The sequence below is a fragment of the Synechococcus sp. UW179A genome (assembly GCF_900473965.1).
Taxonomy (GTDB): Bacteria; Cyanobacteriota; Cyanobacteriia; order PCC-6307; family Cyanobiaceae; genus Synechococcus_C.
In genome coordinates, this window is the sequence record NZ_UCNJ01000032.1 from 272,153 (window position 1) to 328,595 (window position 56,443).

The 56,443-nt window shown below is 58.3% G+C and carries 55 protein-coding genes, 1 tRNA gene and 1 pseudogene (1 of these 57 only partly in view); 31 read left to right on the forward strand and 26 right to left on the reverse strand.

Annotated elements, in window-relative coordinates; genetic code table 11:
- The first annotated feature begins 234 nt into the window (after window positions 1–234).
- The 6 genes from DXY31_RS15860 (at window position 235) to DXY31_RS15885 (ending at window position 4,882) form a co-directional block, all read left to right on the forward strand.
- Window positions 235–720, forward strand: coding sequence for an allophycocyanin (locus DXY31_RS15860; RefSeq protein WP_067095786.1), 486 nt, complete (start codon window positions 235–237; stop codon window positions 718–720).
- 39 nt (window positions 721–759) lie between these two features.
- Window positions 760–1,248, forward strand: a complete 489-nt coding sequence (gene apcB / locus DXY31_RS15865) for an allophycocyanin subunit beta (protein WP_066910982.1) — start codon at window positions 760–762, stop codon at window positions 1,246–1,248.
- 5 nt (window positions 1,249–1,253) lie between these two features.
- A complete protein-coding gene (locus tag DXY31_RS15870; protein ID WP_114994657.1) occupies window positions 1,254–1,454 on the forward strand; it encodes a phycobilisome linker polypeptide in 201 nt (66 codons plus the stop codon).
- Between the two features lie 128 nt (window positions 1,455–1,582).
- Window positions 1,583–2,833: an FtsW/RodA/SpoVE family cell cycle protein gene (locus tag DXY31_RS15875; protein WP_244279884.1), complete on the forward strand. Its 1,251-nt coding sequence runs from the start codon at window positions 1,583–1,585 to the stop codon at window positions 2,831–2,833.
- An 85-nt stretch (window positions 2,834–2,918) separates the two neighbouring features.
- Window positions 2,919–3,587, forward strand: coding sequence for a cytochrome c biogenesis CcdA family protein (locus DXY31_RS15880; RefSeq protein WP_114994659.1), 669 nt, complete (start codon window positions 2,919–2,921; stop codon window positions 3,585–3,587).
- A gap of 2 nt (window positions 3,588–3,589) precedes the next feature.
- Window positions 3,590–4,882 carry a cytochrome c biogenesis protein ResB gene (locus DXY31_RS15885; protein ID WP_114994660.1) on the forward strand — a complete coding sequence of 431 codons (1,293 nt, stop codon included), beginning with the start codon at window positions 3,590–3,592 and terminating at the stop codon, window positions 4,880–4,882.
- On the opposite strand, the gene queF is transcribed toward DXY31_RS15885, so the two are convergent.
- A complete protein-coding gene (gene queF, locus DXY31_RS15890; RefSeq protein ID WP_114994661.1) occupies window positions 4,854–5,264 on the reverse strand; it encodes a preQ(1) synthase in 411 nt (136 codons plus the stop codon). The two genes, DXY31_RS15885 and queF, sit on opposite strands and share 29 nt — an antisense overlap.
- A gap of 295 nt (window positions 5,265–5,559) precedes the next feature.
- Here queF and DXY31_RS15895 point away from each other — a divergent pair, with 295 nt between their 5' ends.
- The 3 genes from DXY31_RS15895 to DXY31_RS15905 all read left to right on the forward strand — a co-directional run bounded on the left by DXY31_RS15895 (window position 5,560) and on the right by DXY31_RS15905 (window position 6,444).
- Entirely contained in the window at window positions 5,560–5,775 is a 216-nt protein-coding gene (locus DXY31_RS15895) for a DUF4278 domain-containing protein (protein ID WP_114994662.1), read from the forward strand.
- A gap of 70 nt (window positions 5,776–5,845) precedes the next feature.
- On the forward strand, window positions 5,846–6,073 hold the full coding sequence (locus DXY31_RS15900; RefSeq protein WP_114994663.1) for a hypothetical protein: 228 nt from the start codon (window positions 5,846–5,848) through the stop codon (window positions 6,071–6,073).
- A gap of 32 nt (window positions 6,074–6,105) precedes the next feature.
- Window positions 6,106–6,444: a P-II family nitrogen regulator gene (locus tag DXY31_RS15905; RefSeq protein WP_067095755.1), complete on the forward strand. Its 339-nt coding sequence runs from the start codon at window positions 6,106–6,108 to the stop codon at window positions 6,442–6,444.
- An 18-nt stretch (window positions 6,445–6,462) separates the two neighbouring features.
- On the opposite strand, the gene DXY31_RS15910 is transcribed toward DXY31_RS15905, so the two are convergent.
- Window positions 6,463–7,290 carry a TlyA family RNA methyltransferase gene (locus DXY31_RS15910; protein ID WP_114994664.1) on the reverse strand — a complete coding sequence of 276 codons (828 nt, stop codon included), beginning with the start codon at window positions 7,288–7,290 and terminating at the stop codon, window positions 6,463–6,465.
- Between the two features lie 98 nt (window positions 7,291–7,388).
- Here DXY31_RS15910 and DXY31_RS15915 point away from each other — a divergent pair, with 98 nt between their 5' ends.
- From DXY31_RS15915 to fumC, 4 genes are all read left to right on the forward strand, one after another.
- Window positions 7,389–7,604 carry a hypothetical protein gene (locus tag DXY31_RS15915; RefSeq protein WP_066911000.1) on the forward strand — a complete coding sequence of 72 codons (216 nt, stop codon included), beginning with the start codon at window positions 7,389–7,391 and terminating at the stop codon, window positions 7,602–7,604.
- Window positions 7,605–7,665: 61 nt separating this feature from the next.
- Entirely contained in the window at window positions 7,666–8,961 is a 1,296-nt protein-coding gene (purB, locus tag DXY31_RS15920) for an adenylosuccinate lyase (protein ID WP_114994665.1), read from the forward strand.
- 15 nt (window positions 8,962–8,976) lie between these two features.
- Entirely contained in the window at window positions 8,977–9,084 is a 108-nt protein-coding gene (locus DXY31_RS15925; RefSeq protein ID WP_066911005.1) for an adenylosuccinate lyase, read from the forward strand.
- Window positions 9,085–9,103: 19 nt separating this feature from the next.
- A complete protein-coding gene (gene fumC, locus DXY31_RS15930) occupies window positions 9,104–10,501 on the forward strand; it encodes a class II fumarate hydratase (RefSeq protein ID WP_114994666.1) in 1,398 nt (465 codons plus the stop codon).
- 11 nt (window positions 10,502–10,512) lie between these two features.
- Here fumC and DXY31_RS15935 read toward each other — a convergent pair whose 3' ends face one another.
- Window positions 10,513–13,287, reverse strand: a complete 2,775-nt coding sequence (locus DXY31_RS15935; protein WP_114994667.1) for an RNA helicase — start codon at window positions 13,285–13,287, stop codon at window positions 10,513–10,515.
- Between the two features lie 73 nt (window positions 13,288–13,360).
- Between DXY31_RS15935 and DXY31_RS15940 the strand changes: the two genes are divergently transcribed.
- From DXY31_RS15940 to DXY31_RS17205, 5 genes are read left to right on the forward strand one after another with little or no spacing between them, the layout of a single operon-like run.
- Window positions 13,361–14,509, forward strand: a complete 1,149-nt coding sequence (locus tag DXY31_RS15940; RefSeq protein ID WP_114994668.1) for an aminotransferase class I/II-fold pyridoxal phosphate-dependent enzyme — start codon at window positions 13,361–13,363, stop codon at window positions 14,507–14,509.
- The gene (locus DXY31_RS15945) at window positions 14,509–15,249 is read left to right on the forward strand and encodes an alpha/beta hydrolase (RefSeq protein WP_114994669.1); all 741 of its coding nucleotides are present in this window, start codon (window positions 14,509–14,511) and stop codon (window positions 15,247–15,249) included. The genes DXY31_RS15940 and DXY31_RS15945 overlap by 1 nt, the downstream gene beginning before the upstream one ends.
- The gene (locus DXY31_RS15950) at window positions 15,249–16,010 is read left to right on the forward strand and encodes a methyltransferase (protein ID WP_114994670.1); all 762 of its coding nucleotides are present in this window, start codon (window positions 15,249–15,251) and stop codon (window positions 16,008–16,010) included. The genes DXY31_RS15945 and DXY31_RS15950 overlap by 1 nt, the downstream gene beginning before the upstream one ends.
- Window positions 16,007–16,678 carry a dethiobiotin synthase gene (gene bioD / locus DXY31_RS15955; protein WP_114994671.1) on the forward strand — a complete coding sequence of 224 codons (672 nt, stop codon included), beginning with the start codon at window positions 16,007–16,009 and terminating at the stop codon, window positions 16,676–16,678. The genes DXY31_RS15950 and bioD overlap by 4 nt, the downstream gene beginning before the upstream one ends.
- Window positions 16,675–16,830 (forward strand): hypothetical protein, encoded by a 156-nt coding sequence (locus DXY31_RS17205; RefSeq protein WP_170953744.1) that lies wholly within the window; start codon window positions 16,675–16,677, stop codon window positions 16,828–16,830. Before bioD ends, DXY31_RS17205 begins: the two co-directional genes overlap by 4 nt.
- A 33-nt stretch (window positions 16,831–16,863) precedes the next feature.
- On the opposite strand, the gene DXY31_RS15960 is transcribed toward DXY31_RS17205, so the two are convergent.
- Window positions 16,864–17,154: a hypothetical protein gene (locus DXY31_RS15960; RefSeq protein ID WP_114994672.1), complete on the reverse strand. Its 291-nt coding sequence runs from the start codon at window positions 17,152–17,154 to the stop codon at window positions 16,864–16,866.
- Window positions 17,155–17,208: 54 nt separating this feature from the next.
- Here DXY31_RS15960 and bioA point away from each other — a divergent pair, with 54 nt between their 5' ends.
- A complete protein-coding gene (gene bioA / locus DXY31_RS15965; RefSeq protein WP_244279876.1) occupies window positions 17,209–18,492 on the forward strand; it encodes an adenosylmethionine--8-amino-7-oxononanoate transaminase in 1,284 nt (427 codons plus the stop codon).
- Window positions 18,493–18,514: 22 nt separating this feature from the next.
- On the opposite strand, the gene DXY31_RS15970 is transcribed toward bioA, so the two are convergent.
- Both DXY31_RS15970 and DXY31_RS15975 read right to left on the reverse strand, forming a co-directional pair.
- Entirely contained in the window at window positions 18,515–18,781 is a 267-nt protein-coding gene (locus DXY31_RS15970; protein WP_244279877.1) for a DUF3143 domain-containing protein, read from the reverse strand.
- A complete protein-coding gene (locus DXY31_RS15975) occupies window positions 18,747–19,283 on the reverse strand; it encodes a J domain-containing protein (RefSeq protein WP_244279878.1) in 537 nt (178 codons plus the stop codon). Before DXY31_RS15975 ends, DXY31_RS15970 begins: the two co-directional genes overlap by 35 nt.
- 28 nt (window positions 19,284–19,311) lie before the next feature.
- Here DXY31_RS15975 and rsmG point away from each other — a divergent pair, with 28 nt between their 5' ends.
- Complete coding sequence (gene rsmG / locus DXY31_RS15980) at window positions 19,312–20,076, forward strand: 16S rRNA (guanine(527)-N(7))-methyltransferase RsmG (protein WP_114994674.1); 765 nt, start codon at window positions 19,312–19,314, stop codon at window positions 20,074–20,076.
- Here rsmG and DXY31_RS15985 read toward each other — a convergent pair.
- From DXY31_RS15985 to rpsT, 14 genes are all read right to left on the reverse strand, one after another.
- The gene (locus DXY31_RS15985) at window positions 20,052–21,260 is read right to left on the reverse strand and encodes an aldo/keto reductase (RefSeq protein ID WP_244279879.1); all 1,209 of its coding nucleotides are present in this window, start codon (window positions 21,258–21,260) and stop codon (window positions 20,052–20,054) included. The genes rsmG and DXY31_RS15985 overlap by 25 nt on opposite strands.
- Window positions 21,260–21,658: a ferredoxin gene (locus DXY31_RS15990; RefSeq protein WP_114994675.1), complete on the reverse strand. Its 399-nt coding sequence runs from the start codon at window positions 21,656–21,658 to the stop codon at window positions 21,260–21,262. Before DXY31_RS15990 ends, DXY31_RS15985 begins: the two co-directional genes overlap by 1 nt.
- Before the next feature lie 30 nt (window positions 21,659–21,688).
- Window positions 21,689–22,081, reverse strand: a complete 393-nt coding sequence (locus tag DXY31_RS15995; RefSeq protein WP_114994676.1) for a DUF1257 domain-containing protein — start codon at window positions 22,079–22,081, stop codon at window positions 21,689–21,691.
- A complete protein-coding gene (locus DXY31_RS16000; protein WP_114994677.1) occupies window positions 22,081–22,284 on the reverse strand; it encodes a DUF2997 domain-containing protein in 204 nt (67 codons plus the stop codon). The genes DXY31_RS15995 and DXY31_RS16000 overlap by 1 nt, the downstream gene beginning before the upstream one ends.
- Before the next feature lie 71 nt (window positions 22,285–22,355).
- Window positions 22,356–23,165 carry a HEAT repeat domain-containing protein gene (locus DXY31_RS16005; protein WP_114994678.1) on the reverse strand — a complete coding sequence of 270 codons (810 nt, stop codon included), beginning with the start codon at window positions 23,163–23,165 and terminating at the stop codon, window positions 22,356–22,358.
- A 15-nt stretch (window positions 23,166–23,180) separates the two neighbouring features.
- Window positions 23,181–23,306: a hypothetical protein gene (locus tag DXY31_RS17760; protein ID WP_255355652.1), complete on the reverse strand. Its 126-nt coding sequence runs from the start codon at window positions 23,304–23,306 to the stop codon at window positions 23,181–23,183.
- A 39-nt stretch (window positions 23,307–23,345) separates the two neighbouring features.
- Window positions 23,346–25,109, reverse strand: coding sequence for a sodium:solute symporter family protein (locus DXY31_RS16010; RefSeq protein ID WP_114994679.1), 1,764 nt, complete (start codon window positions 25,107–25,109; stop codon window positions 23,346–23,348).
- Window positions 25,110–25,137: 28 nt separating this feature from the next.
- Window positions 25,138–26,178 carry a 23S rRNA (adenine(2503)-C(2))-methyltransferase RlmN gene (rlmN, locus tag DXY31_RS16015; protein ID WP_114994680.1) on the reverse strand — a complete coding sequence of 347 codons (1,041 nt, stop codon included), beginning with the start codon at window positions 26,176–26,178 and terminating at the stop codon, window positions 25,138–25,140.
- A complete protein-coding gene (locus DXY31_RS16020) occupies window positions 26,175–26,327 on the reverse strand; it encodes a high light inducible protein (protein WP_066911119.1) in 153 nt (50 codons plus the stop codon). Before DXY31_RS16020 ends, rlmN begins: the two co-directional genes overlap by 4 nt.
- A 68-nt stretch (window positions 26,328–26,395) precedes the next feature.
- Window positions 26,396–30,508: a DNA-directed RNA polymerase subunit beta' gene (locus DXY31_RS16025; protein WP_114994681.1), complete on the reverse strand. Its 4,113-nt coding sequence runs from the start codon at window positions 30,506–30,508 to the stop codon at window positions 26,396–26,398.
- Window positions 30,509–30,555: 47 nt separating this feature from the next.
- Entirely contained in the window at window positions 30,556–32,460 is a 1,905-nt protein-coding gene (locus DXY31_RS16030; RefSeq protein ID WP_114994682.1) for a DNA-directed RNA polymerase subunit gamma, read from the reverse strand.
- A 48-nt stretch (window positions 32,461–32,508) separates the two neighbouring features.
- Window positions 32,509–35,802 carry a DNA-directed RNA polymerase subunit beta gene (gene rpoB / locus DXY31_RS16035; RefSeq protein ID WP_114994683.1) on the reverse strand — a complete coding sequence of 1,098 codons (3,294 nt, stop codon included), beginning with the start codon at window positions 35,800–35,802 and terminating at the stop codon, window positions 32,509–32,511.
- A 270-nt stretch (window positions 35,803–36,072) separates the two neighbouring features.
- Window positions 36,073–36,858, reverse strand: coding sequence for a TatD family hydrolase (locus DXY31_RS16040; protein ID WP_114994765.1), 786 nt, complete (start codon window positions 36,856–36,858; stop codon window positions 36,073–36,075).
- Between the two features lie 74 nt (window positions 36,859–36,932).
- The gene (rpsT, locus tag DXY31_RS16045) at window positions 36,933–37,238 is read right to left on the reverse strand and encodes a 30S ribosomal protein S20 (RefSeq protein ID WP_114994766.1); all 306 of its coding nucleotides are present in this window, start codon (window positions 37,236–37,238) and stop codon (window positions 36,933–36,935) included.
- Window positions 37,239–37,348: 110 nt separating this feature from the next.
- Here rpsT and hisD point away from each other — a divergent pair, with 110 nt between their 5' ends.
- Window positions 37,349–38,671 (forward strand): histidinol dehydrogenase, encoded by a 1,323-nt coding sequence (hisD, locus tag DXY31_RS16050; RefSeq protein ID WP_114994684.1) that lies wholly within the window; start codon window positions 37,349–37,351, stop codon window positions 38,669–38,671.
- A 3-nt stretch (window positions 38,672–38,674) separates the two neighbouring features.
- On the opposite strand, the gene rpiA is transcribed toward hisD, so the two are convergent.
- The 4 genes from rpiA to DXY31_RS16070 form a co-directional block, all read right to left on the reverse strand.
- A complete protein-coding gene (rpiA, locus tag DXY31_RS16055; RefSeq protein ID WP_114994685.1) occupies window positions 38,675–39,391 on the reverse strand; it encodes a ribose-5-phosphate isomerase RpiA in 717 nt (238 codons plus the stop codon).
- Window positions 39,392–39,428: 37 nt separating this feature from the next.
- Window positions 39,429–40,502 (reverse strand): trypsin-like peptidase domain-containing protein, encoded by a 1,074-nt coding sequence (locus tag DXY31_RS16060; RefSeq protein ID WP_244279886.1) that lies wholly within the window; start codon window positions 40,500–40,502, stop codon window positions 39,429–39,431.
- Window positions 40,503–40,606: 104 nt separating this feature from the next.
- A complete protein-coding gene (locus DXY31_RS16065; protein WP_114994686.1) occupies window positions 40,607–44,152 on the reverse strand; it encodes a glycosyl hydrolase family 18 protein in 3,546 nt (1,181 codons plus the stop codon).
- 182 nt (window positions 44,153–44,334) lie between these two features.
- Entirely contained in the window at window positions 44,335–45,039 is a 705-nt protein-coding gene (locus tag DXY31_RS16070; RefSeq protein WP_114994687.1) for a response regulator transcription factor, read from the reverse strand.
- A gap of 200 nt (window positions 45,040–45,239) precedes the next feature.
- On the opposite strand from DXY31_RS16070, the gene grrP reads away from it, so the two are divergent.
- The 8 genes and pseudogenes from grrP to DXY31_RS17650 form a co-directional block, all read left to right on the forward strand.
- A complete protein-coding gene (grrP, locus tag DXY31_RS16075; RefSeq protein WP_114994688.1) occupies window positions 45,240–46,160 on the forward strand; it encodes an extracellular substrate binding-like orphan protein GrrP in 921 nt (306 codons plus the stop codon).
- Between the two features lie 36 nt (window positions 46,161–46,196).
- Entirely contained in the window at window positions 46,197–46,511 is a 315-nt protein-coding gene (gene grrA / locus DXY31_RS16080) for a GrrA/OscA1 family cyclophane-containing rSAM-modified RiPP (protein ID WP_114994689.1), read from the forward strand.
- The gene (grrM, locus tag DXY31_RS16085; protein WP_114994690.1) at window positions 46,508–47,653 is read left to right on the forward strand and encodes a cyclophane-forming radical SAM/SPASM peptide maturase GrrM/OscB; all 1,146 of its coding nucleotides are present in this window, start codon (window positions 46,508–46,510) and stop codon (window positions 47,651–47,653) included. Before grrA ends, grrM begins: the two co-directional genes overlap by 4 nt.
- Window positions 47,654–47,812: 159 nt before the next feature.
- Entirely contained in the window at window positions 47,813–48,280 is a 468-nt protein-coding gene (gene rimP, locus DXY31_RS16090) for a ribosome maturation factor RimP (protein ID WP_114994768.1), read from the forward strand.
- Window positions 48,281–48,336: 56 nt separating this feature from the next.
- Entirely contained in the window at window positions 48,337–49,800 is a 1,464-nt protein-coding gene (nusA, locus tag DXY31_RS16095; RefSeq protein ID WP_114994691.1) for a transcription termination factor NusA, read from the forward strand.
- Window positions 49,797–50,078, forward strand: a complete 282-nt coding sequence (locus DXY31_RS16100) for a YlxR family protein (protein WP_114994692.1) — start codon at window positions 49,797–49,799, stop codon at window positions 50,076–50,078. The genes nusA and DXY31_RS16100 overlap by 4 nt, the downstream gene beginning before the upstream one ends.
- A 62-nt stretch (window positions 50,079–50,140) precedes the next feature.
- Window positions 50,141–53,572, forward strand: coding sequence for a translation initiation factor IF-2 (gene infB, locus DXY31_RS16105; RefSeq protein ID WP_114994693.1), 3,432 nt, complete (start codon window positions 50,141–50,143; stop codon window positions 53,570–53,572).
- Window positions 53,572–54,135: pseudogene (locus DXY31_RS17650) on the forward strand (low-complexity tail membrane protein); the annotation flags it as partial. The gene infB and the pseudogene DXY31_RS17650, both read left to right, overlap by 1 nt.
- A gap of 507 nt (window positions 54,136–54,642) precedes the next feature.
- Here DXY31_RS17650 and DXY31_RS17210 read toward each other — a convergent pair.
- Window positions 54,643–54,864: a DUF3493 domain-containing protein gene (locus tag DXY31_RS17210; RefSeq protein ID WP_074162624.1), complete on the reverse strand. Its 222-nt coding sequence runs from the start codon at window positions 54,862–54,864 to the stop codon at window positions 54,643–54,645.
- 82 nt (window positions 54,865–54,946) lie between these two features.
- On the opposite strand from DXY31_RS17210, the gene DXY31_RS16115 reads away from it, so the two are divergent.
- Window positions 54,947–55,019: transfer RNA gene (locus DXY31_RS16115), tRNA-Thr, on the forward strand.
- Between the two features lie 145 nt (window positions 55,020–55,164).
- The gene (locus DXY31_RS16120; protein WP_114994695.1) at window positions 55,165–56,343 is read left to right on the forward strand and encodes a hypothetical protein; all 1,179 of its coding nucleotides are present in this window, start codon (window positions 55,165–55,167) and stop codon (window positions 56,341–56,343) included.
- Window positions 56,344–56,410: 67 nt separating this feature from the next.
- On the opposite strand, the gene DXY31_RS16600 is transcribed toward DXY31_RS16120, so the two are convergent.
- Window positions 56,411–56,443 carry the 3' portion of a hypothetical protein gene (locus DXY31_RS16600; protein WP_137025025.1) on the reverse strand. It continues 291 nt past the right edge of the window, so only the last 33 of its 324 coding nucleotides appear in the window; its start codon lies off the right edge, out of view — the gene reads right to left on this strand; the stop codon is at window positions 56,411–56,413.

Consider the following 56,443-nt stretch of genomic DNA (forward strand, 5'->3'; position numbering starts at 1 on the left):
CTCCAGAACCCTGCCTGAGAATTAAGGAGGTTTATGTGCTCCTGGCCTCGCGAGGGGTACGAATTCCACAACGGAAGATCAACAGATACAACATCTGAAGGCCTTCCGACTCGGATCTCAGTGATCCGAGGCACAGCGGCCCTTAAGCTGCTTCACGATCTCAATCGAGATCACCACACCACTCACCGGATATCGGCCTCCTACGGGCGGCTGCTTGCTTCGAGGTAGAACTGCATGAGCATCGTCTCCAACTCGATCATCAACGCGGACGCCGAAGCCCGCTATCTGAGTCCAGGAGAACTGGACCAGATCAAGGCGTTCGTTAGCGGAGGCCAACGTCGCCTGCGAGTCGCTCAGGTTCTCAGCGAGAGCCGTGAGCGCATCGTCAAGACTGCAGGCGGACAGCTCTTTCAGAAGCGTCCTGATGTCATTTCCCCGGGCGGTAATGCCTATGGAGAAGCCATGACCGCAACATGCCTGCGGGATATGGATTACTACCTCCGTCTCGTGACCTACGGCGTCGTCGCTGGTGACGTCACCCCGATCGAGGAGATCGGCGTCATTGGAGCCCGTGAGCTCTATCGATCCCTCGGCACTCCCCTCGAGGCCATGGCAGAAGCCGTTCGTGAGATGAAGACCGTGGCAATGGGCATCCTTAGTGGTGCTGATGCCGAAGAAGCCGGCTTCTACTTCGACTACGTGGTGGGCGCTCTCGCCTGATCACCGGAACCAACGCCCCTTCACGTCACTCCTGAGTCCATGCAAGACGCGATTACCAACGTCATCAACAAGTCCGACGTCCAAGGTCTCTACCTGGACACGGCATCCATGAGCAACCTCGAGAGCTACTTCGCCAGCGGTGAGTTGCGCGTGAAGGCTGCCGCAACCATCAGTGCGAATGCTTCCGCCATCATCCGAGACGCTGTGGCCAAGGCGCTCCTGTACTCGGACATCACCCGTCCTGGCGGCAACATGTACACCACCCGCCGCTACGCAGCCTGCATCCGTGACCTGGATTACTACCTGCGGTATTCCACCTACGCCATGCTCGCAGGCGACACCTCCATTCTCGATGAGCGTGTCCTGAATGGCCTCAAAGAGACCTACAACTCCCTAGGAGTGCCCATCGGAGCAACGGTGCAGGCCATTCAGGCGATGAAGGAAGTTACAGCCTCCCTGGTCGGTCCCGACGCAGGCAAGGAAATGGGTGTGTACTTCGACTACATCTGTTCCGGTCTCGGCAACTGAGCCCCATGAGGTTGTTCAAAGTCACCGCTTGCATCCCCAGCCCTGAGAAGGTTCGGACGCAGCGCGAATTACAGAACACCTTCTTCACCAAGTGGGTTCCCTACGACAGCTGGTTCGCTGAGCAACAGCGCATCCAGAAACAAGGTGGGCGCATTATCAAGGTGGAGCTCTGCACCGGCAGTCAACAGGTCAACGTCGGCAACTGATTCGGATTCAAAGGTGTCTTCAAACCCGGCCTCTGGTCGGGTTTTTTTGTTGGGCTCCCTTGGCAAACCGTCTCAAGAACGGCTCAATACATGCAACACCTCCGATCGTTTTGAGCAGCCCCACCGTGATCTCCAAAAGGAGTCGATCCTCACGTCAGGGCATCCTGCGGGAACGGCAGAAGGCTGCTGCTGAATCCAAGCCTCTCTGGGAGCGTTATCTGCCGCTCGACTGGTCTCTGTGGCCTGCGGAAGCCCGTCTGCTGCTCACACTCACAGCCATCTGGAGCCTGGCAGGCCTGCTGGTGCTCGCGTCAGCCAGCTGGTGGGTCGCTGCCCGTGAACAAGGTGAGGGTGCTTATTACGTCAAAAGGCAACTGGTGTGGATGGCAGCCAGCTGGAGCCTGATGTCATTCACCGCATCGATCAATCTGCGGCGCTGGCTGAAACTGGCGGGGCCCGCACTCTGGATTGGCTGCCTATTGATCGCAGCGACCCTGGTGATGGGAACCACTGTGAATGGAGCGAGCCGTTGGCTTGTGATTGGACCGATTCAGATTCAGCCTTCCGAACTCGTGAAGCCGTTTGTGGTGCTTCAGGCTGCGAACCTCTTCGCGCATTGGAAACGGACCGGTCTGGATCAAAAGTTTCTGTGGCTGGGCAGCTTCGGAGTTCTAGTGCTGCTGATTCTCAAGCAGCCCAACCTGAGCACCGCTGCGTTAACAGGCCTGCTGATCTGGCTGATGGCCTTTTCAGCAGGACTGCCGCTGTTTCAGCTGTTCGGCACAGCGATCGGAGGAGCACTGCTGGGCACCGGCAGCATCCTGATCAACGAATACCAGCGTCTGCGCGTGATTTCCTTTCTGAATCCCTGGAAAGATCCGCAGGGTGATGGATATCAACTCATTCAAAGCCTGCTGGCGATCGGCTCGGGCGGTGTTTTCGGACAGGGATTCGGGCTTTCCACCCAGAAACTGCAATATTTGCCGATTCAGAGCACCGACTTCATCTTCGCGGTCTACGCCGAAGAATTTGGACTCGTGGGGTCCTTGTTACTACTGCTCTTCCTGATGTTGATCGGCTACCTGGGGCTGCGCGTTGCCCTCCGCTGCCGAAGCAATCAGGCCAGGCTTGTTGCCATTGGTTGCGCGGCACTCCTCGTGGGCCAATCGGTAATGAACGTGGCCGTGGCATCTGGAGCAATGCCGACGACCGGACTGCCACTGCCGCTGGTGAGCTATGGAGGCAACTCACTGCTTTCCAGTCTGATGATCGTGGGACTTCTGATCCGCTGCTCTCTCGAATCCACAGGGTTGATCGGTGGGCGCGGCCAAGCCCAACGACTGGCGTCTGATCGACGCCGTCCACATCCTGATCGATAGGCTGAACTCCGAGTTTTTCTAAACCGGCTTCACCATCGCCTTCCTCGACCTGGCACTGTCCGATCTGGCCCGAAGTGGTGAAGACCTGCTGAACCATGCTCTTCAGCAGCCTGGTCCGCTCAGTCTTGGGGCCGTGCTGGTCGTGGGAGCCCTGACCAGCCTTGGACCATGCTCACTGTCGCTGCTGCCGGTGACGCTGGCCTACCTCGCCGGATTTGAAAGCGATCAACCCGCTTGGCAACGAAGCCTTGCCTTCTGCGGAGGCATCGTTGGAGCTCTGGTGATGTTGGGCAGCCTAAGCGGATTGCTGGGGGGCATTTACGGCCAGGTACCGGGATTGATTCCCACCCTGGTGGCTTTACTGGCCGTAGTAATGGGGCTCAACCTGCTTGGAGTTGTGCGACTCCCACTACCGACAGGCCCGGATCCCAATGCATGGAGTCGCAAGGTGCCTGCACCGCTTGCTCCAATTGCGGCTGGTTTGGCGTTTGGCCTTGCGGCTTCTCCCTGCACCACACCTGTTTTGGCAGTTCTGCTCGCCTGGATTGCTAGCAGTGGCAATGCCATTACAGGGCTGGTTTATCTCAGCAGCTTCGGAATTGGCCAGGTGCTGCCATTGCTGATTGCCGGAAGCATGGCGGCGTCTCTTCCCAAGCTGATGGCGATGCGCTCGATCAGCCGCTGGATCCCCAGCATTAGCGGTGTGGTTCTGCTCACGATTGGCACGCTCACCCTGCTGACGAGGCTGGTCTGAGCATGCGTGTGTTCAAACGACTGCTGGCACTGCTCTCGAGCTTGCGCCTGGCCATTCTGCTGCTGCTGCTGATTGCTCTGGCCAGTGCTGTTGGCACGATCATCCCCCAGCAGGAAGCTCCTGATCTCTACCTGGAACGCTTCAATGCCGACCCATGGTTGGGATTGATCAACGGAAAGCTGATGCTGCAGGTGCAGCTCAACCATGTTTACTCAAGCATCTGGTTTCTCTCGCTGTTGGCCCTGCTCGGGCTGGCACTGACCTTGTGCAGCTGGCGACGTCAGTGGCCGACGCTGAAAGCGGCACTGCGCTGGACCGATTACTCCCGCCCACGCCAACTCAGCAAACTGGCCTTGGCGGAGACCGTCGCCTGCAACAACAGCAGCGCCGCACTGAATGATCTGGCCTCGGAGCTCAAAGGGCAGGGCTGGAACGTCAGACAGCAAAACGGTCGACTCGCCGCCCGACGGGGGGTTGTGGGTCGCGTGGGACCTTTGCTCGTTCATACAGGTCTGGTACTACTCCTGATTGGAGCAGCCTGGGGAGCACTGGCCGGCCAGCGACTGGAGCGATTTCTCGCCCCTGGACGCTCACTTGATCTGCTGAGTCCGGCCGGCGAGAACAGGCTCAGCCTTACTTTGCAGGATTTCATCATTGAGAGGGATCCCGCCGGACGACCGGAACAGTTCAGTTCCACCTTGCTACTCAGCCCTCAGGGAAACCCGAAGGAGGAACGCACAATCAGCGTCAATCATCCGTTGCGCTACCAGGGAATCACTGTCTATCAGGCGGACTGGTCGCTGGCGACGATCACCGTGCAGATCGGCCGCAGCCCCATGCTTCAGCTGCCGCTGAGCAACTTTCCAGAGCTAGGCGACCAGATCTGGGGACTCGTGCTTCCCACACGTCCTGACGGCAGTGAACCGGTGTTCCTCAGCACTGGCAGTGAACAGGGACCGGTACAGGTCTTTGATTCAGAGGGAAGTTTGATCACGAATCTCAGGCCCGGTGGAGACGGTGCTGAGGTGAAAGGTCTGCCGCTGAAAATCGTCGAGATCATGCCAGCCAGCGGATTGCTGCTGAAGCGTGACCCCGGGGTGCCGCTGGTTTACGCAGGCTTTGCGATCACCCTGCTGGGGGGTGGATTAAGCATGGTTGCCACGCGTCAGATCTGGGCTGTTGCTGAAACACAACAAGCAAAGTTGCACATCGGAGGGCTTTGCAACCGAAACCTTGCGGGCTTTGCCACAGAACTTCCCCAGCTGATCAACAGGGTTGGCGCTCTCCATGGCTGACACGCACCACGGTGTGCACGTTTCCACGGGGATAGAAATCAGCCTCCAACTGCATCCAAACGGGATTGCAGGCCTCAACCAGGTCATCCAGAATGCAATTGGCAACCTCCTCATGGGAGATGGTGCGATTCCTGAAACTGTTCACGTAGAGCTTGATGGACTTCAGCTCAACGACCCGAGGACCTGGTTGATAAAGAAGTCGCAGCACAGCGAAATCGGGGTAACCGGAAAAAGGACAGAGGCAGGTGAATTCCGGTAGCTCAATCGAGACCTCATAAGCGCGGCTCTGGCGAGGGTTGTCGAAACAGATCAGCTCGGCATCGGCAATGGCCCGCTCCCCGTAGAGGGGAGTGCGGGTGACCTCTGCGGGAGATGCACTCATGGTCGAGACGCGAGACAACGCTTTGTGAAGACCTTAAAACCCCATACAACTGCCGTGAGCTCAGTACAAGACTTGAAAAACAACGGCCTCGGCCCTTGATTCACCAAAAAATGTTCACTATGAACAACTTTTTTACAGTAGTAATGCACCGAAGGACAAACCGTTGGACTCGGGCCTGCACTTAACAGACCTTTTCAGCCGGAAGTAGCTACCTGCGTGGCGAAGCAACGCTCCTTTCCACGAAGCGGTCCCATCAACGATCGGAGCACTCACCATCCTCTTCGAGGCCACACCCATGACCACAGCACAACGCACCTATCGCGGCATCCCCTACGACCCAGCACAGCACGAGCGCCTGAGCCCGGCCAGGGTTGACCACACCTATCGAGGACAGCACTATGACGCCCCTCTGAGCCACTGCGCAGCGAACGACTCAACGGTGAAACTCCATTACCGCGGCAGCACCTATCAGCACCGCCGGCAACAGGCCAGAAAGCCGGTCAACTCCTGATTCGGTATCAATGCGTACATCCCCGAAAAGATCGGCGAGTCGTAATGGGGTTGTTGTGTGAAGCCCTTTCATGGATCTCCGCTTGCTCGCCGAAGGCCCTTCCTTCCGGTTGGTGCCCGCCAGCGTTCATGGAATCCTCTGGCTTCAGACGCATTTCGAATCCGAGCACTGGGAGCTCCTCGCCGAAGGTCAAGTGATCGTGAGTCGGTCGGACGCGGAAACACTGATGCTTGACGCCTCCGAAGCCGGCCTGAGCTTGAATCCTCTTCCTTCCCTGTCCCCTACACAACACGCCTGAGCTTTTAGCTTTCCCAAAGCCGGACACCAGCAATGAAAAAAGTTGAAGCGATCATCCGCCCCTTCAAGCTTGAAGACGTCAAGCTGGCCTTGGTGAACGCAGGAATCGTCGGGATGACCGTGAGCGAGGTCCGGGGTTTCGGGCGACAGAAAGGTCAGGTTGAGCGATACCGCGGATCAGAATTCACAGTGGAATTCCTGCAGAAACTCAAGATCGAGGTGGTCATCGACGATGCTCGTGTTGACACCGTGGTCAACGCCATTGCAGAGGCCGCGAAGACCGGAGAGATCGGAGACGGCAAGATCTTCATCTCACCTGTTGACACCGTGGTGAGGATCCGTACAGGTGATCGCGACGGATCAGCTCTCTAAGACCAGGCCTTCCTCTCCTCACTCGCTCAAGGTTGCTAAGACAACTTGTTCGATCAATGTTTGGGTGAACTCTTGGTTGAAACGAGAGGTCAACCACAGCAGATATTCATGGTTACCTGCTGGACCGGTGAGTGGAGAAGCTACCAACCCTGTTGGCTTCCAGCCAAGCGGCTGAGCCGCTGCGATCACGGCAGTAATAGCGTCAATATGAGCCGCTGGGTGACGCACCACACCACCCTTCCCGACCCTCTGCCGTCCAACCTCAAACTGAGGTTTTACCAATACGATGGCCTCGACGTCCTTGGCTTCTGTGCCTTCTGTGATCATCAGACCACGCAGGGATGGCAAAACCAGTGAGAGAGAGATGAACGACACATCCGCCACAGCCAGTGTCGGGCGCTGATCGTCTTTCCCATACAACTCTTCGGCGGTCAAACGCCTCAGGTTGGTGCGTTCACGCAACACAACCCGCTCATCGGTGCGCAGGATCCAGGCGGTTTGGCCGTAGCCGACATCAATGCCATAGACACGGCTGGCGCCATGCTGAAGCAGGCAATCGGTGAAGCCACCGGTTGAGATCCCAGCGTCGAGACAGACACGTCCACTCACCTCAACTGGAAAGGCAGTCAAAGCACCCAGAAGTTTTTCTCCACCTCTGGACACGAATCGCGGCGGTTGCTCCACTTGAAGCAGCGCCTCTTCTGCAATTTCCTGCCCCGGCTTCTCAAGACGCTGTCCATGGACATCACGCACCTTGCCGGCACGAATCAATCGCTGGGCCTGCTGGCGTGATGAGGCCAGGCCCAAAGTGAGCAGATGAAGATCCAGACGGCGTTTACGAGCCATTTCTTCATAAAAGCAGAGATGAAATCCGAACAAACCTGCGTGGTTCTCCCGGGAACCCAGACAACTCCTTGAGGATCGATCCGAGCCACAACACGGTCATGTCCGCCAAGCAGCAGCCACGTCACCGCCCAACCCCTCGAAACGTGGTGGAACTCCTGCATCCCGGCACCTTCGTCACCATTGAAAACCACCCCAGCGATCTGCCTCCCTTCCAGGTAATCGAATGCCGAGGTGGTCTCTGCACGGTTCGACAACAGGCGTGGGGACAGCACGTGCAATGGGAAGTGGAACATCGTCGTCTGCGTTCTGCCTGAACGACTGGTGACAAACCTGCGTCACCGTATGGTCGAGGATTGACCATCTGTCTGCGATCCCTTGATCGAGCGCTACACCCTGCCCGAGATGGGCGCGATCTGGACCGACCAGGCCAAGTATCAGAGCTGGCTTGATGTTGAAGTGGCTGCCTGTGAGGCCAACTGCAGCCTGGGACGCGTTCCCGATGAGGCCATGGAGGACATCCGCAGCAAGGCGGCTTTTGAGCCAGCACGGATCCTTGAGATCGAAGCCGAAGTGCGTCACGACGTGATCGCTTTTCTCACCAACGTCAACGAGCACGTCGGAGACGCGGGTCGCTATATCCACGTTGGAATGACCAGCAGTGATGTACTAGACACCGGTCTTGCCCTGCAGCTCAAGTCCTCTGTCATTCTGCTGAAGAAGGAACTGGGCGCCCTCGACGAGGCCATCACCAAACTGGCGGCAGAGCACAAAAACACCGTGATGATCGGTCGCTCTCACGCCATTCATGGTGAACCGATCACATTTGGATTTAAGTTGGCAGGCTGGCTAGCGGAGACCCGCCGCAATGCCGAGCGACTTGAACGGTTGGAGCGGGATGTGGCCGTGGGCCAAGTGAGCGGGGCCATGGGCACTTACGCCAACACCGATCCAGAGGTGGAACGTCTGACCTGCGAGCGATTAGGTCTGAGCCCAGACACAGCAAGCACCCAGGTGATCTCTCGCGATCGGCATGCTGATTATGTCCAGACCTTGGCACTGGTCGGAGCCTCCCTGGACCGCTTCTCCACTGAAATCCGCAACCTTCAACGGACGGACGTCCTCGAGGTGGAAGAGAGCTTTGCCAAGGGCCAGAAAGGCAGCTCGGCCATGCCCCACAAACGCAACCCAATCCGCAGTGAACGCATCAGCGGTCTGGCCAGAGTGCTGCGTAGCTACGTCGTCGCTGCCCTGGAAAATGTAGCTCTGTGGCATGAGCGAGATATCAGCCACAGCTCAACCGAGCGGATGATGCTCCCCGACTGCTCGGTGACGCTGCATTTCATGCTGCGAGAGATGACAGCCGTAGTGGCAGGTCTGGGGGTGTACCCGGGAAACATGCTCCGTAACATGAACGTGTACGGCGGCGTGGTGTTTAGCCAGCGAGTGCTGCTCGGAATGGTGGATGCAGGCATGAGCAGGGAAGACGCTTATCGAGTTGTGCAGCGCAATGCTCACAGCGCCTGGAACAACGACGGTGGGAATTTCCGCAGCAATCTGGCAGCGGACCCCGAAGTCAAGGCCAAGCTCAGTCAGCAGCAACTGGACGATTGCTTCAACACCGATTTACACCTAAAGAGCCTTGGGGTGATCTGGGAACGCCTGGGACTTTGAGATCTGGTCTCAACCATGTTCTGGACCCCTTATGCAGACTGGATTTACGTGGTTGTGAGCGTCAGCGGCATGCTGCTGATCATTGCCCTCGTGCTCAGGCCCGGAGCGGGTCCACGCCCTTAACGCATTCACTTGCCCTGCGATGTCAGAAGCGACCAGGATCGAACACGACAGCATGGGGGGGGTGGAAGTTCCTTCAGGGGCTCTCTGGGGAGCGCAAACACAGCGGTCTCTGAGGAACTTCGACATCGCTGACGATCTTTTACCGGCGGAGCTTATTCATGCTCTCGCCCGCATCAAACAGGCAGCTGCAAGCGTGAATGCCCGCCTCGGCGTCATCAGTGAGAGCGAATGTGCAGCCATCTCGACGGCTGCCTCAGCGGTTGCAGCTGGTCAGCACGATGATCAATTTCCCCTGCGCGTCTGGCAAACCGGCAGCGGCACCCAAACGAACATGAACGTCAATGAGGTGATCAGCAATCTGGCAGCTCAGGCTGCGGGTGAACCGCTCGGCAGCCACAGGCCTGTCCACCCCAATGACCATGTCAATTGCTCCCAGTCCACGAATGACGCCTTCCCTGCGGCGATTCACGTAGCAGTCGTAGAGGCTGTCGAACGTCGACTGCTTCCTGAACTCGATCGATTGATTGCTGTTTTTGCAGCCAAAGCCGAGCTCTGGAAAGATCTTGTCAAGATCGGCCGCACCCATCTGCAAGATGCGGTTCCGCTCACCCTTGGACAGGAGGCCTCAGCCTGGCGCGACCAGATCGCGGCTGCTCGAACTCGCATTGAATCCAGTCTTTCGGAGATTTATCCACTGCCACTGGGCGGCACTGCGGTGGGAACCGGTCTGAATGCTCCGGCTGGTTTCGCCGTACAGGCTGCGCAGGAGCTGTCGCAACTCACAGGACTCGCTTTCAGCTCAGCTGCCAACAAATTTGCTGTGATGGCGAGTCACGACGGGCTGGTGCATGCGATGGCACAGCTACGCATGCTTGCTGGAAGCCTGCTGAAGATTACCAATGACATCCGACTTCTGGCCTGTGGCCCACGCGCAGGACTCGCAGAGCTGCACCTGCCAGAGAATGAACCCGGAAGCTCAATCATGCCGGGGAAAGTAAATCCGACCCAGTGCGAAGCCATGGCCATGGTCTGCACGCAGGTGATCGGCCTGGATACCGCAGTGGCGATGGCCGGTGCCGGCGGCCACCTACAGATGAATGTCTACAAACCGCTGATCGGCTTCAATCTGCTTCGCTCGATCACCCTGCTCACGGATGCCTGCCGCTGCTTCCGAGTGGCGATGGTCGAGGGAATCGAACCAAACAGGGCAAGGATTCAGCGTGACGTTGAGCAGTCCCTCATGTTGGTCACTCCTCTCACACCAATCATCGGGTACGACAAGGCAAGTGCCATCGCAAAATACGCCCATGAGCAGGGTCTGAGCCTGCGGGATGCTGCTCTGGACCTGGGGTATGTCAGCGCCGAGGATTTCGACCGCATCGTCGATCCCGCTGATATGGCACGACAGCAGGGCTGAAGAGAAAGCAATCAGGCGGCCCGTTCGGTTGCGGGATTGAGACCCTCTGAATCAGCTGCGGCAGCTTTCTGCAGATCATCGGATTCAGCAACAGGGAAACGGTTGATCGCTTTGAGCGCCAGTCGGGCATGACTTCGCAGCTGCTCACTGATCGCTTCGCAGTAGGGAACCTGTGCCAGCAGATCCACCGTGCGGCGCATGATCCGCACCACGTCACCTTCGTCGAGAGACGTGTTGGCAATCAGGTCATTCCAAGCCGTGCCGCTGGCCCATGCCTCCACCAGTCCCATCAGCTCGGGCTCCCACCAGGCCGGAACAACAACCTGATGATGCTCCTGCGCCCGCAGCAGTTCGCGGCGCAGACCGGAGAGGTCATGCAAGGCCTCCTCAGCCCTGGGCGGCGCTGGGAATCCACTCCAGAGGTCCGGACGGTTCACCTCAGTGCTGATCGCTTCAAACACGGCGGCCAGCTCTGATGGCGGCAGATCATCAAGGTGGCCGCTCATCAGGGCCAGACCCAGCCAGAGTTCGTTGTCACCTCGGAGAGCCGCCACCGTGCGACCAATCTCCGTGGGTTCCAGCTCATCAAGAGCTGCGAAGTGCTGAAGGATCTCCATCAGAGCGAGGAAAGTCTCCCAGTGACGGTTGGCCCGGTGATGGAGCAGTTGCTGCCGCTCGGCGATCTCCAGCTCCAAGTCCTCCATGCGCCGGCGGTGCTTCTTGAGCTGCTTGCGATCTCCCCATCGATGGGCGGGATGGGCTTCGAGATCAGATTCAAGCGTCTGCACCGTTTTTGCTTGGGACAGCACTTCTCCTGCCAGGTCGTACTGAGGAGTCGTCATGTCATGACGCTGAGCCATATGCCCCACCGCCAGAGCCAAACCACCACTGTTCTGATCCCCATGGCGGAGCTCACCAGAACGAGCGAGTTCAGGAGTTCGAACTCCATCCACCTGCAGGCAGCTCAGCTCCGCATGCAGGCTCACCACCGCCTGACAGGGCAACATCAGCCAGACGTTGTCGATGGTGAGGCAGAGCAGCAGCGGGAACTGTCCCGGTCCCTCGCACTTCTCCACGATCACCGCCGGTGTGACGCCACCACGCAGTTGCGGGGCCTTCAGGCTGACCAGCGTTCCGACGCTCGCAAACTGCAGCGCCAGCGTGAGCTCATGTGCCAGGGTTTCCTCGGCCTGTTGCTGAAGAATGCGCATCAGTCGCCGCTCTTCGCGCAGGCGCCCTCGCCGTTTTTCGTAGTCCTCGAAGTCTTCCCACGGCACGTCACCGGCCGACCCCTGTAACTGACCAAGCTGTAGGCGCAACTGCTCAAGAATCTCCTCCTCTTCCACCAGGTCCAAGCTGGCCAGATAGCGGCCGAAGCTGCGTTCCACCAGCTCGCGCGCCTTAGCAAGATCATGGCGCTGCAGCAGGTTGAGAACCATCCCATAGCTGGGGGTGAACTGGCTCACCAGCGGATCTGGAGGACTTGTTGCCAGCTGACCGGCTTCGCGAACTCCTTCGAAACGGCTCTGCACCGTGACCACATACCCCTGAGAGTCGAGTCCACGCCGTCCTGCTCGACCAGCCATCTGCAGAAACTCACTGGCCATCAATGGACGATGGCCACGTTCTGTGCGTTTGGACAGTGACGCAATCACTGTGGTGCGCGCGGGCATGTTGATGCCCGCCGCCAGTGTTTCTGTGGCAAACACCACCTTCACCAGACCCTGCTGGAACAACTCCTCAATCAGCTCCTTCCAAGCAGGAAGGACCCCTGCATGATGCGCAGCAATGCCACGCAGCAGGGCATCAGCGTGAATGCCATCGCGTACAGCTTCAGGGTTAGCGGATGAATAGGCCTTGAGACGCTCACGGATTCGGGCCTGCTCCGCCTCGGTTACCAGGCACTGCACTCCAAGGTCGCGAACGGCCTTATCGCAGCCACGTCGACTGAAGATGAAGTAGATGGCAGGCAACATGTCGCGCTCGGCCATCTGGGCCACCACAAAGCTGATCGGTGGCGGTTCGGGCTGAGGAGGCCTGGGTGAGCGGCCCTTGCGCTTGTGCCCCTTGGGCGCTCGCCAGACCTTGCAGTTGGGATGAAGACCAGTGCCCTGCTCATTGAGCAACGGATGCAGCCCCTTGGCACTGCAGAAACCGAAATGCAATGGCACAGGCCGAAAGTCACTCAGCACAAGCGTGGTAGGACCGTGCACCTTTTCGATCCAATCCGTGAGCTGCCCGGCATTGGCAACCGTGGCCGAGAGCGCCACGAGCTGGACTGGCGGCGGTGAGTGAATGATTGATTCCTCCCAGACGGTGCCGCGCTGAGAGTCGTTCATGTAGTGGCACTCATCCAGCACCACAGCCTCCACGTCGGCAAGGGGATCGTCGTGCTCATCCGCCTCGGCATAGAGCATGTTCCGGAAGATCTCCGTGGTCATCACCACGATTGAGGCATCCCTGTTAACGCTCAGATCACCGGTCATCAGACCCACGTTCTCCGCACCAAATTGCTCTCGGAAATCGCGCAGCTTCTGGTTGGAAAGAGCTTTCAGCGGTGTGGTGTAAAAAACTTTCTGACCATGGGCCAGGGCGCGATGGATGGCGTACTCACCGATCAAGGTTTTGCCAGATCCCGTGGGCGCACTGACCACCACAGAATGACCTTGGTTCAGAGCGTCGATCGCCTCCAGCTGAAAGTCATCCAGAGGAAAAGGAAACAATTGCGACGGATCCGGCGCCCCCACCTGTACGGGCTCTGAAGCCTGGGTGTCTTGATCCGCCATAGATCAATCCTAGGGACGCCGCCAAAAGGGCCGTGCATCCCTAACGCGATCGGCGTGGACCGAGACTGCACGCATGAGCACTCCTCCGGCCCGTCGCCGTCAGCTGCGCACCTGGTCGCCTGCCAGGAAGCAGGAGCTTGTGCAGGCCGTCAGCGCTGATTCGGCCTATGGCCCGGAGCTGCTTGATCTGGCAAGCAACGATTATCTGAGCCTCTGCCGGCATCCTTCCCTGATCGCCGCGGCCGAGGCGCAATTGCGATGCAGCGGCGTGGGAGCTGGCGGCTCAAGGCTGGTGAGCGGCAGCCGCCCTGTGCACGATCAATTGGAGTCAGAGCTTGCGCAATGGCTCGGACGCGAGAAAGTCTTGCTGTTTCCAAGCGGGTTTCAGGCCAATCTTGCGGCCGTCAAAGCTCTGGCGAAACGGCACACCACAGTTGTGGCGGATCGGCTCATTCATCATTCATTGCTGGTGGGCGTGCAAGCCAGCGGTGCCCGACTCCGGCGTTTTGTTCACAACGATCTGGAGTCGCTGGAGCGTCTGCTGCTGCATTGTCGCAGCGATCATCCAGACGCGCGCCTGCTGGTGATCACTGAAAGCCTGTTCAGCATGGAAGGCACGAGTCCACGCGTTCGCGACGTGGCAGCACTCTGTGAGCGCCATGGGGCGAGCCTGCTCCTGGATGAGGCCCATGGCCTCGGTGTGCTCGGAGAAGGAGGGCGTGGCCTGGGCTTTGGAGAACGAAGAGTGACGATGCTCAGCGGCACCTTCGGCAAGGCTTTCGGCAGCGGCGGGGCCTTCCTGGCGTGCGATGGCGAGCTTGGAGAGCAATTGCTGCAGGAGAGCGGAGCCTTCCGATACACAACCGCACTGGCACCACCCCTGGCAGCAGGCGCCCTTGCCGCTCTGGAACTGATGCGCAACAACCCCGACTGGGGCCGCACACTGGTGAAGCGCAGCAACACCTGGCGTGACCGTCTGGTCGAAGCAGGCTGGGCGCGACCGACAGGTGAAGGGCCAATCCTGCCCCTACTCGTTGGAGAGGATCAGCACTGCCTGAATTTGCAACGCCATCTTGAACACTCGGGACTTTTCACCGCTGCAATCCGCCCACCCACCGTGCCGGAAGGCAGTGCCAGGCTGCGTCTGGTTCTCCATCGCCTCCTCCCCGATGAGACATTGGAATCACTGCTGAGGGCCCTCTCAGATCGCCGCGTTCCCTGATGAAACAGGTCATCGCCATGCATGGCTGGAGTGGCGACAGCACAGTCTGGGCTCCATGGGAGCGTCATTTCAGCCATCAGGGTTGGCTCTGGCGCAGCGGCGAACGTGGCTATGGCAACAGACAGTGCTGCTCTCCAAACTGGGCAGAGCCAACCAGCGGCGAAACAAGCCAATCCATGGCCAGGCAGCGCAGAGTCGTTATCGCCCATTCCCTTGGCCCCCATCTGCTTGAGCCCTCTGTTCTTGGCCAGGCCACGGATCTGGTGCTGCTTGCCAGCTTTGGGCGATTTGTTCCACAAGGATCTGCAGGGAGAGCGTTGCGCACTGGCCTTAGGGGCATGCAAAAAGCGATCGGAAGACCCGGTGAGGCCTCGATGCTGAGGACCTTCCTAAAACGAGCCGCACAACCCGCTGAGGTGGACGGTCTGCCACCGGGACTGGAGCAACAAGGCCTCAGCGAGCGAGGTCGCCATTATCTGAGAGAAGATCTTGAGTGCCTAATCGGCACCTCGGGCCTGCCGGCAGGCCTTCCAAAAACCGCCCGTGTGCTTGTGGTCGATGGGACGGATGACGCGATCGTTGCACCAGCCGCAAGCCGAGAACACCTGCAAGCCCTGAAGAGCCACTTACAGGCTGCGCCCGAGCAATGGCAGCTCCGGGATGTCGGACACGCACTGCTGGTCCCCGATCTACTCGTGCGCGTCCAACAGTGGCTTGATCACCACAGTCGAGCGAGCTGATGGACTCCGTCAGCAACTGGGGCGACAAAGTTCTCAGCCGTTTCGATCAATCGGCACAGAACTACAACGCATCAGCCACGCTTCAGCACGCGGTGGCCGTTCAGCTAGCAAACCATTGCAGACAACAGCACATGCCCGGCGGACTTTGGGTCGACCTCGGCAGCGGCACCGGTCACCTGGCCGATGCACTGGAAACCAGGCATCCCGGGCAGCGCGTGCTGCGTGTGGACGGCAGCGAGGCCATGCTTCGACAACAACCTCTCTCTGCCAGAACACAGCAATGGGATCTGAGAGGCCGGCTACCGCGATGGCCGGAGGCTCCCAGCCTTCTGGCATCAAGCTTCTGTCTGCACTGGCTGCCGTCACCAGGACAGGTCATCCGGCATTGGCTGAATCAGTTGGCTCCTGGGGGATGGTTAGCGGTGGCCTTACCAATTGAGGGTTGCTTCCCTCAGTGGCATCACGCCGCAGAAATCACCGGAATCCCCTGTACGGCCATTACCTTTCCAAAGATCAAAGCCTTGTTGCAGTGGGTGGGGGCTGATCAGATCAGGCTGCAGGAAGAGATGCACTACAACGCCGTTGCGAAGAGCCTGCCCAGGCTGCTGAAACCGCTGCGCAGGGTTGGAGCGGACTGCACCACTCAGCCATCGCTGACGGTTCGAGACTGGCGCAAACTCCAGCAGGCCTGGCCTGATCTTGATGGTGATGGACAGCTCAGGCTCACTTGGGTGATCAAATTGATGCTGATCCAACGATGAGAACGAGCTCAGCTGCACTTCGCCTTGTGGTGTGCGGCACCGACACGGACGTGGGCAAAACAGTGGTCAGTGCTCTGCTGGTCCAGGGGCTGAATGCCGTGTATTGGAAACCGGTGCAGAGCGGTCTGGAGGACGGTGGTGATCGTGAGCGAGTGGTTGAGCTGATCGACCTTCCCTCCGATCGCTGGATCACAGAGACCTATGCCTTCCAGGCAGCTGTTTCACCACACTGGGCAGCGGAACTGGAAAACACCTGTCTTGATCCAACGCAGTTGACGCTTCCACTTACCGGGAACAGGCCACTCGTGGTCGAGACAGCCGGTGGACTTCATGTTCCACTCACCCGCTCCTGGCAGCAGATCGATCAGCTGCAGCAATGGATGCTGCCCGTTGTACTGGTGGCCCGCAGCGGGCTGGGCACACTGAATCACACCCTGCTCAGTCTTGAAGCGCTTCGCAGCCGCAAGATCCCTGTGGTCGGATTGATCCTGAATGGGCCTGCCCATGCCGACAATCCGAGAACCCTCAGCGAGATTGGCGATGTTGCCGTGCTGGCGGAACTTCCCCCCCTGCATCCTCTCAATGCGGAAACTCTGCGCAATGCATGGCGCAACCAGGGCCTCGGCCCTAAGTTCGAGGCGTTTGCGAACCATCCGGACAATCGATGACAAGCCGTCAGACCTGGGCCACCGTGGCCGTTGTGCTCCTATGCGGCGGCATCCTCGTGCTGTTCACCGATATTGAGGTGCAGCTTGTGCGCTGGTTCAACTGCGGGCCAATAGCAACTCTCGGAGAAAAAGACAGCAACGTCTGCCGGTAAAGGCGCCAGACAGTGCGGCACCAGAGAGTGATCTCAGCCCATCGGTCGAGATCGCAGTGGGCATCTGCCCATCAACAGGGCCACATGACGCACGGCCATGGTCAGAGTCCATCCCTGACGAAGCTGTTCATGGATCTGTTCGATCTGGGAGGGCGACCAGCCACGCATCTCAAGCCGCGCCTTGATCGAGGGCCATCCACCCTCAAAAAAGATGCTGCGACAACCATCGCTGCCGGGACCATAGCGGGGTCGCTTTGAGACCGACTCCACAAATCGATTGGAAGAAGGCCTTACCCGGCTTTGATCAGTCTGATTCTTGGCCATGGCTGGCCTCGCAGTCGTGTGCCCATGATGACAACAGGCGTTCAAGCGTGCCCAGTGTCACGGAACCATCACCCCAACCTCTGGCCACCCTTCACGTCGATCACAACCACCCCGGCTCTTGAGCAGGTGGTACGGGGCGAAGGGGCCCTGCTCTTTCGAGCTGAAGGACCACCTCTCATTGATGCAATCAGCAGCTGGTGGGTCACGCTTCACGGCCATGCCAACCCGGTTGTTGCGGCCGCAATCGCCGAGCAGGCCGCCACGCTTGAGCAGGTGATCTTTGCGGAATTCACCCATCCACAGGCAGAACGGCTGGCATCTCGCCTAGCCGAGCGCACTGGACTGAATCGCGTCTTCTTCTCAGATAACGGTTCCACCGCCGTGGAAGTAGCCCTCAAAACAGCTGTGCAGTGGTGGCACAACCGCGGTGAACCACGCCAGCAACTCGTCGCATTTGAAGGGGCTTATCACGGAGATACCTTCGGAGCGATGGCTGTCGGAGCACGCAGTCTGTTCAGTGAACCCTTCGATCCGATGCTGTTTCCGGTGAGGCGGGTCCCCTGGCCTCAGACCCACTGGAATGACCAGACGGTGGAAGCCCGTGAGCAGCAGGCTCTTGATGACCTTGAGCGAGCGCTGCAAACACCCACCGCAGCAGTGATTCTCGAACCGCTCATTCAGGGGGCTGGCGGCATGCGCATGGTTCGTCCGCAGTTCCTGCAGGCCGTGGAACAACAGGTCAAGCGCGCCGGCAGCCTGCTGATCGCCGATGAAGTCCTCGCCGGTTTTGGTCGTTGCGGTCGCCTACTGGCCTCCCAGCGCGCGGGGATCCAGCCGGATCTTGTGGCACTGTCCAAAGGACTCACCGCCGGATTCCTACCGATGGGGATCACGATGGCCAGCGAGATGATCTTTCAAGAATTCCTCGGCAGCGATCCGACCAAAACCCTTTGGCATGGTCACAGCTTCACCGCCAACCCACTCGGCTGCGCAGCAGCCAATGCCAGCTTGGATTTGCTCGAAGCGAGCCCTGACTGTCATGAGCAATTCGAACAACGTCATCAGGCCAGGCTGGAACGGCTGGCCTGCCATCCCAGGGTGCAGCGCGTCAGGCTCTGCGGCACCATCGCCGCCTTTGACCTGGTGACCGACAGTGAGCAGGGTTATCTCAATCCTGCGGGTAAACTGCTCCGGGGCCTGGTGAGAGATCAGGGTGTGTTGATCCGTCCGCTCGGGGATGTCGTCTATCTGCTTCCGCCGCTCTGCATCAGCGACGCCCAGCTGGATCAGTGCTACGACGCTTTGCGCCGCGGACTGGATGCTCTCCCCAGCTCATAAGCGCCGTCGCAAGCTCTAGAGATCAGGGACCGAGACGAATTGCAGCTTCCACATCCTCTCGGGTGAGGCCATAGGGGTAGGAACAAGAGCGGGGTGGTCGCTCTGAAGTCCAGGTCACACCGAGATCCTGCTGGTCGAGTCTCAGCAGAGCACTCCAGCAAGGCTGCTCCCAGATCCAGTCGCAGGGGTCCTGATCACTGCGGGTGGCACCCAGGGCCTGCAACCACTGCTCAAGTGCCCGCAGGGAATGCTGATTAAGCGGCGTGTCCGCTGAGGGAAGTGATGCCATCGGAATCACCGGGCTGCGCATCAATCAGCTGAGTCTGCTCCTCCACCAGCCAACTCGGCTGCACTTGAAGTTCAAGTCCTCGGCTCAAGGCCACACCCACCCCAAGCAGCAGACAAAGCAGCAGTGATCCCAGCAACAGCAATAGCGATAGCCACTCTCCACCGGAGAGAGGACGACGCTGGCCGATCGCATGCGGCACCGGCAGAGAAGGAGCCACGGTCTGCTGTGTCGCTTCTCTCTCCCGCAGAGCCGCGTCGTACACGCGACGGCGACGTGGATCGGCGAGCTGCTCATAGGCTTCGCGCAGAAGCCGGAACTGGCGAGCCGCATCCTGTGCCGGCAAACGGGTTGTGTCCGGATGCACAGCCTTGCTCAGGCGACGGAAGGCCTGACGCAAAGAATCTGCATCAGCACTGCGAGAGACACCCAGACGCTCGTAGTAGGTGATGTCTTGAGCCTGAAAGGCCATTGCTTTCAGCAGCACCTTGGGCTTCGACTCCATTCTAGAAAGGTGTAACGGTTAGGCCGCCATGCCGGATACATCGCCGTTTGCCAATCCGGGACCCGAGCTCTGGTCTTTGCTCGGATGGAGCCCTGATGCCGGACAACTGAGGCAGTTGATTCAACTGCAACAGCTGCTTCAAGACTGGAACAGCCGCGTCAATCTCACCCGGCTGGTGCAGGGGGAAGATTTCTGGATCGCTCAGGTTCTCGACAGCCTCTGGCCTCTATTGCCTGAGCTGATGAGCCCAGACACTCCACGGCGCTGCATTGATGTGGGCACAGGCGGAGGCTTCCCTGGGCTAGCTGTGGCCATTGCTCTTCCAGGCGCTGAGCTAACCCTGGTGGATTCAGTGGGACGCAAGACCGCAGCCGTAGCTGCCATGGCGAAGTCGCTGGGCCTTGGCGATCGAGTCTTAGTCCGCACTGAACGGGTGGAACGCACTGGGCACGAACAGAGCTGTCGAGGAACGTTTGATCTTGCGATGGCCCGCGCCGTCGGGGCAGCTCCTGTGGTGGCGGAATACCTCGTACCGTTGTTGCGCAGAAGCGGAGAAGCTCTGCTGTACCGCGGACGCTGGAACGATGCGGATGAGACAGAACTCCAATCAGCACTGCAGCTGCTGAAAGCTCGATCCCTAACGCTGCAACGTATGGAACTTCCTTCCAAGAGAGGAGCACGGACCCTGATCAGGATTGGGCCGGAAGCTGAAACACCCAGGACCTACCCACGGGCAACAGGCATGCCCAGCAAAATGCCGTTGGGAGTTCAAGACGACGACAGCCGCTCCTGAGCAGAACCACCGGCCCGTTCACGCAGGCTGCGCAAAAGGCTGGGAATGCGGTCTCTCCAAGGGCTGTCATTCAGAACCGACAACAGCAGCTCCTCACTCACGCTGGCATCCAGCGCATCGGCATTAGCTCCAGGAAACCAATGACCGGCACGACCCAGTAGGCCGTAGCGCGCCTTGACGAATCCCTCGAGATCCCATGCCTCAAGCAGGTTGTAAAGCCAAAGCAGCATTGGCAGGTTGATTTCCCCTGGGGTGTTCTGCCATTCGGGCAATCCCTGTCTCCAGGTTTTCAGCCATGACGCACCAAGGGCATCACATTCGGCCATGCGAAGACGGGATTCGATCGGCGCCACCAACTCCATGGCCTGATCAAGCAGCGAAACCGCCTCCAAGTGCAGATCAAGATCTTGAGGACAGGCCGCACCGACGCTCAGCGTGTGCACCCGCGGATCACGGAGGCAGAAAAGATCATTGAAAACAATCGGATGCAAGGGGTCCGTGAGCTCCAGCAGGAGTGGACCCGGGGTATGCAGATGACCACCTTTATCGGTGGGACTGATGATGAACACGCCCATGTCCTGAAGACTGGCTGCTGCGATTGCCGGTTCGTTGTCCTGACGGATGAAGTACCAGTGCAGGTTCACGTAATCGAAAACACCCGTTTCGATGGCATCAACAATTAATGCGGTGTCTCCATGAGTGGAAAAGCCCACATGACCAATCCTGCCGTCGGCCTGCCAGCGACGCACCACATCAAGGCAGCCACCCGGTCGGATCGTCTGATCGAGATGGGAATGGAGATTAATGCCGTGAATCGACAGCAGATCGACACGATCCACGTCGAGACGGGTGAAGGACAATTCGAGATCGGCTTCAAAAAGCTTCGGATCTGACTGGGGTGGAACCTTGGTCTGCAGGATTCGCGAGGGATCGGGACAATTCGGCAAAGCCCAGCCCAGCTGTCGTTCTGAACTGCCGTAGTGGCGTGCGGTTTCCAGATGATGAAAGCCTGTCTGCACCGCTCGTTGGAGCGTGCTCTGCAATAACCGCTGGGATTGCTCTGTGATTGCATCGGCCTCAAGATCACTCCAGCTCTGCTGAAAGCGCATTCCACCTAGTGACAGCACTGGCATTGAAATTTCTGTGCGCCCAAAGCGACGGGTTGGCAGACCAGAGCTCCCCATCAGCCGTGATGGGTGTTGCGAGGGAGCTGACGACGCGGTCGAGCCGGCGATGGGACTCCCATGGGCAGCAGTTCCTGAGCATCCAGCTGACGCTTCAGCCCTGGAAGATCATCGAAAGCAACCCAGTGGATACAGTCCACAGGACAGGTCTCGATCGCTTCCTGAATGCAGTCAGAGGAGTCACCATCCTGACGAATGGCCCGGGAGCGGCCGAGATGGGGCTCAATCACAAAGGTATTCGTGGCCACGTGCGCGCAGTAGCGACAACCAATGCAAGCCGCCTCATCAACCCAGACCGCCTTTGACTGGAGCGCGCCGCCCAGGACAGGCTCAAAACCTGTCCGCTCATCCTGATCAAAGGACGCTGCGAGATAGGCGGCAGCTGCAGGATCTATCACTGAATCAACATTGTTATCAGGAGAACTGGTTCAGGCGTCCCAACGGGTCACAACCAGCTCAATAGATCCATCCTGGCAATCACGTTGCTCTGTGACATCAAATCCTTCATGGCGAGTGGCTTCCAGCACTGACCTCAGTGCGTAGCGCTGTGTCAAACGCGAGAGGAAGCGCTCAACCGGAACAGGCTGGCGCCAAAGATCCAGATCAGTGACGAACTCGTAGGCATGATTTGTTTCGTTCCATCGGAAGCCAAAGTCGGCACCGCCGTCAACGGCGACTGCCAGCTCTGCTTCGACGGTCTGTCCCTGATAACCACGCACGGTCTGCTGACTGTCGCCGGGCGTGTAACCCAGATCCTGGAGAGCTCCACGCAGTGGAGCCAACTGACGGAGTTCGGTTTTAACGGTACTGAAATGAGACATCAGGAAGGCTCGACGGACTGGGACTGAGTGACAGGCTGGGTTGAGGTGAAAGCCTCAGAAGTGGGCTGACGCCGTTCGACAGTGCCTAGCGCTGCCTCAAGACGATCTGTGAGTTGCAGGCAAGCATCACCAGTGACTCCTTCAACCCGTTCCTCAACACGGCCGTCGGGACGGATTCGAAATCGCACTGTGCGCTGAGGCATGCACCATCACAGAATTGCTCGCATGTTAAGGGGAAGTAGTAGGAGCCGGAGTTCCCTGTAACGGGATCAGATCAGATCAGCAGACCTTCATCCAGCAGAGTCTGGAGACGATCCACAAGCTCGGGATTATCGAGCTGCTCGAGGGCCGTGCGGGCTTCATCGCGCACCGTGGTTTCACGATCCTGAAGCAGAGCTGCCACGAAGGCCTCGACCAGCTCGTCCTGGCGAGGTTTAACAAGCAGATCATGCAGTCGGCCCAAGGCCCAGATGCAATTGCTTCGCACAACGGGCTCACTGTCAATCCGCAGGCTCAGCAGCAGCTGACCTGCAGCGAGATCAGCCTTCACAGCTGAGGTGCTACCGGCCTCTGCTAGCGACACCGAAGCCCAAAGACGCACCGATGCCACATCCACCTGCAAGGCCCTGATCAATGGATTGAGTACGGGAGCATCCGGGTAATTACCAAGGCTCCAAGCCGTGGCCTTGCGCACATAGGCGTTGCTGTCGAGCTGCAGAAGCCGCAGCAGAGCCTCCACAGCCTGCAGTGAAGGGTTCCGACCCAGTGCGTAAACAGCACTCATACGCACCACCGGACAGGTTTCATCGAGCAGTGGCAGGAGCAGTGGGACGGCACGGGGGTCGCGATGTTCACAGAACACCCTCAACCCTTGAAGTCGCTGATCGTGCCCCTGTTTGAGCCATTCCAGGCCCTCATCACAGGAGCGAACCGCCTCCAGGGCATCACCTTCCGGATCATCCGGAGCAATCTCATCGAGGGGATCACCCATGAGCTCTGCAGCGAGTTCACGCTCCAGCACGTCAGGATCGATAGCCAGCTCAGCCATGAGGTCCTCGTTCTGGATGCTGGATGAATCGCCCATGGATCGATCGTAATCTCAGCTGATCGGAGCAGGCGCCAGCATGTCGCCTGGAAGCCAGATGCGAGCGCTCACAGCAACAAGCGCCAGTGCGAACAGAGCCACGATCAGGATGGGAAGCAGAGTGCTGCGAAAAAAAGCCAAATCACTGAAGGATTTCTGTGCATTGTGACTGCCGCCCGATCAGACCGGAGCAGCAGATCGCCCGGTCCAGCGAAGAAGCATCAGAGAAGCCACTGCTACAACCAAGCCAAACCAACCCAGCAGCTGCTGATGCAAAAGAAATGCCCCTGAACCAAGCAAAGCTCCGAAAAGCAGTCCGGAACTGAACAGGAAGCGGGCAAGCAGGTCTGAAAGGGATTCCGAAGCGGTCGCATCTAAGCCATGACGCCAGCGGCTCCACCCAGGTCCAGGAGGACGAACCTTAAGCACGAATCGTTCCAGAACTGCTGGGGACTCTGGGGGGGTCAGCAGCATCACCGTGATCCAGACCACGGCCGTGAGGGCTGTTGTGACCATCAGTCGTTCTCCGTAGTCAGCGATCTGAACCAGAGGAACCACCGAGGTCACCAGTCCCACGACGAACCCGCAGATCATGGCGGCCAGCTCCGCTGCAGCATTGATCCGCCACCAGAACCAGCGCAGAACGAGAACCACACCAGGTCCGGTGCCGATGGCGATCACAAGCCGGAACACCGTGCCAATGCTGTCGCTAATGAGGGCTGTGACCACGCCAAGCACAAGCAGCATCACACTCATCAGCTGACCCACGAGAAGAAGCTCCCGCTGAGAAGCATTGGGCCGCAGAAAGCGTTGATACAAATCATGCGTGAGGTAGCTGGCTCCCCAGTTCACGGATGTACTGACGGTGCTCATGAAGGCAGCGACCAGGGAGACCACAACCAGTCCGAGCACCACGGGAGGCAGAAACTGAACCGCGAGTGTCGGGTAGCTGAGTTCCCAGTCAGCCTGGTCAGGAAGCAGCACTAGGGCAGCCAGAGCCACAATCACCCAGAGCCAGCTGCGCAGAAGGTAGTTGACCACCAAGAACACCCAGCCGGCGAGCCGCGCCTGCTGTTCATCCTTCGTGGCCAGCATCCGTTGGATGAACTCACCACCACCGTCACTGCGGCGGAAACTCCACCACTGCACCGTGAGGTAAGCGAGAAACGTGGAGACACTGATCCCCGCACCGCCAATCCAGTCAAACCCTTCAGGACCCCAGCGCCAGGGCACGATCGACAACAGTTCAGGGCGACCCAGGGCATCCAGCTGAGCCAGCAGCGATTCCATCCCCCCGGCCGCATGAACAGCAGCCCAGGCCACAGCAGCTGCCCCCAGAAGCGCCAGTAAAAGCTGAATAAAATCGGTGATCACCACAGCCCACAGTCCACCGGCGACGGTGTACGCGAGCACAAGAGCAGCCACAATGATCAGCAGTACAAGAGTGTCCGAAAGTCCACCGACTGCACGTATCGGCTGATCGGAGACGATGCCAAGCGCCTCGACCACCTTGCGCATGGCGAGGAAGGCATAGCCGATGCCGATGCAGTTAACCGGCAGCGCCAGAAGAAAGGCCTTGATCCCTCGCAGCCAGGCAGCTGCAGGGCCGCCGTATCGCAACTCGGTGAAAGCAGCATCCGTGAGCACGCCGCTGCGCCGCCATAAGGGTGCGAACACCACGGCCATCGCAACGTGCGCAAGCCCAAACCCCCACCACTCCCAGTTCGCCGCGAGGCCTCGCGTGCCCACGATCCCCGCAACATAAAGAGGGGTATCGATCGAAAACGTGGTGGCCGCCATCGATGCACCGGCGAGCCAGCCGCTGAGACGGCGGCCTGCCACGAAGTAATCATCCTCGCCCCGATTGCGTCGCGCCAGCCAGAGACCAAGGGCCAGCGTGGCCGCCAGATACACGATCAGAATGGTCCAGTCGATCGGAGCCATGGAGCCGCGCAGATCGTCGCAGTCTCCCCTACTTCTGCCTTGATCGTCTCAGCTGACCGCAGGCCGCATCCAGATCCAGGCCTCTACTGGAACGCAAGCTCACGGCCACACCACGCCGTTCAAGCACGCGGCGGAATCCTTCGATGCGTTCACGGGAGGGACGCTCAAACTCTTCTTCCTCGATCGGGTTGTAAGCAATCAGGTTGACGTGACTCTGAAAGCCCCCAACTCGGTCTGCGAGTTCCTCGGCATGCTCCGGCCGGTCATTGAGTTCTCCAAGCAAGATGTATTCGAAGCTCACCCGTCTGCCGGTCACCTCCAGGTAGTGGCGGCAGTCATCGAGCAGAACTTCATAGGGGTAGTACTTGGCGGTGGGAATGAGATCTTCCCGCAGCTGCTGATTGGGTGCGTGCAAACTGACCGCAAGGGTGAACTGAGCTCTGCCAAGGGTTTCAATGGCCAACTCAGCAAGCTGAGGCAATGTTTTCGGCACACCAACTGTGCTCACGGTGATCCGGCGTTGGCCGATGCCCAAATCATCACTAAGGCAACGGATCGCTTCCAGGACCGCTCGACTATTGAGCAGAGGTTCGCCCATTCCCATAAACACAATGTGAGAGGGACGGCGATCCATCACCTCCCGCACACTCAGCACCTGATCGACAATCTCGTGGGTTCTCAGTGAACGCTGCAACCCGTCTTTTCCTGTCGCACAGAAACGGCAGGCCATCGGACAGCCCACCTGACTGGACACACAGACGGTCAGACGTTGATCCGTGGGAATGCCCACTGTTTCGATGGTTTCTCCGTCATCGGTGGCCAGGAGCAGCTTGGTGGTGGCATCGGAGGCCACTGAGCGATGTAGCTCTTTCAAGCGGCCAATGCTGACCCCCTGATCGGTGAGTGTGGCTCGCCAGGCCTTGGGCAAAACGGTGATGTCATCCAGGGAACGAGCACCCTTGGAATAAAGCCAATCATGGAGCTGACGCCCTCGGAAAGCTTTCTGCCCCTGGGACACCACCCAGTCTTGGAGCTCGGCCGCGCTGCGACCGAGCAGAGCTTTGCTCACCAGATCAGAAGACCGTGCCCAAGCTTGATTTCCACGGCAAGCAAAGCGATGAATCCGAGCATGGCCATGCGTCCGTTCAGACGCTCGGTGTGAGTGTGGAACCCATACCGGGGCAGACGACGAACGGGAATCGTGGTGGGTTCAAGCATGGGCACAGCCGGCTTCAGCGCACAGTTTGTAAGGGACAGGGTGATGGGCGCGGCGGGAAGCGAAGATTTCACTCATCGCTGAGAAGTCCCTCCTCCTGCAATCCTTCCACGGCCTCGGCATCGACCACCTGCTCTTCCTTCAGCTCATTTTCAGCATCAGGACGGGCGAAGGCGGCGAAGTTAGCGCCACCCTCAATGCCATGGCGGCTGCGAGTGGCCTCCAGATCTGCATCACTGGGGTCATCCAGAACCGCAGTGGCATCCTTCACTGGAGCGGCTGGCATATCGACGGTGTAATCAGGACGAAGGTTCTGCATGCGGCGGTAACCGACAGGATCCTCGGCAAGGATGTCGGGATGGGGGCCGGCTTCCGCACGCAGTTCCTCTTCGAAACCACTGAAACCGGTTCCTGCAGGGATCAGGCGCCCGATGATCACGTTTTCCTTGAGACCGCGGAGCCAGTCGCTCTTACCCTCGATGGCCGCTTCGGTCAGAACCCGCGTCGTCTCCTGGAACGAGGCGGCGGAGATGAAGCTGTCGGTGTTGAGGGAGGCTTTGGTGATCCCTAGTAGAACCGGAGTGAATTCGGCGGGAGCGCCTCCAGTAATCGACATCGCCTGATTGGTGTCCTCCACCTGACGAAGCTCAATTAATTCGCCGGGCAGCAGGGTGGTGTCGCCAGCATCCTCAACTCGCACTTTGCTGGTCATCTGACGCACGATCACCTCGATGTGTTTGTCGTCGATCGACACGCCCTGGGATTTGTAGACGTTCTGAACCTCAGTCACCAAGCGATGCTGAAGGTTGGCGATCGCCTCCTGAGCCGCGTCCATTAGAGGCTTGCGACTGCGCAGATCCTCGAAGAAACACTCCAAGAGCTCATGGGGGTTGATCGGACCGTCCGTCAGCAGCTCACCGGCCGTGACCTGCTGGCCATCGTTGACCATCACATTGCGGCCCAGCAGGATCGGATACTCGCCAATGGCATCATCAGTCTCGATGACTGTCACAACAGTGGTTTCATCGTCTTCACCCTGCTTGATCTCGACCGTTCCGGGCTTTTTGCAGAGAATGGCTGATTCCCGGGGTCGCCGAGCTTCCAGGAGCTCCTCGATTCTGGGCAGACCCTGAACGATGTCACCGGTCTTCTGACGTTCAAACACCAGCAGTGCAAGCCCGTCGCCTCGCTGGACCAGATCCCCGTCGCGCACATGCAGAAGGGAGTCCGGCGAAATCATGTAAGGACGCCCAAGACGAAGTGTGACGGCCTTGGCGTCCACCCGTTCCACCTCGCCACAGCAATCTGCCGGCTGGCTTTCAGCGAGAAGATCACCGTCAACAATGCGCTGCCCGACAGTCACGACAGGCTTGGAGGGGGTATCGATGGTCACGGTGTCTTCCGCACGCTCCACAATCAAGCGACGCACCGGCTCACTGTCAGTGGCTTCAGGCATCTGAGCCACACCCTCCTGCTTGCAGAGAATCTGAGTGGTGGCCACCACGTCACCGGCCTTGATCGACTGACCATCCTCAATCTGGAGTTCGGTGTGGGTGGAACCGTGACTGGAGTCGGAAATCGTGTCACGGCGGACCAGGATGCTCTCCAGAATCACCAGTTGAAGTCGTTCGATCGTCTTGGCGCGCCGGTCAGGCACGCGTTCCACATCCACAGTCATCTGTGGGGTCGTGTCGAATGTCTCAAGCATCAGCTGTGTGCGCAGCAGTTCGACACCCTCAACAGACTTGACCAACTCGTTGTCCTTGAACGACAGGCGCTGGGTGGCCTTCAGGCCAAGGTGAGGACCATTTGGTTGCTTGACGTGTCCGAGATCAGGGAGCTGTGCCTCATTCGGAATGGTGTATTCCTCAACCGGGCGAAGCAGCAGACCTGAGCCTTCAGGTGTTTCAACGGTTTGAACAAACACCATGGAGTCGGTACTGATGCCCTTGGCGATCGGTTCACCCGGATTGACCATGACACCGTCGCCAGTGAAACGCTCGAGAGCTTTTTTCTCAGTGCAGAGATGGAAGCTGCCGCTACGCACGATGATCTCGCGCAGGATGTCGTTCTTCTGAGTAACGGTGACGATGCCAGCCGTCTGGCTGAAGATGTCCTTGACCACTTCAGTACCGGCTTCGATCCACTGACCGTCAGTGATCATCAACAGGGAGATGTCCTTGTTGATCTCATGGGTTTCCTGAGGAATCCAGAGCAAGGTTCCACCTTTATTGACCTCGTAACCGTTCTTGGCGGATCGGGCCTTCTTGATGGCCAGGCCGGGAGCGAAACGAACCAGTCCACCGGTCTGGGTGCGGAAGCGGTCGTCGTTGAGTTCAGCGACAACCTCGCCACTGCCGATCTTGCTGCCTGGGATCGTATTGAGGCGGTAACGGGTGCCGTCCTTGGCCTCCAGATTCCAGATCTCACCAGCATGGGTGGATTCACCCTGCAGTTTGAAGTCGCGCAGCGTCATCGAAGTGGTGACAATCTGCACCTCACGTGAATCACCAAGGGCTTCACGCAGGCGGACGGCGCCGCCGTACTCACTGGCTTGGCTGGCTTCCGCGAGCACCTGGGCTTCAGTGACCTGAGCACCAGCTGTGACCACAGGCTGGGCATTAGGGGGAAGGTTGTAGACATCCCCAGCAAGCACCCACATCCTTCCGAGACGTTGGGCCTTATGGGTGATGTTGCCCTGGCGGTCAGTCACTTCCCTGGGCTGAATGGTGGGGTCATAGCTGACCTGTCCAGCCAGGTCACAGATCACGTCCTTGGTGGCCTTCTCAACACTCTTCTTGACGGCGCCGGCGGCGATCTGAGCGACGGTCACATCCGCGGCGATCTCCTGACCGTTGTCCACAAACAACAGCGAACCGCTGGTGATCTCAATCTTCTGGGCCTTGCCCTTGCCGGAAGGATTGATAGTGAGCTTGAAATCAGCCTCGGCTTGCTGGGCATCAACTCCATGGGGTGTGCGGTAAGGGCGCACGCGTGCTTTGGCGCCGAACTCAACGCTGCCCTCCACCTTGGAGCGGACCACGCCGGATTCCGCTGTTGACACACCACCGGTGTGGAACGTTCTCATGGTGAGCTGTGTTCCTGGCTCACCAATCGACTGGGCAGCGATGATGCCGACGGCCTCGCCGAGGTCCACCAGTTCGTTGTGGGCCAGAGCCCAGCCATAGCACTTGCGGCAGACCGAGCGGTTGGCCTCACAGGTCAGCGGTGAGCGCACGCTCACCGCCTCAACCCCGGCCTTCTGGATGCGCTGGGAGAGGGGGGGGTCGATTTCAGTGTTGCGCTCGGCTAGCACCTCTCCCTCTGCAGACACCACCTGATCAGCGGTTAGACGACCCACCAGACGATTGCCGAACTTGCCGTTCTCAGCCTTTACAACGATCAGACGTGTGGTTCCGCAGTCGTCCTCGCGCACGATCACGTCCTGAGCGACATCCACAAGACGTCGTGTGAGGTAACCGGAGTCAGCCGTACGCAGTGCCGTGTCCACCAGACCCTTGCGGGCGCCGTAGGAAGAGATGACGTATTCGGTGACGGTCAGGCCTTCACGAAAGTTGGTGCGGATCGGGAGGTCAATGATCTCCCCCTGAGGGTTAGCCATCAGGCCGCGCATGCCGACCAGCTGGCGCACCTGGGACATATTTCCCCGGGCTCCGGAGTTGGCCATCATCCACACAGAATTAAGTGGATCGTTCTGGTTGAAGTTCTTCTTGACCGCATCCACCAAGCGTTCATTGGTCTCGGTCCAGGTGTCAATGACCTTGGTGTGACGCTCAACCTCCGTAATCACACCGAGGCGATAAGACTCCTCAGTAGCCGTGATCAACTCTTCCGCCTCTCCGAGAAGGTCCTGCTTCGCCTCAGGGACCTTCAGATCATCCACCGAAATGGACACTGCAGCCTGGGTGGCGTACTTAAAGCCAAGATCCTTGAGCTGATCAGCCATGGCGGACGTGGCCGCCGTGCCGTGGTGTTTGTAGGCCCAGGCAACCAGCTGTTTCAAACCCTTTTTATCCACCACACGGTTGCGAAAAGGTGGGGGGGTCTTGGCTAAAGCGCGGGCTGCCAAGGCTGCGGCTGCGGCAGCCTTGGCAGCCTTAGCGGCCTTAGAAGACTTGGAAGACTTGGAAGACTTACGGGATTTGGAAGGAGTGGAGGTCATGACAGCGCTGAGAAATCGTGTTTATGGAGTGGATCGGTCTTAATCGTTCAGGTGGCTGCCACTGCATCAATGATGGTGTGATTCATCACCACACGGCCCACAGTCGTGAGGATGTAGCGGCTGATCAGGGCGCCCTCCTCATCAAAACGGTCGCGACGGTAGGTCCATTGCTCGAGCCGTGTGCCATCGGACAGAGTTTCACTCTTCAGGGGCTCGTCGCGTTCGTCGTCGTCCTCGACCTCACCGTTGAAGCGAACCCAGACCCAATCGTGTAGTCCGAGGTGTTTGTCCTCGAAGGCATGAATCACGTCCTCCAGATCAGAGAAAGTGCGGCTGCGATCCCCAAATTCAATTGGGCTCATTTGCGGCTGAAGCGCCGTCAGGTAGTAGGCACCCAACACCATGTCTTGCGACGGCGTGATGATCGGTTCGCCGGTGGCCGGGGAGAGAATGTTGTTGCTGGCCAGCATCAGCATGCGTGCCTCGGTCTGGGCTTCGATCGCCAGAGGCACATGAACGGCCATCTGGTCACCGTCGAAGTCGGCGTTGAACGCAGGACAGACGAGGGGATGGAGCTGAATGGCCCGGCCATCAACCAGTTTCGGCTCAAAAGCCTGAATGCCGAGTCGGTGCAGAGTCGGTGCACGATTGAGCATGATCGGATGCCCCTCGATCACCTCCTGAAGGACCTGCATCACCTCATCATCAGCTCGCTGGATGAGCTTCTTGGCAGCCTTGATGTTGTTAACGATGTTCTGACGGATCAGGCGATGAATCACGAACGGCTGGAATAGCTCGATCGCCATCTCCTTGGGCAGACCGCACTGATGCATCTTCAATTTCGGACCCACCACGATCACGGAACGACCGGAGTAGTCGACACGCTTGCCCAGCAGGTTCTGACGGAAGCGACCTTGCTTGCCCTCAATGATGTCGCTGAGTGACTTGAGGGGACGGTTGTTGGCACCGACAACGGTGCGACCGCGGCGACCGTTGTCAATCAGAGCATCCACGGCCTCCTGCAGCATCCGCTTTTCATTGCGGACAATGATCTCCGGGGCAAGAATCTCCTGGAGACGTGCAAGCCGGTTGTTGCGGTTGATGACCCTTCGATAGAGGTCATTGAGGTCAGAGGTGGCAAAACGACCGCCATCCAGCTGCACCATCGGGCGCAGGTCTGGAGGAATCACCGGAATCACATCGAGCACCATCCACTCCGGACGGGCATTGGTGGCGATGAAGTTGTCGATGACGCGCAAGCGCTTGATCAGCTTGGCTCGCTTCTGACCCTTGCTGCTGGCAATCTCCTCACGCAACTGTTCAGCCACCTCGTTGAGCGTGAGATCCTCAAGCAGCTGCTTGAGGGCTTCAGCCCCGATGCCGACCACCGGCTCGTTCTCAATCTCGGAATCTTCGGCATAGATCTCATCCTCGATCTCCAGCCACTCGTCTTCGGTGAGCAGCTGTTTGTATTTGAGATCCTTGTGGTCACCTGGATCGAGCACCACGTAACAGTTGAAGTAGACGATCTGCTCGACATCGCGCAGAGGCATATCCAGAAGGATTGCCACGTAGCTGGGAGTGCCCTTCAGGTACCAGACATGAGAGACAGGAGCAGCAAGCTTGATGAAGCCCATGCGGTGCCTGCGCACCCGACTTTCAGTGACCTCAACGCCGCAGCGCTCACAGACGATGCCGCGGTGTCGCACCCGCTTGTATTTGCCGCAGTGGCATTCCCAGTCCTTGGACGGGCCAAAGATCTTTTCGCAGAACAGCCCGTCCATCTCGGGCTTGAGGGTTCGGTAGTTAATGGTCTCCGGCTTGGTGACCTCGCCAACCACCTGACCATTGGGCAGGGTGCGCTGACCCCACTCCATCACCCGATCGGGTGATGCGAGTGTGATCTTGACGTAATCGAAGTGGTTCTCGGTCCGAAGGTTGCTATTGGTCATTGACGGTTAAGGAAGAGGGAGCGGTTTGTCGGTTCGTTCGTTGATCCGTCAGTCCTCGTCGTAATCAGCGACGCCCAGTGATTCATAAGTAGGTCTGCTGGGGGTGCTGCGACGCGGGTTAACGTCCTGCATCAGGTCCACTTCCTTGCCTTCATCCGTGAAAACGGCAATGTCCAGGCCTAGCGACTGAAGTTCGCGCATGAGTACCTTGAAGGATTCCGGAGTTCCCGGGCGCGGGATCGGCTTGCCTTTAACGATGGCGTTGAGAGCCTCATTGCGTCCTTGCATATCGTCGGACTTGACGGTGAGCAGCTCCTGGAGGGTGTAGGCAGCGCCGTAGGCCTCAAGAGCCCACACCTCCATTTCTCCAAGACGCTGACCACCCTGCTGGGCCTTGCCCCCCAGAGGTTGCTGAGTCACAAGTGAGTAGGGACCGGTTGAGCGGGCATGGATCTTGTCATCCACCAGGTGAACCAGCTTGAGGAAGTGGGAGTAACCCACGGCCACAGGTTGATCAAATGGCTCACCGGTACGTCCATCGATCAGCTGAAGCTTGCCGGGGTCATCCGGGTTGTAAATCCACTCCTTACCAGGCTGTTTGGCTGCGGTGGTCAGGAAGGCCTCCACAGTTTGTTGAGACTTCTCAGCGCCATACATCTCGTCGAAGGGCACAACCTTCACACGGCAGTCGAGGTTGGAAGCGGCCCAACCCATGAGCAGCTCAAACACCTGTCCGACATTCATGCGGCTCGGAACGCCCAGAGGATTCAGCACGATGTCTACAGGAGTGCCATCGGGGAGGTATGGCATGTCCTCACGGGGGAGGATGCGGCTAATGATTCCCTTATTGCCGTGGCGGCCGGCCATCTTGTCGCCAACCTGGATCTTGCGGCGTTGGGCTACGTACACACGCACCACCATGTTTGCACCAGGAGGCAGCTCATCACCCTGTTCCCGGGTGTAGATGCGCACATCCACGACACGCCCACGTTCGGTGCTCGGCACCCTTAGTGAGTTGTCGCGAACATCACGGGCTTTTTCACCGAAGATCGCACGAAGCAGTTTCTCCTCAGGAGGCTGATCGGATTCACCCTTCGGTGTGACCTTGCCGACAAGAATGTCGCCACTTTCAACGAATGCACCGATGCGGATGATGCCCATCTCATCAAGGTTGCCGAGGCTTTCCTCTGCAACGTTGGGAATCTCCCGGGTGATCTCTTCTGGACCCAGCTTGGTCTGACGGGCCTCGATTTCATACTTCTCGATATGCACCGAGGTGTAGAGGTCGTCATTGACAAGACGCTCACTGACAAGGATGGCGTCCTCGTAGTTGTACCCCTCCCAAGGCATGTAAGCGATCAGCACGTTCTGACCGAGAGCGATCTCACCGCCTTCACAGGCAGATCCATCGGCAAGCACCTGGCCCACGATCACCGGGTCTCCCTGGCGAACAATCGGACGCTGGTTCAGACAGGTGTCCTGATTGGAACGTTGATATTTTTGAAGGAAGTGGGTGTGTTCGAGACCTTCCTCGTCCTGAACCACAATCGCAGTTGCATCGACGAAGGTCACGGTGCCGTTCACACGGGAGATAGGGACCATGCCCGAGTCGCGAGCGACCTGGGTTTCCAGACCTGTTCCCACAAGGGGTCGCTCCGGACGCAACAGCGGAACGGCCTGACGCTGCATGTTGGAGCCCATCAGAGCGCGGTTGGCGTCGTCGTGCTCCAGGAAGGGGATCAGTGAGGTGGCAACGGAGATCACCTGCACAGGTGAGAGCTGAACGTAGTCGACCTGCTCGGGAGGAACCTTTTCGAAATCCTGCCGGTATCGGACAGGAATCAGATCCGCGAGGATCGTTCCATCGCTGTCGGTCGCCACATCTCCAGGAGCAACACGGCATTCGTCCTCGAGGTCTGCTGACAGATAAATCGGATCACCCTGCTTGAGCACCCGACCGTTCTCGACTTTCCAGAACGGGGTTTCAATGAAGCCGTATTCGTTCACCCTGGCGTGGGTGGCGAGTGAATTGATCAGGCCAGCATTGGGACCCTCGGGCGTTTCAATTGGGCAAAGACGGCCGTAGTGGGAAGGATGAATATCACGAACAGCGAAGCCAGCACGCTCACGTGTCAGACCACCTGGGCCTAACGCTGAAATGCGACGCTTGTGCGTAAGTTCAGCCAATGGATTCGTCTGATCCATGAACTGACTGAGCTGACTGGAGCCGAAGAACTCCTTAATGGCAGCGACAAGCGGCTTGGGATTGACCAGCTGGGCAGGAGTGAGAGAGTCGGTCTCACCGACGGTCATGCGTTCCTTAATGATTCGCTCAAGGCGGTTGAGACCCACACGTACCTGGTTCTGAAGCAGCTCACCCACCGAACGGACCCGGCGATTACCCAGATGATCAATGTCATCAAGGCTGGCACCACCGACATCAAGCTCAAGATTGATCAGATAATCAAGGGTTGAAAGCACATCCTCATGGGTGAGGGTGCGCACGGAGTCAGGAATGGTGAGACGCAGTTTCTTGTTGATCTTGTAACGGCCCACCCGACCAAGGTCGTAGCGCTTGGGATCAAAGAAACGGGTCTGAAGCAGCTGTTGACCACCACTGACTGATGGCGGCTCACCAGGACGCAACTTCTTGTAAAGCTCAAGCAAAGCCTGATCCTCGGAGCTGATGCCCTCGTCGTTGGCGGCTTCAATCGACTTCTTGTAGTACTCAGGATGCCGGAGCTTGTCGATCACATCGTTGTCCGACAGGCCCATGGCGCGCATCAGCACGTGGGCGTTGATCTTGCGAGTCTTGTCAACCCGGACATGCAGCAGATCGTTCTTGTCGGTCTCGAACTTCAGCCAAGCGCCGCGGTTGGGAATGACGCTGGCGTTGTACGTACGACGGCCGTTTTTGTCCATTTCATCTTTGAAATAGACACCAGGGCTGCGCACGATCTGATTGACGATCACGCGCTCTGCGCCGTTGATGATGAACGTCCCCCGCTCCGTCATCAAGGGCAGCTCGCCGATGAACACCTCCTGTTCCTTGATCTCACCGGTCTCCTTGTTGACCAGCCGGCAGGTCACATACATCTGTGAGGCAAACGTCGCATCACGACGCTTGGCCTCTTCCACATCATGGCGAGGACGCTTCAGGCGGTACTCACTACCGACGAAATGGAGTTCGAGCTTGCCGGTGTAATCGGTAATCGGCGAGAAGCTTTCGAGCTCCTCGATCAGACCTCTCTCAAGAAACCACTTGAAACTGGCACGCTGAACCTCCACCAGATCGGGCAGATAGGTGGCGGTCTTGGCGACCTGAATCGCGCTGCTGCTCATGCGGAGACCTGCAGGTATCGAAGGGGACAGTGGGGCCTGAAGGAGGCAGCCGTCTTAACCATGGAGAGGGCCTTCAGCCAAAACAGCGGAGGCCATCCCTTGGAAAGGGACAACCTCCGCAATCACTGGCTTTAGAAGACTCGGGTCAGAACGGCTGACGTCGTCAATGCACCGGACGGTAATGGACGCTTCGGGAGCCCAAGCACAGAAATCATGCTTGGCCAGGCCAATAAGTCATCTTACACTTTCGCGCTCTCGGAGTCTCTAAGGTCAGGGAAGCCGGAACAGACGCCTTGCATTAGCAGTGCTGTCTTGAGCAACCTGCTCGAGAGACTGCTGGCGCAGCTCAGCGACACGCGTGGCTACCGAAGCCACGAACGCAGGCTCATTGCGTTTGCCACGGCGGGGAACTGGTGCAAGGAACGGACAATCGGTCTCGACCAGAAATCGATCCTGGGGAACCTGCTGCGCACAGTCATGGGTCGGCACCGCCTTGGGAAACGTCACGGTGCCGCTAAAGCTGATGTAGAGCCCCAGCTCCAGAAACTGATGCATCTCCTCTGGGGTTCCGCCCCAGCAATGCATCACGCCGTCGGGACAACGTCCTTCGAGCTGTCGCGCGCGCAGTTCTGTCAACATCGGCTCTGCCGCATCACGGCAATGGATGATCACCGGCAGATTGAGCTCCACGGCAAGATCCAGCTGGGGCCGCAGGATCCCAAGCTGTTCATCCAGATTCTTGTCGCGGAAGAGATCCAGACCGAGCTCACCAATGGCCACCACCCGGCTGTCATCAAGCGCTGCCAGGCGCAACACCTCGGGTGTGTCCTGACTCCAGTGCTTGGTATCGAGTGGATGAACACCGACGGAGTAACGCATCTCCGGGAATCGATCCGCCAGCGAGCGGATGGCAGGGATCTCACTTGGCTCGACACAGGCATGCAGAAGCGACTTCACACCCGCACCCCGCCAGCGTTCAGCAACAGCCTCGAGATCCTCTTCAAAGGTTCGAAAGACGATGTGACAGTGACTGTCGATTAACACAGGAGTAGACATCGGATCCTGAAACGCGCCTTCAGGATCCATTCTGCAGGGATTGAGTCAGTCGAACCGACCCAATCATCATTGATTCAGCCTGCTGCAGGAGCAGGATCAATCGCTTTTTTCACAGCAACTGTCAGTCGGGCTTTCTGGTGGGCACCGGCGTTGCGATGCAACACACCACGCTTCACAGCTTTGTCGATCTTGCTGAACGCAGCATTCATGCTGGATTGAACACCGGCTTTCGCCTCATCGCCTGGTGTAGCGGTGTAGGCGTCACAGGCACTCAGGCAACGCTTCATGAGAGTGCGCATGGCTGATTTGTAGGCCTTGTTCTCGAGGCGATTGCGCTCAGCGATCTCGACGCGCTTCTTTGAAGACTTGTTATTGGCCACAGAGGCGGATTTCTCATCGACAATCCATAACCTTAGCTCAGGACCCACTGAGCTCCCATCGAGGTCATACGCGATGGACCTAGCTTGAAGACACCTAATGACGGGCGTTGATGACCACCCTGAGCACGGAGCCAGCGGCGAACGGTCTGCCCAGGTGCCTCGAGAGCGCAGCAGGGGCTGAACACCAACTCGATCGGATTTCAACGCGCACCACTGGCCAGGCCCAGAGAGAGGCGACCGCAACGGTCGAAGCCATTATCGAACGCGTTCGCAGTGAAGGTGACCGGGCCCTGAAGGCGCTGACCGAACAGTTCGACGGTTTCCGTCCTGAGCCGCTGCGCGTTCCAGCGATTGAGCTGAAACAAGCCTGGGACGACAGCCCTGCGAATTTGAGGGACGCCCTGGAACTCGCCCATCGACGGATCCAGGATTTTCACCAGCGTCAAAAGCCACAGGACCTTGATGTGCAAGGCGTTCACGGCGAACGATTGGGACGGAGATGGCGACCAGTGCAAGCTGCCGGTCTCTATGTCCCTGGTGGTCGGGCCTCCTACCCGAGCACGGTGCTGATGAATGCGGTTCCGGCAAGGGCCGCCGGCGTGGAAAAACTGGTGATGGTCACCCCGGCAGGACGGAATGGCCAAGTGAACCGCACGGTGCTGGCAGCAGCACACCTGGCGGGCGTGCAGGAGGTTTATCGAATCGGAGGTGCCCAGGCGGTCGCCGCTCTTGCCCTGGGCACCGAGACCATCCCCCGTGTCGATGTGATCAGCGGGCCGGGCAATCTCTACGTCACCCTCGCCAAAAAGCTGGTCTACGGGCAAGTCGGGATCGACTCCCTCGCCGGGCCCAGCGAAGTGCTGGTGATCGCCGATGACTCAGCCTGCGTCGCTCAAGTCGCTTCTGATCTCTTAGCTCAGGCGGAACATGATCCACTGGCCGCAGCCATCCTGCTCACCACATCACAGTCTTTGGCTGATGCCCTGCCCGCGGAACTCGCAGCTCAACTGAGCAAGCATCCGCGTGAGGCCATTTGCAGGCAATCCCTAGGTCAGTGGGGGCTGGTCGTGGTCTGCGACAACCTGGAAACCTGCGCACGCCTCAGCGATCGATTTGCACCTGAACACTTGGAACTACTGGTGGAGCGACCACGAATGCTGGCGGATCGCATTCAGCAGGCAGGCGCCATCTTCATCGGTCCTTGGAGCCCTGAAGCGGTCGGCGATTACCTGGCTGGTCCGAATCACACCCTGCCCACATGCGGTTCTGCCCGCTACAGCGGTGCACTGAGCGTGGAAACCTTCATGCGCCACACCTCAATGATCGAATTCAGCCGGGAAGCCCTCGAAGCCACTGGCGGAGCGGTGGTGGAACTGGCCAGCAGCGAAGGACTCCACAGCCATGCGAACTCGGTGAAGGTCCGGTTGGACTGACAATCAGCCGGCCTTCTCCAGTCGACGAACACCGGCCAAGTCGTCGTTCACTTCACCCACCAGCACCTCGTCCGCGAGGTTCACGAACAAACCATTCTCCAAAACACCGGGAATGTTGTTGATGCTTCGCTCTAAATCCACAGGGCCGGAAATCCCATCTTCAAAGCGGACATCCAGAACAAGGTTGCCCTGATCGGTCACCACTGGTCCAGCCTTGCGATGTGCCATGCGCAATTCAGCTTTTCCGTTCATCGCGGCTAATTGCTGCTGAACCTGACGCCAGGCTCCCGGGAGAACCTCAACCGGTAGGAGGAACTCTAGGTTCAGTCGCTGCACCAGCTTGGTGGAATCCACAACGACAACGAAGCGTTCTGCGCGAGCAGCAACAAGCTTCTCCTGAACGTGGCATGCACCTCCGCCCTTGATCAGCTGAAAGGAAGGATCAACCTCATCAGCACCATCGATGGCCAAATCAATCCGATCCACAGCATTCAGGCTGCGCAGGGGGATTCCCAGCTCAGCAGCCAGCACTTCTCCCTGAAACGACGTGGTGACGCCGACGATGTCCTTGAGCTGTCCGGAAGCCAGGCGCTGCCCGAGTCCCTTGATCATCAGAGCTGCGGTGGAACCCGATCCAAGCCCCACGATCATGCCGTCACGGAACTGTTCAACCGCCGCTTCCGCGACGGCCTTTTTCATCTGGTTCTGAAGATCTGACATCGCTCAGGATTAAACCGGCGAGACCGTAGCAAGGGTTTTATCCGAAGCCAGGTAACGGCTCGGGTTTAACAGATAGCTGTAGATCTTTTTCTCCACGGATGATCTGCAAAGTCAAGGGCTGGTGGATCTCAGCTTGATCGACCTGCTGAAGCAGTGTTTGGGGATCATCAACCGGCACATCTCCTGCCTTGACCACCAAATCGCCGCGACGCAGACCAGCACGCTGTGCAGGACTATCAGGCAGCACAGACTGAACAAGAGCACCAGAACGTTCCGGCAGCTCAACCAGCGCATTGGGATCCCTGTTGTGCTCCTTAGCGATTCGCGCCGTCAAAGCAATCAATTGAAGTCCTAGATAGGGATGAACCACCTCTCCGGCCTGCTGCAGCTGCTCAGCAACGCGGCTCGCCAGATTGATGGGGATGGCAAAGCCAAGTCCAGCCCCTGGACCGGATCTGACGAGCGTATTGATACCGATCACGCGACCATCGGCATTCACCAGAGGCCCGCCTGAGTTTCCAGGATTGATCGCTGCATCGGTCTGGATCAGATCAAGACGCTTGTCGTTAAAACCGAGGCTGCTGATGTTGCGATGCAGACTGCTAACAATTCCAAGGGTCACAGTCCGCTCAAGGCCGTAGGGCGTGCCCAGAGCGATGGCCCAGTCTCCGACATCTAGGGCATCGGAGTCCCCGAGCCTGGCCGGCTTAGGTGAGTCGCCCCCCTCAAGCCGAACCAGCGCCAGATCGGTAACTGGGTCACGTCCGATGACAACACCATCTCTCTGATCGCCGTCGGCCAGGGTGACATTGACCTCTTCCACCTGTTCAACAACATGGGCATTGGTGAGCACCAGCCCCTCCCGATCAATCACAACCCCGGAACCCTGACCACGTTGACGTTCAGGTCCGTAGCCGGGCTCACCGAGCAAATCCCTCAGCAACGGGTCGATCAGATTGGGGTCAAAGGGCTGGCGCTCCACGACCCGCTCTGTGTCGATTCGCACTACTGCCGGAGCGACGTTGCGCACAGCATCAGCCACAAAACTGTGGGTGCCAGGTAGCGCATTAGAAGCTGCGAGCACTCGGGCAGGCAGAAGAGTGAACGACAGGGCAATGGAAAGGGTCCCCAACCACCTGAGAACCCATTGCTTGGACAATCGGCCAGGAACCACAGACGAAAGCGAAATAACTACGCTCACGCTAGAGGGGCTAATCAGAACATTGGCGCCGAATCAACAAGAGTGGATCCATCGTTGCGGCCATCCGCTGGAAGCGCTGTGCTGAGCAGATCGACATCAGAAGGAATCCCCCCCATACCAACAGATCCTTGGTTCAACTGGGTGAAATCTTCGGGCCCGAATTGTCCGTCACCGCCAAGAATGAAATCGAACTGCTCACTACGCGAGATCACTTCATCGAAGGTCGCCGATCCGCGCAGCAGCTCCGAAGCCGCCGTGATCAAGCTCTGATCTCCACTGCTGTCATTTGACAAAGCCCAGAACATCATCCCGCCGAGCCCCATGTCATCAATGAATGCCGTTTTGCCAGCGATCGTTGCGGGCGTTTCAACGGAACTCCAGACGCGAGTTGCATCGCTATAGGCAAAAGCCGCCTTGGAATCATCGTCCCAGATCAATTCATAGGATCCATCACTGATGCCGGTAATGAGATCTTTCTGGTCATAATTACCAGCCTCAAAGGAACCAGGCGCTTGCCGAGAATCTCCATTATTTCCAAGCCCCAGCGTTTCTCCGGCATCAACACCACCCCAAGCACGGGTATACGCCGGAGCTCCGAGGATCACCTTGCTGAGGTCAACATCATTAGCCTGAAATTGCTCGATTGCGGTAACAACGTCGTATCCACCGGGATCATTGATCATTGCCGCCTGATGACCAGTCTGAGATTCCCAACCTCCATGGAAATCGTAGGTCATCACATTGTAGAAATCGACATAGGGATCAATTCCTGGAAGGTTCAGATTAGAGAGCTTTTCATAACCTCCGGCAGTGGCGATCGATACCTCATAGTCCTCTCCCGTTACTTGCGCAAGCTGATCCAGTTTTCCCCTCAGGAGTTCAAGAGTGAGAGCGAAGTTGTCGCCGTCTTCAGGACTGGATGCGTTACCTGACTCCCCACCTCCGCCAGGATATTCCCAGTCAAAATCAACAGTGTTAAAGAAGTCATATTGCTGAAATATATCAACAATATTATCAGTGAATGCTTCTCGATCAGCCACGGAGTCAACAGCCAAACTGAATTCATCTGACAAGGTCCAACCACCAAGAGCAAATCCCAGATTCACCTCAGGATGAAGCTGTTTAAGCAGATCAAACTGCCGCAGGTTGCCGACATAGTCGACGGGCGTATTCCAGTCCATGGGAACACCGGTCACAGTCACCGATCCGTCTGCATTTGTCGTGGCGGTGAAGTCAGCTCCAGTTGTGTAAGTCTTGAGACGCTCAGCATCCAGCTCAAGCCAATCAGCCCTTGTAAAGGTTCGATTGACCTGCTCAGCGGCGAGGAAGCGCTTATCCGTGGCAGCCCAGGCGTCGAACAGCTTCACATCACCATTCGATTTCACATCAAAGAAGCTGTAGTTGATGTGAGTCAGTTCGTCGACCTTGATGTCCTGTACGAGGAAGTCACGTTCATAGATGCCCCATTCCTCGAAATAGGCAACCAGCTTTTTATCGGATCCACTGATTGCCTGGCCGGATGCAGCCACAATCTCCGGAGCAATCACCACGCGATCCGGTCCACTCAATGGCTCAACAGGGCCTAAAAGCTCTGCAGGCTGAGACGGCAACTCGCTGTCGTCGGGCTCAGCTGGGAGGCGATCTGCGCTCGCGGCAAGCGTTGTGACTGGCTGGGATTGCGCTGGGGCTGTTGTATCAGCCAAGCCACCGGTCGACACAACATCTACAGACAGCTCTGAATCAATAGACGCTGACTCCGAACCATTCCCTTGCGAAAAAAATAAAGCGCTTGTGAGTTCACCGCTATTTGGGATGCCCTCACTAACAGCGTTGAAACTCACATCAATGGTCTGTCCAGCTGCGATGGTGCTGTTCCAAGTTGCTGGAGTGAGCGTCACCTTGCTGCCACCGCCCGGCAGCGCTTCAAGATTGGCGGAACCTGCCCAACTCTGGAAGTTGCTATGGGGGGTCTCGAAGCTGACAGACCAGTTGTCGATGGCTCTTTCCGAACTGTTAGTGATCGAGAGAATTCCACTCATCCCTCCCCAGTAGAGGCTTCCGCTGGCTTCGATGCTCAGTGGATTGACACTGGAATTGGTCACCATGGACCCTGAGTCGACGGGCCCCTCCTCGGGGGCTTGATCGACCGGCTGATCAGCAATGTCGACTGCGGTCAATGCATCGGCCAAGACCGGAGACATCGCTGCCTGGCCAAAACCTTCAGAAGGCGAGGACTGCTGATCCGCCAAAGGCTGAGGATCAGGGGAGATGGTCGTCGGGGCCACGGCCTCAGGAACCTGCATCGACACAGGTTCACCAGCACCAGCGAAGAATTCGGCATTGGTCAGAGCACCGCTGTCAGCCAGACCTTCACCCTGAGCATTGAAACTGATCGAGATTTCGCCATTGGCGGCAATGCTTCGGTTCCAACTGGCAGGCTTGAACGTGACGCGGTTGAGCCCATTCCCTGCATCGGCAACACTGACTTCGCCTGACCAGCTTTCAAAGCCACCGTGCGGCGTCAGGAACGAAGCCTGCCAATCCTCAACGGCCACTCCCATTGGGTTGTGAATGATCAAGTTGCCGCTGATACCGCCCCCCCACCAAAGGGATCCATCCACCTCGAGCTGGAGACAGCTGTTGTGGACATTGGAACCACCAGACAGGTTCATCACCGCTGTTGAGAGATCCGGAGGCGTCATCTCCATCTCCATCGGCATCTGCATCGGCATGCCAGCCATCTCGCTGGTAGCCAGCTGAGACGCTGGAATCATGGAGTCCGATTCAGTTTGATCCGCTCGCTCCTGAATCAAACGTTTGCTCTCATCAAGAGAAGTCGGTTGCCCGGGAGCCTCCCCTACAGCAGTAACGAATTGCCCAGGCCTGGCTTGAGCACCATCGGTGTAACCACCTTCAGGAGTGAACAGATTTGTGCGATCAGCCAATGCGAGTTGCTCCGGACTGAAGCCAAACGCACGATCAAGAAGATCCTCCTCAATCTGATCAAAATGAAATTCCAGATTGGCGCCAATCAGATCTTCCTTCTGGATCCCAGTGAAAACAAATTTCTGGCCGTTTGGCTCCGAACTGATGACCAGATCTGCACCAACATTCTCAACCTCCAAGCGCTCACGGGTCCCAAAATAGAGAAAATTAATCTTGTCGGTCAGAGGATCAAAATTATCAATTCTGGTAATGCTGTCTTTCTCATGTGAACGGATATAAACCGTGTTTTGCGACCCTGGATCACCATCATTGAAGGCAGGACCAGTTTGATTTTCCCAGGACAGCACAGCACCGATGTCCTGCCGAAGATGCTCATTCGCGACAGGAGCAAAGTTATCTGCGCTTAGATCGCTCCAGCGGACTCCTAATCCATCAGTGTCGAGAATTCTTTGAAACTGATCTGGCTGCCATGGAAAAACGATGGTGGCAAAACCATTCTCATCCTGACCAAGAATCAGGCTGTGAACGGAAACATTACCGAAATCAAGGTTGTCAGCTGCGGGATCGAAACCACGAATGTCCTGACTGAAATCACCAACAACAAAAGTTGCCATGAATCAAGAATGCTCAAGGTAATCGAATCATTGCTGCAGACGATGATTTTCAAAACCCTTCATTTCAAGGGTTTTCGGTTAAATTCAGACACAAATCAGCACAACAGATTCATCTGAAATTCACAGTTCAGAAACTGTTGAGTCACACAATGGATTACACCCGTGGCTTCTCGTGCTTCGTTTCAATCAACCCAGTGGCGCCTGATTCCTTCAACTGCCGCTGCCGTGCGGTCCTTCACATTCAACTTGCGCATGATCGACTGCACGTGACCTCTTGCGGTGGTTTCAGCGATTGAGAGCTTTTCAGCAATTTCCTTGTTGGTCATGCCGTCACATAGCAATGCCAGCACCATGCGTTCGCGATCCGACAGTGCATGGGCTTCCTGGGGATCTCTGTGACAGATGGCATAGGGGATGAATGGATCCACAAATCGCTCACCGGCCTGGATCGACTGCATTGCATTGGCGATTGAGGTCAGATCAAGGCTGCGGCGAGTGAGGACCACATCCGCGGGACTGGCGAGAGCCTCCCGCATCAGGGTGGGATCCGCTCCTTTGAGCGTGAACACTGAGGCGATCGGAAACTCCGGCACTGAACGTCGTTTGAGGTCAACAACCAGATCCAGCCCTCGACAATCCTCCAGCTGCTCGCTGACAAAAGCCAGTACTGGTTCGCAAATGCCATCAAGACAGGACAAAGCCTCCTCACGGGTCGAAGCGATCCCGATCAGAGGGCATGTTTGTTCAGCGCTTTGCAGAGCGAACAGACTGGCCAAGGCCAGGGCATAGGGGCGATTGGCCGTCGCCACCAGGATGCGATGGCTGCCAGAGAGATCCCGCAGATGCTTGCTCAGCTCGCGGAATGACTCATCAATGGTGATCAGCACTGATCAACTCGAGTGTGTTCGCTCTTTCAGGATGGGGCTTGGCTCGGGTGATCGCAGCTCAGGCGCAGCCATCCATCGAAACAACTGAACAATGCCCGCCAGGCTGATCCTGATCGGGCAGGTTTCCAATTTCTCGAACTGGTCGCTTGCTCGAGCTGTGCCTAGAGGTGTGTTCACAACGAACCGACTGTGTCATCCCTATGCGCCTGATCCAGAAGGCCGCAACCGGCCTGCTTGCTCTTTCCACAATCGCCCTGGTGGGGTGTCAAAACGAGAAGCCTGCAGCGGATAACTCGACCGAGAGTTCAACAGCAAAGAGCGTTTATGACACAGGCAAACTGAGGGCTGTGGTCATTGGTGATTCATTGCCGATGGTCAAGAAAGACGGCGACAACTACGACGGCCTTTCTTTCGTGGTTCTCGAAGCGATTCGGGATCAGATCAATGTGTCCCCGAACAAGACAGACAAAGACGTCAGCATCGAGACAATCGCTGCGGATTCCGCCCGCAATGGCCTGGACATGATCCGATCCGGAGCTGCTGATATCGCCTGCGGTGTTGCCTTCACCTGGGAAAGACAGCGCTCACTGACCTACACACTGCCCTTCTCCGTTGGCGGGGTAAGGCTTCTCGCCCCAGCGGGTATCGATGGCACTCCCAAGAGCCTGAACGGCAAAACAGTCGGTGTTGTGAAAGACAGCATGGCGGCCAACGTGCTGGCGGAATCAGTGGATGATGCCAACTTCCAGTTTTTTGACACGCCTGATCAGGCACTGGCGGCGGTCAAGGAAGGCAGCGTTGAAATTCTTGGCGGCGACAGCCTATGGCTGAGAGCGAACCAGGCTGCAACGGCACCGGATTCCTCATTAGTTCCGGACAGGCCCTATGCCCGCTCAGGAGTGGGTTGCGTGGTGGCTGACACCACTCCCCATCTGCTCAACATCAGCAATCTGGGTATCGGCCGTCTGCTCTCGGGATACATCAACGACGACGACGGAGTCCGATCAGCCATCAACACCTGGATCGGCACCGACAGCACTGTGGGACTCAAGGACGATCAGATCAGCGGTTTCTTCACGATCGTGCTCTCCACCGCCGCACAACTCAATCCGCAGTCCTGATCTCGATTTCTGATTGATCCATCAATTACCTCAACCATGAATAAGACAAGCCTTCTCACCCTCGCCGCCGTTCTGGCAACCAGTGCGGTGCTCTGTGAATCATCCAGAGCCGCAGTACACAACGAACCCGATCTGGGCAACTCCCTCGAGCAGCGCATCGAGCGAATAAGTCCTGAAGCCTGGGCTGTGATACAGCGCAATGGCGTTCTGACCGACGAAGAGATCGCTCGCGCCTGGGGCAATGGCGGCGGTCGGGCCTGGGGCAATGGCGGCGGAGTCGGGAGACGGGCCTGGGGCAACGGTGGTGGCGGCTTCGCCAACGGCGTCCGCCGTGGATTTGCCAACTGGTGAACCATTCCGATTACGGCCCGATCGGTCTGCTAGTGATCCAATCGACGTCGCTCTGCAATCTCGATTGCAGCTACTGCTACCTCCCGGATCGCCAGCGGCGCAATGTGTTCAACCTTCAGCAGCAGCTACCCCTGCTGCTGGAGAGAGTCTATGAAAGCCCGTTCTGGGGGCCCCATCTTTCGATTCTCTGGCACGCCGGTGAGCCGCTGACGCTGCCCACCAGTTTCTATGACCAGGCCAGCGCGATCATTCAGCGCCAGACCGCCGGCCTGCAGGAGCAGGGAGTGGTGATCGAACAACACCTGCAGACCAACGCGACGCTCATTAACGACGACTGGTGCGATTGCTTTGTGCGCAACCGGATCGTTGTTGGAGTCAGTGTCGACGGCCCTGAGGACATTCACGACAGCCACCGACGCTTCCGGAACGGCAAGGGTTCATTTACCCAGACCATGCGCGGTATCCGCACACTGCGCGAGCGCGGCATCGATTTCCATGCAATTGCCGTCCTGACCGCTGATGCACTGGAACAACCAGAGCGGATGTACACCTTCTTCCGTGATGAAGGGATTCATCAGCTCGGTTTCAACGTGGAAGAGCAAGAGGGAGTGCATACCAGCTCATCGATGCAGGGCCTTTTGAAGGAACGGCTCTACAGAGAATTCCTTTCACAGTTCTGGGCCTGCAATGAAAAGGATGGGTTTCCCATCCAAGTACGTGAGTTCGATCAGGTGATGGGCATGATCGCGGGAGGCCAGCGCCTGCTGCAGAACGAGATGAACCGTCCCTTCGCGATTCTCAGCGTGGACGCCAAAGGCAACTTCTCAACATTCGATCCTGAGCTGCTTTCGGTTGAAACCGAACGCTATGGCCTGTTCAATCTGGGCAACATCCGCGATGTCTCGCTGATGGAGGCCACCCAAACGGAGCCATTTCAGAAACTGCTTCGCGATATGTCTTCCGGTATGAAGCGATGCAAACAGGAATGCGAGTACTACGGGTTCTGCGGAGGCGGAACTGGCAGCAATAAATATTGGGAGCACGGCAGTCTGGACGCCACAGAAACCTGCGCATGTCGTTTTTCCAGTCAGATCCCGGTGGATGTGTTGCTGGAGAAGCTGGAAACGGCAGCCGGTCCATGAGCAAGGAATCCGACCAAGAGGTGAGCTGACTCCGCACGCTGATGAGGAGGGTCGGCAATCCTTTAAATTGAATCCACGGCCTGGTGAGATCCTCTCTCCGGGAGGGTGATCAACGCATCCACCATCGGGCCTGAGCCCGAGACCACCCTTCCCGCGCCCTTGCCCCATCCACTCCTTCCGGATCTCAATTCTTTGGCCAAGGCCACGGCTGAAAGCCATGGATTTGCGCTGGTCAGCGCCCAGGTGCTGACGCATCTGCAGCCGATGACTCTGCAAGTGCAGATTCGTCGCTGCAATGGTGATGACGTCTCTCTGGATGACTGCGCGGGTTTCAGTGCACCGATGGGAGAGGCCATCGAAGCCTCTGCTCTACTCACGGAGGCCTATGTTCTGGAGATCAGCAGCCCCGGGATTGGGGACAGGCTCCAGTCGGACAGGGATTTTCAGACCTTCCGGAGCTATCCCATTGATGTCGTCCACAAAGACGACGAAGGCAGGGAGCAGCGTTTGTCGGGGACCCTGCTCGAACGCACCGAAGACCACGTTCAGATCAACATGCGCGGCCGGGTCAAAAAGATCCCCAGGGATTCAGTGATCAGCGTTGAGCTCACAAGCCCAACTGGCTGAACAGATCACAACCACACCCCTTCTTTTCCGCTCCTTCACTCCTCTTCGTCACCGCTATGGCACTCGTTCTCCTTCCTGGCCTCAGCAACCTGATCGATGACATCAGTGAGGAGAAGAAGCTTCCTCCTCAGGTGGTTGAAGCCGCTTTGAGAGAGGCACTACTCAAGGGCTATGAGCGCTACCGCCGCACCCTCTATCTGGGCATCGGAGAAGACCCATTCGACGAGGAATATTTCAGCAATTTCGACGTTGCGCTGGATCTGGAGGAAGAGGGCTACAGAGTTCTGGCCAGCAAGATCATCGTGGAGGAGGTGGAGAGCGAAGACCACCAGATCGCGCTGGCTGAGGTGATGCAGGTGGCCGAAGACGCCCAGACAGGCGACACGGTGGTCTTGGATGTCACGCCTGAGAAGGAGGATTTCGGCCGCATGGCTGCGGCCACAACCAAACAGGTGCTGGCCCAGAAGCTGCGTGATCAGCAACGACGGATGATTCAGGAGGAATTCGCCGACCTTGAAGATCCTGTTCTCACGGCCCGAGTGATTCGCTTCGAGCGTCAATCCGTGATCATGGCCGTCAGTTCTGGGCTAGGGCGTCCTGAAGTTGAAGCAGAGCTGCCTCGACGTGATCAGCTTCCTAACGACAACTATCGCGCCAATGCCACCTTCAAAGTCTTTCTCAAAGAGGTCAGCGAGGTTCCAAGGCGAGGTCCTCAGCTTTTCGTGAGCCGAGCCAATGCCGGTCTTGTGGTCTACCTGTTTGAAAACGAAGTGCCGGAAATCCAGGAGGGGTCCGTCCGCATCGTTGCCGTGGCAAGGGAAGCCAATCCCCCTTCACGATCCGTCGGTCCCCGTACCAAGGTTGCGGTGGACAGCATCGAACGCGAGGTGGACCCTGTCGGAGCCTGCATCGGCGCTCGCGGCTCCAGGATTCAGCAGGTGGTGAATGAACTCCGCGGGGAGAAAATCGATGTCATCCGCTGGTCGCAGGATCCTGGCCAGTACATCGCCAACTCGCTCAGCCCTGCACGGGTTGATGTCGTTCGGCTCGTCGACCCTGTCGGACAACATGCCCATGTGCTGGTCCCACCGGATCAGTTGAGCCTGGCGATTGGCCGCGAAGGGCAGAACGTGCGGCTAGCAGCACGCCTAACAGGCTGGAAGATCGACATCAAGAATTCGAGCGAATACGACCAGGCAGCAGAAGATGCCGTTGTCTCGGAACTGATCGCTCAACGTGAGCAGGAGGAGGCACTGCAACGTGAAGCCGAGGAACGACTCGCCGCTGAGCAGGCCGCTAGAGCGGAAGAAGATGCCCGCCTGCGTGAGCTTTACCCCCTACCGGAAGACGAGGAGGAATACGGCGAAGGATCGGAAGAAGGGATGGCAGACGGGGAGGTCTACGAGGAGTCAGCTGAATCAGAGCAAGCTGAATTACAGCAATCCGAAGCTGCCGCAGACCAGGAAGAAGGTGAGACTGAAGAGGTTGTTAGTGATCCCAACGAGGAAGGAGCCCGGTGAGCACCTCACGCCCTGTCCTGCGTCGGTGTGTCGCCTGCCGAGAGCTGTTTGACCGCAGCATTCTCTGGCGGGTCATCCGCGACCATCGGGACGGGGTTCTCCTCGATCAGGGCATGGGGCGTTCGGCCTATCTCTGTCGCAAGGAGAGCTGTCTTGAGGAAGCACAGCGCCGAAAACGCCTGCACAAAGCCCTGCGATGCCAGGTGCCCGACAGCGCGCTTGAGGAGCTGAGAAAGCGACTGAAACCAAACAAGGAATCAGCCGCTGAGGCAAGATGAACACTGGCCCCACCTTGTGTGGTGCCCCGAGCACCCCGTGCCCGGACCGACCGGAGACCTGAATGACCAGCAGCGGCAAAGTCAGAATCTATGAGCTGTCCAAGGACCTTGGCCTGGACAACAAAGACGTGCTGGATGCCGCTGAGAAGCTGTCCATTGCGGCCAAGAGCCACAGCAGCTCAATCAGCGAAGTCGAGGCAGGCAAGATCCGCACGATGTTGAACAGCGGTGGTGCGTCCCGTCCTGCTGCAGTTCCCTCGAAACCCTCACAAGGGAAGTCAATCCTTTCGGTGAAGAAGGCTGCCGGCGTTGATGCCTCTGCACCCGTCAAGCCGGCCCAGCCGAAACCGGCTGCTGCACCAGCCGCACCCATCCGCGCTGCCGCAACGCCTCAGCGGCCGCCGGCACGGCCCGCCGCTCCCGCAAAACCTGCAGCACCGCATGCCGCTGCACCCCAGAAAACAGCAGCGCCGAAACCCGCAGCACCGCCACAGACGCTGATTCGCAAGGAGCCACCCCAAAAGCAGCCTGTTCAGAAACCGGTTGAACGCCAATCCCAGGCGCCCCAGCAGCCGACACCACGACCAGCTGCTGGCCCAGGGCCGAATCGCACCGCCAGCAGACCTGTCTCGCCACCGGCAAGACCTACTGCGCCCTCACCCACATCAGCTGACAAATCTCGCAATACGGCTCCGATTCGTCGAGCTCCAAGCGAAGGGAGTGCGCGCCCGACTCCTCCTCCATCAGGACGCCAGCCCAAATCACCGGTAAACCGAACGGTGCCACCCCCGCAAAGACCGGCCAAACCGGAACTGGTGGGTCGTCCCCAACCGAAGCGGCCTGGAGCAGGTGCTCCCCCAAGGCCAGGGGCTCCCCGACCTGGTGCTCCTGGTGGTCAGCGCGCTGGCTCGCCACAGCGTCCAGCTGGTGCACAACGCCCAGGTGCTCCCTCTCGCCCAGGTGCACAACGCCCAGGTGCGCAACGCCCAGGTGCACCCTCTCGCCCGGGTTCGCCATCTGGCCGCCCGGGGGCTGGACGCCCCAGCAGCACCCTTGAATTGGTTGGCAAGCCGATCCGTCGCGACAGCACTAACAACCGCGGCGAAGGAGGGCGGCCTGGAGCCGGTGCTCGCAGCGGAGCGGGCTCTAATCGACCTGCAATGCCCCCCGGCATGCGCAAGCCAGTTGCTCCCGGTGAGCTCATGCAACTGCAGAAGCCCACAGGTCGACCGGCGGTGCCGCCACCACGCCGTCCCGACGGCACCCCTGTCTCACCCCGCGGAGATGGCCCCAAGGCCACACCGCCGGTCAATCGGCCTACCCCATCTCCCGCAACGGCCCCGAGGCGTCCAGGATTCCGTCCTGGAGCAGGTCCTGGCGGACAACGGCGCCCCGGACGGCCCGACTGGGATGACAGCGCAAAGCTCGAAGCTCTGCGCAATCGCTCTCCCCAGAAGCAACGCCAGAAGGTTCACATCATCGGCGAAAACGATGATTCTCTGGCAGCGCAGACCGGTGGTTTCGCCGGTGAACAGGAAAACATGGTGTTGTCGGCGAGCCTGGCTCGTCCCGCCAAACCCAAATCCCAGCAAAGGACCACACCTAAACCTGTGGCGGCCATGCGCAAGCGGCGCAAGGAAACCGCCCGCCAGCGTCAGCGGCGCAGGGCTATGGAATTGCGTGCAGCTCGCGAAGCCAAGCAGGTGCGGCCAGAGATGATCGTTGTGCCGGAGGACAACCTCACGGTGCAGGAGCTGGCCGACATGCTCAGCGTTGAGAGCTCAGAAATCATCAAATCCCTCTTCTTCAAGGGAATCATCGCCACGGTCACCCAGACCCTGGACATGCCCACAATCGAAACAGTGGCCGAAGAGTTCGGTGTGCCGGTCCTGCAAGACGACGTGGAAGAGGCTGCCAAGAAGACCGTTGAGATGATCGAAGAGGCGGATCGTGAGCACCTGATCCGACGTCCACCCGTGGTGACCGTGATGGGCCACGTCGACCACGGCAAAACGAGTCTTCTCGATGCAATCCGCAAAGCTCGGGTTGCCGCTGGAGAAGCCGGTGGAATCACCCAACACATCGGTGCCTATCAGGTCGAGATCGAACACAACAACGCGGCGCGCAAGCTCACCTTCCTGGACACGCCTGGTCACGAAGCCTTCACGGCCATGCGCGCAAGGGGGACCAAGGTCACGGACGTCGCGGTTCTGGTGGTGGCCGCCGATGACGGTGTGCGCCCGCAGACCCTGGAAGCCATCAGCCACGCCCGTGCAGCAGAAGTGCCGATTGTGGTGGCCATCAACAAGATCGATAAGGAGGGAGCCTCGCCAGATCGGGTCAAGCAGGAGCTATCTGAACAGAACCTGCTTGCAGAAGAGTGGGGCGGTGATGTGGTGATGGTGCCTGTGAGCGCCATCAAGGGAGAAAACATCGACAAGCTGCTGGAAATGCTGCTGCTGGTCACCGAAGTGGAAGACCTTCAGGCCAACCCGGATCGCATGGCCCGCGGCACGGTGATCGAAGCACACCTGGACAAGGCGAAAGGCCCTGTGGCCACGCTGCTTGTCCAAAACGGCACCTTGCGCACAGGCGATGTCGTGGCAGCTGGACCCGTCCTTGGAAAAGTGCGGGCGATGGTCGACGATGCCGGAATGCGCCTGAAGGACGCCGGCCCGTCCTTCGCAGTCGAAGCTCTCGGATTCAGCGAGGTCCCCACCGCAGGCGATGAGTTCGAGGTCTACGCAGACGAGAAGTCCGCTCGGGCCGTTGTCGGCGATCGAGCCTCCGACGCCCGCGCGACTCGCCTGGCTCAGCAGATGGCGTCCCGCCGGGTCTCACTCACGGCGATGTCTGGTCAGGCCAATGAAGGAGAACTCAAGGAGCTCAATCTCATCCTCAAGGCCGACGTCCAGGGTTCTGTCGAAGCCATCCTCGGTTCTCTGGAGCAGCTGCCCAAGGACGAAGTCCAGGTTCGGGTTTTACTATCTGCACCAGGGGAGGTCACCGAGACCGACGTGGACCTCGCGGCTGCTTCTGGCGCCGTGATCATCGGCTTCAACACCTCGATGGCCTCAGGCGCCAGAAAGGCTGCTGATGCCAACAGTGTGGATGTGCGTGATTACGACGTGATCTACAAGCTGCTGGAAGACATCCAGTTGGCGATGGAAGGTCTGCTCGAACCCGAGCTGGTTGAGGAAGCTCTGGGTGAGGCTGAAGTCCGCGCCGTGTTCACCATCGGCAAGAGTGCTGTAGCCGGTTGTTATGTGACCACTGGCAAGATTCAGCGCAACTGCAAGGTTCGGGTCCACCGCGGCAAGGAGATCGTCTATGCCGGTGATCTCGACTCACTGCGTCGCAACAAAGACGACGTCAAGGAAGTGGCCACCGGTTTCGAGTGTGGTGTAGGCACCGATCGCTTTGCCAACTGGCAAGAAGGTGATCGCATCGAAGCCTTCAAAATGGTCACGCAGCGCCGCAAGCTCACCACCTGATGATCAGCCGCCGAGAGCCACTGCTCTGGCTTCAGTTGATGGCAGTTGCCGTCATTCCACTGGAGCTCGAGCTGATGAGGCTCCTGCTGGCCGGGCCTGCATTCGGACCAGCCCCGGCTCTCGAACGACTGCTGATCTGGGGGCTCGCGGTCGTTGCGCCAGGCGTGCTGCTTTGGCGTAGGGCTCCTGACTGGGCCTCCCTCCTCCTGGTGCGCATACCGGCTGCAAAGCGCACTGTTGAGCAACGTCGTATCAGCGCCATTCCGCAGCCACTTGCCCTGAAAGCAGCTCTGATCATCGGCATTGCACTGCTCCTGCCGCTGTTCTGGTGGATCGACCGTTCAGCTCTCTTGGTGAGTAAGTTCTCCCCCACCATCGACAGCAGCCGACTCACGGCATTGCTAACCGCGGCTCCATTGCTGTCTCTGATTCTTTGGCAATGGCAACAGCTTGTTCAAGCCATCTGGCTGTTGACGCGCAGCGATCAAACCTTCGCAGACCTCGCTCCAATCAATGCGGCCGACTTGCAGAGCAACCACCTTTCTCTTGGTCTAGGGCTGCTGCAACTGCCGCCTCTGGAATGGAAGGCAACCGATGTGATTCACCAAAAACCTGAGAAGGAAGCTTCTGGAAACGGTGATGCCCAAATCAACCAATCCGCTGCTGATCAAGCGCCTAATCCCCAACCAGACACTGCTGAAACCGGTGCTGATGAGGCCCTCCAGCAGGAAGAAGTGACTGAAGCGAGCAATGAGGAAGTCGAGGTCATCGCGGCAAAAGTTGAACACACCGATAAAGCACTGGCATCGTCTGATTTCAAATCGCCCAAAGCTGAGCAACAAACGCCCGAAGAAACCTGCAACGACAACCAGAGTGTGCAGGGCAATGCCAACGAGATTGTTGCTGGCAGCGAAGCTGAAACTGATCAGCAATCAGTTGAGTCATCAGCTCTCAATTCAGCACTCAGCTCCCATCAGGAACACGCACCTACAGCTGATAATGGGGACTTGCCTAAGAAAAACTCGGCGAAGACCGAATTCAACTCTGCCAAGAGCCAAGCGGATGGAGGGTCAGCCGTCTCCACGGTCACGATCGAACCAGAGCAGCCCACCGAAGAGCACCACAGCCCCGACCTGGATGGCCAGGTCAGTGCCAACGACGCTGTTTCCGGCACTGATGCTGAAACTCATCACAAAGAGGCCGAGACCACCGGAAGCGAACAAAGCGATCCAGAGCAACCTGCGCAACCCCCGCCAGGGAGTGCGTGATTCACGCAGCAGCCTTTCCCGCATCGCCGGATCCAGTCCCTGATCTCCCTCGGGTTCAGCACTCAAAAGCTGTTTGCGTGGACCCAAATGTTAATTTCCTAGGGTCGCCGATGTAGCTCAGCCGGTAGAGCAACGCTTTCGTAAAGCGTGGGTCGCCTGTTCAAGTCAGGTCATCGGCTTAAGCAAGAAACCCAGTTGCAGCAGGAAGTCTCCGCTGTAGCTGGATTTTTTGTTTGCCTTGTATTTCGAGGAGTTTTGGGGTTTGCTCTCACCCTGCTCTCACTATGTGCTTATATTTGACCCACGCCTAATTGCTCTCACCCAATGGCTGACACGGCCAAATGGATCACCAGACTTCGCAACAGCTGCCCAAAGGGCTGGTCTGTCCGCAACATGCGGGGAAAGGTCTTCCTGAGCGTTCGTTCCGGCAAGGGAGGCACCACCGCCACGACCGTGACGCTGCCAACCGCCTGGGCTGCCGACACCGTGCCCGAGACAGTGCAGCTGATCACTGAACTGCACAAGTTGGTGGGTGAAGGGTTTGACCTGCGGGATGCGGTCGCCAAGTCCACTCAGCCAGCCGCGGCCACACGTCCAACAGTGACCAGTGAATGGCCAGTGCTGGTGGAGAAATTCCAAGCTGACCGCGAAGTGCTGGCACCTGTCACCGAAACCAGCTGGAAGCGCAACTATCAGCCGTTTCTGGATCGCATTGTTCTGTTGATGGGCACGTCATCGCCACCGGCCAATGCAAGGGCACTGGCCATCCGCCTGATTGAACCTTGGGCCGAAATGCCAACCAACAGGGGCAAGGCAATCAAGTGCCTGCGGTTGTTCCTTGAGTTCGGCGTTGAGGAATGCGGCCTGCCACCAGAAAGCTGGACTCTCACCGACCGTGCAGTGAAACAACTGCGTGGCGCGAAGGCTGAACGCCGCACCGTGGCCACCATCACTGACGCTGAAATCCTGCGTCTGCTGGATTCATTTGCCGACAACGACGCTGGCAACCGTTGGCGCAATGCCATCAAGCTGATGGCCCTTTATGGCCTGCGGCCAGAAGAGCTGAACCACCTTGTGGTGAAGCAGCACCCCACGACCAAGCAACCGGCACTGTTCTGCACCTACCAGAAGGTCTGCAACCGGGTGAAGACCAAACAGCGGTGGCTGATGCCTCTGCCCCTGACAGATGCCTTCGGCGAGCAGGTTGATTGGAACCTGTCCGGTGCGATGGCCATCGGCCAGTTGCCGCTGCCGCCTCTGGCTGACAAATACGCGGTGCGGACATTCCTGGAGCGCCAAAAGTATTGGCTGGAACTGAAACAGCAGTACGCGGACTGCGGCGAATGGGTCAGGCCCTACAGCTTCAGAAATGCTTTTTCACTGCGTGCGCATCAGCTTGGCCACCGCAATGACGTGATCTGTTTGGCCATGGGCCACAGCCTCAGCACTCACGAAAGCAATTACGAGTGGGCACGCAGCGAATCTGTTTTGGAGCACGTCTAAGCGTCCAAATCCACAAATAGTGCAGGCAAAGAGTTGCAAACACCATCAACAGCGTGCCAAGATTCCGTCAACGCCGATGAATCGCAGGTGATCCCTGCAT

Excerpts from the sequence above, each read along its gene's own strand:
- rsmG (WP_114994674.1), top strand. The coding sequence starts at position 19,312 with ATGCCGGATACATCGCCGTTTGCCAATCCGGGACCCGAGCTCTGGTCT.
- rpiA (WP_114994685.1), bottom strand. The coding sequence starts at position 39,391 with ATGTCAGATCTTCAGAACCAGATGAAAAAGGCCGTCGCGGAAGCGGCG.
- DXY31_RS15895 (WP_114994662.1), top strand. The coding sequence starts at position 5,560 with ATGACCACAGCACAACGCACCTATCGCGGCATCCCCTACGACCCAGCA.
- DXY31_RS16000 (WP_114994677.1), bottom strand. The coding sequence starts at position 22,284 with ATGCCTCAGCGCACAGTGCGATTTCGAATCCGTCCCGACGGCCGTGTT.
- DXY31_RS16005 (WP_114994678.1), bottom strand. The coding sequence starts at position 23,165 with ATGGGCGATTCATCCAGCATCCAGAACGAGGACCTCATGGCTGAGCTG.
- DXY31_RS16010 (WP_114994679.1), bottom strand. The coding sequence starts at position 25,109 with ATGGCTCCGATCGACTGGACCATTCTGATCGTGTATCTGGCGGCCACG.
- DXY31_RS15925 (WP_066911005.1), top strand. The coding sequence starts at position 8,977 with ATGTTCTGGACCCCTTATGCAGACTGGATTTACGTGGTTGTGAGCGTC.
- DXY31_RS16040 (WP_114994765.1), bottom strand. The coding sequence starts at position 36,858 with ATGTCTACTCCTGTGTTAATCGACAGTCACTGTCACATCGTCTTTCGA.
- DXY31_RS16065 (WP_114994686.1), bottom strand. The coding sequence starts at position 44,152 with ATGGCAACTTTTGTTGTTGGTGATTTCAGTCAGGACATTCGTGGTTTC.
- fumC (WP_114994666.1), top strand. The coding sequence starts at position 9,104 with ATGTCAGAAGCGACCAGGATCGAACACGACAGCATGGGGGGGGTGGAA.
- grrP (WP_114994688.1), top strand. The coding sequence starts at position 45,240 with ATGCGCCTGATCCAGAAGGCCGCAACCGGCCTGCTTGCTCTTTCCACA.
- queF (WP_114994661.1), bottom strand. The coding sequence starts at position 5,264 with ATGAGTGCATCTCCCGCAGAGGTCACCCGCACTCCCCTCTACGGGGAG.
- DXY31_RS15885 (WP_114994660.1), top strand. The coding sequence starts at position 3,590 with ATGCGTGTGTTCAAACGACTGCTGGCACTGCTCTCGAGCTTGCGCCTG.
- DXY31_RS17205 (WP_170953744.1), top strand. The coding sequence starts at position 16,675 with ATGACAAGCCGTCAGACCTGGGCCACCGTGGCCGTTGTGCTCCTATGC.
- DXY31_RS16120 (WP_114994695.1), top strand. The coding sequence starts at position 55,165 with ATGGCTGACACGGCCAAATGGATCACCAGACTTCGCAACAGCTGCCCA.
- DXY31_RS15945 (WP_114994669.1), top strand. The coding sequence starts at position 14,509 with ATGAAACAGGTCATCGCCATGCATGGCTGGAGTGGCGACAGCACAGTC.
- DXY31_RS16030 (WP_114994682.1), bottom strand. The coding sequence starts at position 32,460 with ATGACCAATAGCAACCTTCGGACCGAGAACCACTTCGATTACGTCAAG.
- apcB (WP_066910982.1), top strand. The coding sequence starts at position 760 with ATGCAAGACGCGATTACCAACGTCATCAACAAGTCCGACGTCCAAGGT.
- DXY31_RS15860 (WP_067095786.1), top strand. The coding sequence starts at position 235 with ATGAGCATCGTCTCCAACTCGATCATCAACGCGGACGCCGAAGCCCGC.
- DXY31_RS17210 (WP_074162624.1), bottom strand. The coding sequence starts at position 54,864 with ATGCGGGAAAGGCTGCTGCGTGAATCACGCACTCCCTGGCGGGGGTTG.
- DXY31_RS15960 (WP_114994672.1), bottom strand. The coding sequence starts at position 17,154 with ATGGCCAAGAATCAGACTGATCAAAGCCGGGTAAGGCCTTCTTCCAAT.
- DXY31_RS15985 (WP_244279879.1), bottom strand. The coding sequence starts at position 21,260 with ATGGGGAGCTCTGGTCTGCCAACCCGTCGCTTTGGGCGCACAGAAATT.
- grrA (WP_114994689.1), top strand. The coding sequence starts at position 46,197 with ATGAATAAGACAAGCCTTCTCACCCTCGCCGCCGTTCTGGCAACCAGT.
- DXY31_RS15995 (WP_114994676.1), bottom strand. The coding sequence starts at position 22,081 with ATGTCTCATTTCAGTACCGTTAAAACCGAACTCCGTCAGTTGGCTCCA.
- hisD (WP_114994684.1), top strand. The coding sequence starts at position 37,349 with ATGACCACCCTGAGCACGGAGCCAGCGGCGAACGGTCTGCCCAGGTGC.
- DXY31_RS15900 (WP_114994663.1), top strand. The coding sequence starts at position 5,846 with ATGGATCTCCGCTTGCTCGCCGAAGGCCCTTCCTTCCGGTTGGTGCCC.
- DXY31_RS15905 (WP_067095755.1), top strand. The coding sequence starts at position 6,106 with ATGAAAAAAGTTGAAGCGATCATCCGCCCCTTCAAGCTTGAAGACGTC.
- nusA (WP_114994691.1), top strand. The coding sequence starts at position 48,337 with ATGGCACTCGTTCTCCTTCCTGGCCTCAGCAACCTGATCGATGACATC.
- DXY31_RS16025 (WP_114994681.1), bottom strand. The coding sequence starts at position 30,508 with ATGACCTCCACTCCTTCCAAATCCCGTAAGTCTTCCAAGTCTTCCAAG.
- DXY31_RS15975 (WP_244279878.1), bottom strand. The coding sequence starts at position 19,283 with ATGGAGTCGAAGCCCAAGGTGCTGCTGAAAGCAATGGCCTTTCAGGCT.
- DXY31_RS15950 (WP_114994670.1), top strand. The coding sequence starts at position 15,249 with ATGGACTCCGTCAGCAACTGGGGCGACAAAGTTCTCAGCCGTTTCGAT.
- DXY31_RS15910 (WP_114994664.1), bottom strand. The coding sequence starts at position 7,290 with ATGGCTCGTAAACGCCGTCTGGATCTTCATCTGCTCACTTTGGGCCTG.
- bioD (WP_114994671.1), top strand. The coding sequence starts at position 16,007 with ATGAGAACGAGCTCAGCTGCACTTCGCCTTGTGGTGTGCGGCACCGAC.
- rpoB (WP_114994683.1), bottom strand. The coding sequence starts at position 35,802 with ATGAGCAGCAGCGCGATTCAGGTCGCCAAGACCGCCACCTATCTGCCC.
- infB (WP_114994693.1), top strand. The coding sequence starts at position 50,141 with ATGACCAGCAGCGGCAAAGTCAGAATCTATGAGCTGTCCAAGGACCTT.
- DXY31_RS15870 (WP_114994657.1), top strand. The coding sequence starts at position 1,254 with ATGAGGTTGTTCAAAGTCACCGCTTGCATCCCCAGCCCTGAGAAGGTT.
- DXY31_RS15940 (WP_114994668.1), top strand. The coding sequence starts at position 13,361 with ATGAGCACTCCTCCGGCCCGTCGCCGTCAGCTGCGCACCTGGTCGCCT.
- DXY31_RS15915 (WP_066911000.1), top strand. The coding sequence starts at position 7,389 with ATGTCCGCCAAGCAGCAGCCACGTCACCGCCCAACCCCTCGAAACGTG.
- DXY31_RS15970 (WP_244279877.1), bottom strand. The coding sequence starts at position 18,781 with ATGGCATCACTTCCCTCAGCGGACACGCCGCTTAATCAGCATTCCCTG.
- DXY31_RS15935 (WP_114994667.1), bottom strand. The coding sequence starts at position 13,287 with ATGGCGGATCAAGACACCCAGGCTTCAGAGCCCGTACAGGTGGGGGCG.
- DXY31_RS16020 (WP_066911119.1), bottom strand. The coding sequence starts at position 26,327 with ATGCTTGAACCCACCACGATTCCCGTTCGTCGTCTGCCCCGGTATGGG.